This is a genomic window from Niveispirillum sp. FG156 (assembly GCF_057809555.1).
This window is the reverse complement of record NZ_JBMDKE010000021.1, coordinates 1-57,671: the sequence shown is the minus strand read 5'-3', so window position 1 is coordinate 57,671 and position 57,671 is coordinate 1. Positions and strand designations below refer to the sequence as shown.

Annotated in this window: 49 protein-coding genes (1 of these 49 running past the window's edge); 14 read left to right on the top strand and 35 right to left on the bottom strand. The window is 63.9% G+C overall.

Features of this window, described 5'->3' with window-relative positions:
* Positions 1–1,795, top strand: partial view of a glycoside hydrolase family 3 protein gene (locus tag ACODSP_RS14815; protein ID WP_488966337.1) — the 3' portion only. It extends 158 nt beyond the left edge of the window; the window shows 1,795 of its 1,953 coding nt (coding positions 159–1,953); the start codon falls outside the window, past its left edge; the stop codon is at positions 1,793–1,795.
* 57 nt (positions 1,796–1,852) lie between these two features.
* On the opposite strand, the gene ACODSP_RS14810 is transcribed toward ACODSP_RS14815, so the two are convergent.
* From ACODSP_RS14810 to ACODSP_RS14775, 8 genes are all read right to left on the bottom strand, one after another.
* Complete coding sequence (locus ACODSP_RS14810) at positions 1,853–2,695, bottom strand: fumarylacetoacetate hydrolase family protein (protein WP_488966336.1); 843 nt, start codon at positions 2,693–2,695, stop codon at positions 1,853–1,855.
* 14 nt (positions 2,696–2,709) lie between these two features.
* Complete coding sequence (locus ACODSP_RS14805; protein WP_488966335.1) at positions 2,710–3,585, bottom strand: VOC family protein; 876 nt, start codon at positions 3,583–3,585, stop codon at positions 2,710–2,712.
* 12 nt (positions 3,586–3,597) lie between these two features.
* The gene (locus tag ACODSP_RS14800; protein ID WP_488966334.1) at positions 3,598–4,041 is read right to left on the bottom strand and encodes a GlcG/HbpS family heme-binding protein; all 444 of its coding nucleotides are present in this window, start codon (positions 4,039–4,041) and stop codon (positions 3,598–3,600) included.
* The gene (gene mhpA / locus ACODSP_RS14795; protein ID WP_488966333.1) at positions 4,029–5,591 is read right to left on the bottom strand and encodes a bifunctional 3-(3-hydroxy-phenyl)propionate/3-hydroxycinnamic acid hydroxylase MhpA; all 1,563 of its coding nucleotides are present in this window, start codon (positions 5,589–5,591) and stop codon (positions 4,029–4,031) included. Before mhpA ends, ACODSP_RS14800 begins: the two co-directional genes overlap by 13 nt.
* A gap of 72 nt (positions 5,592–5,663) precedes the next feature.
* Positions 5,664–8,009 carry a TonB-dependent receptor gene (locus ACODSP_RS14790; RefSeq protein WP_488966332.1) on the bottom strand — a complete coding sequence of 782 codons (2,346 nt, stop codon included), beginning with the start codon at positions 8,007–8,009 and terminating at the stop codon, positions 5,664–5,666.
* Positions 8,010–8,162: 153 nt separating this feature from the next.
* On the bottom strand, positions 8,163–9,239 hold the full coding sequence (locus tag ACODSP_RS14785; protein ID WP_488966331.1) for a tartrate dehydrogenase: 1,077 nt from the start codon (positions 9,237–9,239) through the stop codon (positions 8,163–8,165).
* An 11-nt stretch (positions 9,240–9,250) separates the two neighbouring features.
* On the bottom strand, positions 9,251–10,513 hold the full coding sequence (locus ACODSP_RS14780; protein WP_488966330.1) for a glycerate kinase type-2 family protein: 1,263 nt from the start codon (positions 10,511–10,513) through the stop codon (positions 9,251–9,253).
* 1 nt (position 10,514) lies between these two features.
* Complete coding sequence (locus ACODSP_RS14775) at positions 10,515–12,665, bottom strand: TonB-dependent receptor (RefSeq protein WP_488966329.1); 2,151 nt, start codon at positions 12,663–12,665, stop codon at positions 10,515–10,517.
* A gap of 247 nt (positions 12,666–12,912) precedes the next feature.
* Here ACODSP_RS14775 and ACODSP_RS14770 point away from each other — a divergent pair, with 247 nt between their 5' ends.
* The 4 genes from ACODSP_RS14770 (at position 12,913) to ACODSP_RS14755 (ending at position 17,189) form a co-directional block, all read left to right on the top strand.
* Positions 12,913–14,253 (top strand): CitMHS family transporter, encoded by a 1,341-nt coding sequence (locus ACODSP_RS14770; protein ID WP_488966328.1) that lies wholly within the window; start codon positions 12,913–12,915, stop codon positions 14,251–14,253.
* 3 nt (positions 14,254–14,256) lie between these two features.
* Positions 14,257–15,294 carry an AbrB family transcriptional regulator gene (locus ACODSP_RS14765; RefSeq protein WP_488966327.1) on the top strand — a complete coding sequence of 346 codons (1,038 nt, stop codon included), beginning with the start codon at positions 14,257–14,259 and terminating at the stop codon, positions 15,292–15,294.
* Between the two features lie 201 nt (positions 15,295–15,495).
* Positions 15,496–16,881, top strand: coding sequence for an acyclic terpene utilization AtuA family protein (locus tag ACODSP_RS14760; RefSeq protein WP_488966326.1), 1,386 nt, complete (start codon positions 15,496–15,498; stop codon positions 16,879–16,881).
* Positions 16,881–17,189 carry a DUF4387 domain-containing protein gene (locus tag ACODSP_RS14755; protein WP_488966325.1) on the top strand — a complete coding sequence of 103 codons (309 nt, stop codon included), beginning with the start codon at positions 16,881–16,883 and terminating at the stop codon, positions 17,187–17,189. Before ACODSP_RS14760 ends, ACODSP_RS14755 begins: the two co-directional genes overlap by 1 nt.
* Before the next feature lie 98 nt (positions 17,190–17,287).
* On the opposite strand, the gene ACODSP_RS14750 is transcribed toward ACODSP_RS14755, so the two are convergent.
* From ACODSP_RS14750 to ACODSP_RS14730, 5 genes are all read right to left on the bottom strand, one after another.
* Positions 17,288–18,049 carry a GntR family transcriptional regulator gene (locus ACODSP_RS14750; RefSeq protein WP_488966324.1) on the bottom strand — a complete coding sequence of 254 codons (762 nt, stop codon included), beginning with the start codon at positions 18,047–18,049 and terminating at the stop codon, positions 17,288–17,290.
* A 73-nt stretch (positions 18,050–18,122) separates the two neighbouring features.
* Positions 18,123–19,127, bottom strand: coding sequence for a phosphoglycerate dehydrogenase (locus tag ACODSP_RS14745; protein ID WP_488966323.1), 1,005 nt, complete (start codon positions 19,125–19,127; stop codon positions 18,123–18,125).
* A 105-nt stretch (positions 19,128–19,232) separates the two neighbouring features.
* Positions 19,233–20,681 carry an ATP-binding protein gene (locus ACODSP_RS14740; protein ID WP_488966322.1) on the bottom strand — a complete coding sequence of 483 codons (1,449 nt, stop codon included), beginning with the start codon at positions 20,679–20,681 and terminating at the stop codon, positions 19,233–19,235.
* An 84-nt stretch (positions 20,682–20,765) separates the two neighbouring features.
* Complete coding sequence (locus ACODSP_RS14735; protein ID WP_488966321.1) at positions 20,766–21,644, bottom strand: dioxygenase family protein; 879 nt, start codon at positions 21,642–21,644, stop codon at positions 20,766–20,768.
* 208 nt (positions 21,645–21,852) lie between these two features.
* Positions 21,853–22,581, bottom strand: coding sequence for a response regulator (locus ACODSP_RS14730; RefSeq protein WP_488966320.1), 729 nt, complete (start codon positions 22,579–22,581; stop codon positions 21,853–21,855).
* 224 nt (positions 22,582–22,805) lie between these two features.
* Between ACODSP_RS14730 and ACODSP_RS14725 the strand changes: the two genes are divergently transcribed.
* From ACODSP_RS14725 to fucP, 9 genes are all read left to right on the top strand, one after another.
* A complete protein-coding gene (locus tag ACODSP_RS14725) occupies positions 22,806–23,123 on the top strand; it encodes a TrbC/VirB2 family protein (protein ID WP_488966319.1) in 318 nt (105 codons plus the stop codon).
* A complete protein-coding gene (locus ACODSP_RS14720) occupies positions 23,123–23,401 on the top strand; it encodes a VirB3 family type IV secretion system protein (protein ID WP_488966318.1) in 279 nt (92 codons plus the stop codon). The genes ACODSP_RS14725 and ACODSP_RS14720 overlap by 1 nt, the downstream gene beginning before the upstream one ends.
* A gap of 32 nt (positions 23,402–23,433) precedes the next feature.
* Positions 23,434–25,830, top strand: a complete 2,397-nt coding sequence (locus tag ACODSP_RS14715; RefSeq protein ID WP_488966317.1) for a VirB4 family type IV secretion/conjugal transfer ATPase — start codon at positions 23,434–23,436, stop codon at positions 25,828–25,830.
* Complete coding sequence (locus tag ACODSP_RS14710; protein WP_488966316.1) at positions 25,827–27,029, top strand: TrbL/VirB6 family protein; 1,203 nt, start codon at positions 25,827–25,829, stop codon at positions 27,027–27,029. The genes ACODSP_RS14715 and ACODSP_RS14710 overlap by 4 nt, the downstream gene beginning before the upstream one ends.
* Complete coding sequence (locus ACODSP_RS14705; protein WP_488966315.1) at positions 27,026–27,775, top strand: TrbG/VirB9 family P-type conjugative transfer protein; 750 nt, start codon at positions 27,026–27,028, stop codon at positions 27,773–27,775. Before ACODSP_RS14710 ends, ACODSP_RS14705 begins: the two co-directional genes overlap by 4 nt.
* A complete protein-coding gene (locus tag ACODSP_RS14700) occupies positions 27,775–28,860 on the top strand; it encodes a TrbI/VirB10 family protein (RefSeq protein WP_488966314.1) in 1,086 nt (361 codons plus the stop codon). Before ACODSP_RS14705 ends, ACODSP_RS14700 begins: the two co-directional genes overlap by 1 nt.
* Entirely contained in the window at positions 28,857–29,825 is a 969-nt protein-coding gene (locus ACODSP_RS14695; protein WP_488966313.1) for an ATPase, T2SS/T4P/T4SS family, read from the top strand. Before ACODSP_RS14700 ends, ACODSP_RS14695 begins: the two co-directional genes overlap by 4 nt.
* 138 nt (positions 29,826–29,963) lie before the next feature.
* Positions 29,964–30,974 carry a zinc-binding alcohol dehydrogenase family protein gene (locus ACODSP_RS14690; RefSeq protein ID WP_488966312.1) on the top strand — a complete coding sequence of 337 codons (1,011 nt, stop codon included), beginning with the start codon at positions 29,964–29,966 and terminating at the stop codon, positions 30,972–30,974.
* A 36-nt stretch (positions 30,975–31,010) separates the two neighbouring features.
* Positions 31,011–32,294, top strand: coding sequence for an L-fucose:H+ symporter permease (fucP, locus tag ACODSP_RS14685; RefSeq protein ID WP_488966311.1), 1,284 nt, complete (start codon positions 31,011–31,013; stop codon positions 32,292–32,294).
* Between the two features lie 48 nt (positions 32,295–32,342).
* Here the strand turns inward: fucP and ACODSP_RS14680 are convergent, their stop codons facing one another.
* The 22 genes from ACODSP_RS14680 to ACODSP_RS14575 all read right to left on the bottom strand — a co-directional run.
* Entirely contained in the window at positions 32,343–33,188 is an 846-nt protein-coding gene (locus ACODSP_RS14680; protein ID WP_488966310.1) for a fumarylacetoacetate hydrolase family protein, read from the bottom strand.
* 30 nt (positions 33,189–33,218) lie between these two features.
* Complete coding sequence (locus ACODSP_RS14675; RefSeq protein ID WP_488966309.1) at positions 33,219–33,956, bottom strand: SDR family oxidoreductase; 738 nt, start codon at positions 33,954–33,956, stop codon at positions 33,219–33,221.
* A gap of 21 nt (positions 33,957–33,977) precedes the next feature.
* Entirely contained in the window at positions 33,978–35,174 is a 1,197-nt protein-coding gene (locus tag ACODSP_RS14670) for a UxaA family hydrolase (protein ID WP_488966308.1), read from the bottom strand.
* A 10-nt stretch (positions 35,175–35,184) separates the two neighbouring features.
* On the bottom strand, positions 35,185–35,478 hold the full coding sequence (locus tag ACODSP_RS14665) for a UxaA family hydrolase (RefSeq protein ID WP_488966307.1): 294 nt from the start codon (positions 35,476–35,478) through the stop codon (positions 35,185–35,187).
* Positions 35,478–36,311, bottom strand: a complete 834-nt coding sequence (locus ACODSP_RS14660; protein WP_488966306.1) for an amidohydrolase family protein — start codon at positions 36,309–36,311, stop codon at positions 35,478–35,480. The genes ACODSP_RS14665 and ACODSP_RS14660 overlap by 1 nt, the downstream gene beginning before the upstream one ends.
* On the bottom strand, positions 36,308–37,345 hold the full coding sequence (locus ACODSP_RS14655; protein ID WP_488966305.1) for an aldo/keto reductase: 1,038 nt from the start codon (positions 37,343–37,345) through the stop codon (positions 36,308–36,310). Before ACODSP_RS14655 ends, ACODSP_RS14660 begins: the two co-directional genes overlap by 4 nt.
* The gene (locus ACODSP_RS14650; RefSeq protein WP_488966304.1) at positions 37,342–37,704 is read right to left on the bottom strand and encodes an L-rhamnose mutarotase; all 363 of its coding nucleotides are present in this window, start codon (positions 37,702–37,704) and stop codon (positions 37,342–37,344) included. Before ACODSP_RS14650 ends, ACODSP_RS14655 begins: the two co-directional genes overlap by 4 nt.
* 116 nt (positions 37,705–37,820) lie before the next feature.
* Positions 37,821–38,600: an IclR family transcriptional regulator gene (locus ACODSP_RS14645; RefSeq protein WP_488966303.1), complete on the bottom strand. Its 780-nt coding sequence runs from the start codon at positions 38,598–38,600 to the stop codon at positions 37,821–37,823.
* A 180-nt stretch (positions 38,601–38,780) separates the two neighbouring features.
* A complete protein-coding gene (locus ACODSP_RS14640; RefSeq protein ID WP_488966302.1) occupies positions 38,781–42,188 on the bottom strand; it encodes a TonB-dependent receptor in 3,408 nt (1,135 codons plus the stop codon).
* A 43-nt stretch (positions 42,189–42,231) separates the two neighbouring features.
* Positions 42,232–43,326 (bottom strand): pectinesterase family protein, encoded by a 1,095-nt coding sequence (locus ACODSP_RS14635; RefSeq protein WP_488966301.1) that lies wholly within the window; start codon positions 43,324–43,326, stop codon positions 42,232–42,234.
* Positions 43,327–43,720: 394 nt separating this feature from the next.
* Entirely contained in the window at positions 43,721–45,034 is a 1,314-nt protein-coding gene (locus ACODSP_RS14630; RefSeq protein WP_488966300.1) for a hypothetical protein, read from the bottom strand.
* A gap of 2 nt (positions 45,035–45,036) precedes the next feature.
* On the bottom strand, positions 45,037–46,671 hold the full coding sequence (locus ACODSP_RS14625; RefSeq protein ID WP_488966299.1) for a family 43 glycosylhydrolase: 1,635 nt from the start codon (positions 46,669–46,671) through the stop codon (positions 45,037–45,039).
* 132 nt (positions 46,672–46,803) lie between these two features.
* Entirely contained in the window at positions 46,804–49,170 is a 2,367-nt protein-coding gene (locus ACODSP_RS14620) for a glycoside hydrolase family 95 protein (RefSeq protein WP_488966298.1), read from the bottom strand.
* Between the two features lie 561 nt (positions 49,171–49,731).
* A complete protein-coding gene (locus ACODSP_RS14615) occupies positions 49,732–51,438 on the bottom strand; it encodes a long-chain-fatty-acid--CoA ligase (protein ID WP_488966297.1) in 1,707 nt (568 codons plus the stop codon).
* 158 nt (positions 51,439–51,596) lie between these two features.
* Positions 51,597–51,962 carry a monovalent cation/H(+) antiporter subunit G gene (gene mnhG / locus ACODSP_RS14610; RefSeq protein ID WP_245924249.1) on the bottom strand — a complete coding sequence of 122 codons (366 nt, stop codon included), beginning with the start codon at positions 51,960–51,962 and terminating at the stop codon, positions 51,597–51,599.
* Complete coding sequence (locus tag ACODSP_RS14605; RefSeq protein WP_488966296.1) at positions 51,959–52,273, bottom strand: MrpF/PhaF family protein; 315 nt, start codon at positions 52,271–52,273, stop codon at positions 51,959–51,961. The genes mnhG and ACODSP_RS14605 overlap by 4 nt, the downstream gene beginning before the upstream one ends.
* Positions 52,270–52,743, bottom strand: coding sequence for a Na+/H+ antiporter subunit E (locus ACODSP_RS14600; protein WP_082372506.1), 474 nt, complete (start codon positions 52,741–52,743; stop codon positions 52,270–52,272). The genes ACODSP_RS14605 and ACODSP_RS14600 overlap by 4 nt, the downstream gene beginning before the upstream one ends.
* Positions 52,740–54,296: a proton-conducting transporter transmembrane domain-containing protein gene (locus ACODSP_RS14595; protein WP_488966295.1), complete on the bottom strand. Its 1,557-nt coding sequence runs from the start codon at positions 54,294–54,296 to the stop codon at positions 52,740–52,742. Before ACODSP_RS14595 ends, ACODSP_RS14600 begins: the two co-directional genes overlap by 4 nt.
* Positions 54,293–54,652 (bottom strand): Na+/H+ antiporter subunit C, encoded by a 360-nt coding sequence (locus ACODSP_RS14590; protein ID WP_488966294.1) that lies wholly within the window; start codon positions 54,650–54,652, stop codon positions 54,293–54,295. Before ACODSP_RS14590 ends, ACODSP_RS14595 begins: the two co-directional genes overlap by 4 nt.
* On the bottom strand, positions 54,652–55,047 hold the full coding sequence (locus ACODSP_RS14585; protein WP_488966293.1) for a Na+/H+ antiporter subunit B: 396 nt from the start codon (positions 55,045–55,047) through the stop codon (positions 54,652–54,654). The genes ACODSP_RS14590 and ACODSP_RS14585 overlap by 1 nt, the downstream gene beginning before the upstream one ends.
* On the bottom strand, positions 55,047–57,353 hold the full coding sequence (locus tag ACODSP_RS14580) for a putative monovalent cation/H+ antiporter subunit A (protein ID WP_488966292.1): 2,307 nt from the start codon (positions 57,351–57,353) through the stop codon (positions 55,047–55,049). Before ACODSP_RS14580 ends, ACODSP_RS14585 begins: the two co-directional genes overlap by 1 nt.
* Before the next feature lie 135 nt (positions 57,354–57,488).
* A partial coding sequence (locus tag ACODSP_RS14575; protein WP_488966291.1) for a transposase occupies positions 57,489–57,671 on the bottom strand: 183 nt, incomplete at its 5' end.

Below are 57,671 nucleotides of genomic sequence, written 5' to 3'. Positions count from 1 at the left end.
GGACCTTTACGAGGATTGGCGGCAGACGCCCGGCGCCCGTGCCGCCGATCTGACGGGCCGCATGGGTCTGGCGGAGAAGGCGGGATTGCTGATGCACGGTAATCCGCCGGGCCTGGATGGGGGCTTGCGCAATCCCTGGGACATGGCGGCCATCGCGCCGCAGATCCGGGACCAGCATATCCGCTTCTACATCAATCGGGTATCCGTCGCCCCACGGGGTATGGCCAGCATGGCCAATGCCGCACAGAAACTGGCGGAGGAAAGCCCGTTGGGTGTCCCCCTGGTCATCAGTTCCGATCCGCGCAACCATTTTCAGGCCACGTTCGGGCTGACGGTCAGTGCCGGCAACTCCACGCAATGGCCGGAACCGCCGGGCATGGCCGCCACGGGCGATCCCGATCTGGTGCGTGAATTCGGGCGTATCGCAGCACAGGAATATCGCGCCATGGGCATCAGCATGGCCCTGTCGCCCATGGCCGATCTGGCCAGCGAGCCGCGCTGGCCGCGCACCAACGGCACTTTCGGCGATGATCCGGCGAAGGTTGAACGTTTTGTTCAGGCCTATGTGGAAGGGTTTCAGGGGGCGGCGGATGGGCTGACGCCGGGCGGTGTGGCCACGGTCGTGAAACATTGGGCCGGCTATGGCGCGCAGCCCGAAGGCTATGACGCCCATAACCCCTATGGCCGCGATATCGCCTTTCCCGGTGGCTGGTTCGACCGGCATGTGGCCCCGTTCAAGGGAGCCTTCCGCGCCCATGCGACCGGCGTCATGCCCACCTATGGCAAGCTGCCCGCCGATGTCACCATCAATGGCCGCCCCGCCGAACCTGTGGCCGCCGGGTTTAACCGGCAGATGCTGACCGAGTTGCTGCGCGATACCTACCGTTTCGACGGGTTCGTGCTGACCGACTGGAAGATCACCGACGATTGCCTGACGCCCTGCCTGCAAGGCACCTTGAAGCATGACGAGGTCGGCATGCCCTGGGGCGTGGAAGAATTGAGCAAGCCTGAACGCTTCGCCAAGGCACTGGATGCCGGGGTGGACCAGTTCGGCGGGGTCATGGACCCGGATATCCTGGTCCGGCTGGTGGAAAGCGGACGCATCACGACCGACCGCATCGACCTGTCGGTGCGCCGCATGCTGGTGGTGATGTTCCAACTGGGCCTGTTCGAAAACCCCTATGTCGATGCCGACGCGGCGGAAGCCCTCGTCGGTGCCCCGGTAGACCGGGAGAAGGCCATGGAGGCACAGCGCCGGTCGCTGGTCCTGCTGGAGGCGGCATCCGGCACACTGCCCCTGGACTCCAAGGCTAAACCGCGTGTCTGGCTGTGGAAGATGGATGCGGCCAGCGTTGCTGCGCGCGGCTTCACGGTGGTGGACAGCCCCGAACAGGCCGATGTCGCCCTGCTGCGCATTGCGACGCCCTTCACCACGCGTCCCGCCTTTTTCTTCGGTTCCCGCCATCATGAAGGATCGCTGGCCTTCGCGCCGGATAATCCCGACCGTCTGGCCGTGGAGCGTGCGGCGGCGGCGGGCCTGCCGGTGATCGTCAGCACCTATCTGGACAGGCCCGCCATCCTTGGTCCCATCAAGGACAAGGCAACGGTCCTGATCGGCGATTTCGGCGCATCCGATGCTGCACTGCTGGACCTGCTGACCGGGAAGGCCCGGTTCCAGGGACGGTTGCCGTTTGAACTGCCCTCGTCCATGCAGGCGGTGGAAAAGCAGTTGCCGGACGTATCTGCGGATAGTGACAAGCCGCTGTACGCGTCCGGCTTTGGCCGGGATGGCTGATCATTACGAAAACGGATCAGAAAATAAGGGGGGCGGAAATTCCGCCCCCCTTATTTCTTACGCTTCGTCAACGATCTCGTTCCGCAGAAGCCCGACGCCGGAGATATCCACCTCCACCACGTCGCCCGGCTTCATCCATAGCGGGGGTTCACGCTTGGCACCCACCCCACCCGGCGTGCCGGTCAGGATCACATCGCCCGGCGACAGGGGGGAGAAGCTGGACAGGTAGGCCACGATCACCGGCAGCGGGAAGATCAGGTCGGCCAGCGGCGCCTGCTGCACCACCTGTCCATTCAGGCGCGTGGTCACGGTCACGGCGGGCAGGTCCGAAATCTCGTCCGGCGTGACCAGCCAGGGGCCCAGCGCACCGGTGGACGGGAAGTTCTTCCCCGGCGTGAATTGCTGCGTATGCCATTGCCAATCGCGCACAGAGGCATCATTGGCGCAGGTGAAGCCGGCAATATGGGCCGTCGCCTCATCTTCGGGGATATAGCGCCCGCCCTTGCCGATGATGATGGCCAGTTCGCCCTCGAAATCCAGGTTGGTGGACACGCGTGGCCGGATGATGGGGGCGCCATGGGCGGTCAGGGTGTCGGCAAAGCGGGTGAAGATGGATGGATGTCCCACCTTGGCCCGGCCCGTCTCCTGCCGATGTTTTTCATAATTATGGCCCACGCAGAAGATCTTACCCGGATTGGGCAGGACCGGCAGCAGGGTCACCGATGACAGCGGCAGGGTGGGGGCCGTCCGTGCCGCCAGATCGGTCAGCAGGCCCTTGGCCAGGGCCGTTTTCAGGTCGGGAGCCTGGGTACCGGCGACGGCACCCAGGTCATGCACCTGCCCATCCTCGACCAGACCGTAACTCTCAACGGTGCCATGGCGGAAGCTTATCAGTTTCATGGGTTTACAGGTCCTTAAAGGCAAAGGGGGTGGTAACGGAAATTGCGTTCAGCGACGGCCAAGGCCGCCACATCCTTGTCGGACATGCCCCATTGGTCGATACGGTTCTGCGGCCATGTCCAATCGTCGGGCGCGCCGACGCGGTAATCGTCGGGCACAATCTCCACGGCGGTGGAAAACTCCACCACGGCACCGAAGGGCGCCACGAAATAGGCAAAGGCATTGTCGCCCGGCCCATGCCGGCCCGGTCCCCAGGCAGGCACCATGCCGCTGTCGCGCAGGCGACCGATGCCGCGCATCACGGCGTCCAGATCCTGCATCTCAAACGCGATATGGTTCAGCGAGTTGTGGCCCGCCCGCGCGAAGGCCACCGAATGGTGAGAATTATTGCAGCGGACAAAGACCATACCCTTGGTCCGATCCGACACGCGGAAGCCCAGTACCTGCTCCGCTGCGGTCGCTGTCGCCTCCGCGTCGGTGGAATTCATGACCACATGGGTCAGCTTCACGGGCAGGTCTCGGCCTTCGATGGGCGCCACGTCGTCGGCGCCATGCAGAAAGCGGAAAACCTCCCCTTCCGGCAACTGCACAAGGATGCCGGTCCCACCGCCGGGATCGGCAGAGACCGTGTCCTGCACGGGCCAGCCGGCAGCGCGTGCGCGAGCGGCGATGCCGGCAATCACCGCCTCATCGGCCACAAAGCTGGTGCAGCGGATGGAGGGGCCATCCGCTTCCGTCAAGGCCACCAGATAGGGGAAGGGTCCGGACCCGCGCAGATAGCGTGTACCGTCCGCCCCGGTTTCAGCGGGGGCCAGTCCCCAAATACCGGTCAGGAAATCGGCGGCCTGTGCGGCCCCCGGCAGGTTCAGTTCGATGCTGCGCAGGCGCATGGTCCGCCTCCTTCAGGTGGTGGGAAGGCCGGGATCGGCGGTCAGTCCCGTGGCGGCGATGCCGGCCAGGGCACAGGCCTCGTCCGCGTCGCCCGTGTCGCCGCTGATGCCTACGGCCCCAATGACGGTACCCGACGCATCGCGGATCAGCACGCCGCCCGGCGACGGCGCCATGGCCCCGCCGCTGATCGCGAACAGGGCGTTGTAGAAGGTGGGAGAGGCATTGGCGCGGCGGGCCAACTCCCGGCTGCCATAGCCCATGCCCAGCGCGCCTGTGGCCTTGGCGATGGCGATCTGTGGCCGCATCAGGCTGGCCCCATCCTCCCGCTTCAGCGCCACCAGATGCGCGCCGGCATCCAGCACGGCGACGCAGAGCGGGGCATACTGACGGCGACGAGCCTCGGCCAGCGCCTCATCCACCATAGTGGCCGCAGTGGCCAGGGTCAGGCTGGACATACGATCCTCTCCTTCGTCAGGTGCAGGGTGGTGGCCAGTTGGGCTGCAAGATCGCCCAGGGCGGCATCATTCGCGGCAAGGCCGAATACATAGGCATCGGGGCGCAGCAGCACCGAGGCGGCAGGATTGAGCCCGTGCCGGTCGAACCACGCGGCCAGCATGCCGCCATCATCCTGCATATCCTGCCCGATGCGGCAGACCTTCACGCCAAAATCCGTGAATAGTTGTGGCAGGACGGTCTGGCCCGCCCCAGGTCCGCGCAACAGCACGAAACCACCGCCCGTCACGTCATCCAGCAGCCGGGTTTCGCCGGCGGCGTCGGCGATGCGCGGCTGTATGAAACGGGGGCCGCCACCGTTCCCGACGACACCGGCGCGATAGGGTGGGATCAGATCGGCGGCGGTGGCCCCTGGTGTGGCCGCACGCTGGCGCATCTCGGCATCACGGGCCGCCGCCTTTGCCGGGTCCAGTTCACAGATATATCGACCGGCGGCAACAGCGGCGCCGATCACCGCCCGCACATGCGGATCACGTTCGGTCTGATAGGTGGACAGCAGGGTGGCATCCGCCCGGCCCGACAGGACCAGTTCCAGTTTCCAGGCCAGATTGGCGACGTCACGCAAACCATGGCACATGCCCTGGCCAAAGAAGGGCGGCGTCTGGTGGGCGGCATCACCGGCCAGGAACACCCGGCCCCGCTGCCATTCCAGCGCCACCAGACCATGGAACCGGTAGGTGGCCGCGCGGACCAGCCGGTGCGGAACCCCCTCGACCCAGGGGGCCAGCAGTTCGGCCACCTTTTCCGGCTGCATCATCTCCCGGTCATCCTCGCCGGGCAGCAGCATGAATTCCCAGCGGCGATGATTTCCGCGTCCCGGCACGATGGTCGTGGGACGGCGCGGATCGCACAGCATCACCGACAGTTTCTGCAGGTTGGCCGCCGGTGGCAGGCCGGTGAAATCGGGAAACCGCACCGGCCCATCCAGTTCCGCGTCCACGACCAGCCAGGGTTCTTCGAACCGCAGATCGTCCAGGCGGATATCCAGCGCCTTGCGCACCAAGCTGCGCGCGCCGTCGCAGGCAATGACATAACGGGCGCTGGCCCGGTCACCGTCAGCCAGATGCAGGGTCACATGATCGTCGCCCTGGTCCAGCCCCACCAGCTCCGCGCCCAGGCGCAGGTCAACTGCCGGGTAGGTGGACAGGCCGCCGCGAAGCACGGCCTCCAGTTCTGGTTGATAAAAGAAGTAATCGTTGGCCCAGCCGAAGGGCCGGGCCTGTCCGGCGGAACCGAGATAGCGGATCACCCCGCCATCGGCACCGATATGCAGGTGTCCGTCGGTTTCGCGCATCAGGGGCAGCAGCCGGTCGATCAGGCCGATGCCCTGAAAGATACGCATCATTTCGTGGTCGATATGCACGGCACGGGGCAGGGGGTGCGGGTCCGGTTCGCGTTCCAGCACCAGAACCGACAGCCCGGCCTTGCCCAACAGATGGGCGGCGGTGGCGCCGACGGGACCGCAGCCGACGATGGCGACGTCATGGATCATGGCGGCCTAAGGGGTTTTCGTGAAGAACGGGGCCGGCGGCGATCCCTGTCGGGCGCCGCCGGCCGGTTGGGATCAGAACTTCACGCGCAGGGTGCCGCCCATGTACCGGGCCGCTTCCTTGGACGTGAAATACAGGATGTTGCCGGGGTTGGCGGCGTTGGTCAGGATGTTGTCGCGCTGCATGCCCGTCGCGAAATGCTTGTCGGTCAGGTTGCGGACATAAAGGGTCAACTGATAACGGTCATCCTGCGACAGCACCCCCACCGACAGGTCGACGGTGCTGTACCCGCCCTGGGTCAGGCCGGCATCCTGTTCCAGGGAGAAGGTGGTGCCGCTCTGCGTGTTGAACCCGACCTGGGCGAAACCGTTCCAGTCGGTGGCGATTTCATCTTCGTACCGGACATTGACATTGCCGCGCCAACGCGGGGCGTTGGGCAGGTCGCCACCACGCACATTCTGGACGGTACCATTGCCCAGACGGAAGCAGCTATTGGCCGGTTCCGCCGCCCCCGTTGCCAGGGTGAGGGCGGCTGCCTGGGCCGGCAGCGCGCAGGCGATGCGGTCGGCATCAAACTTGGCATCCAGATAGGTGACGCCGCCATTGATGCTGAGGGCTGACGTGGCACGGGCCTGGAACTCGATCTCCGCACCCTTCGATACGGAGGAGCCGGCATTGGTCGGAACCGACACGTTGGGCGCGATGGTCGACTGAACCTGCAGGTCCTGATACTTGGCATAGAACAGGGCGCTGTTCAGGATCAGGCGGCCATTCAGGGCCTGCTGCTTCCAGCCCAGCTCATAGGAATTCACCGTTTCCGGGCGCACAGGCGTCTGGCTGGCGAAATTCGCCGTCAATTCAACGTCGTAGCCCTGACCCTTATAGCCGCGTGACCAGGTGAAATAGGTCTGGGCATCGCGGTCGATCTCATATTTCAGGCCGGCCTTGCCCGACAGGTCGGTGTCGGAAACGCTGCCCGATCCGGTGGAGGCGGCAAACAGCAACCGGTCACCGGCATAAGGTGCGGTACCGAAACGGGTACCGCTATAGGACACCTTTTCCCGTTGCAGACGGAAACCGGCAAAGGCCGACAGTGCGTCGGTCAGTTCATATTCCACCTGACCGAAGGCGGCGTAATTGTCCGTCTTGGTATTCGCCGCGTGATTGGAGGAGGAGAAGAAGGAGGTGGCGCAGGGCTGCCCGAAGGCGGTGCCCGGCGTCACGCAGCCGCCCACGCGGCGGGTAAACGCGCGGTCCAGGTCCAGGTTGAAGTAGAACAGGCCGAACGTGTAGGTCAGGGGCTGGTTTGCGGCAGAAGCCAGACGCAGTTCCTGTGTGAACTGGCTGATGTCGGCGGTACCACCATTGACGCCGAAATAGCCGTTGCCGAACGGCAGATAGAGCGGTGTGGCGGAATTGAACCCGTCCACATCGACATTATTCTCGATCTTCCAGTTGCGGACGGCGGTGACAGAGGTCAGGACATGGTCGCCCAGGTCCAGATTGGCCTCCACCGACCCGCCGGCCTGATCGGAATTGGCGAAGGTCCGGGTATCGCCGCTGCTGACGGTGCGGTTTTCGGATGAGGCGACGACCGGCCCCCGGATGGCGGCCAGAACGCTATTGGTCGTCAGGTAGGGGATCGGCTGGCAGCAGTCGCTTTCGCTGTCGCGGATATCGGCGGTGAACAGGAAGTTCAGGTTTTCCGTGGCCTGCCACTCGACCTTGCCGCGCACGCCGACATCGCGGCCGCCATAGACATGCTCACCACGGCCATAATCGTAAACATAGCCGCGATTATCGGTGTAATAGCCGGTCAGCCGGGCGCCCACCGTCTCGCTGATCGGGCCGGAGACGGAGGCACGGGCGCGGTATTCGCCCTGTTCGGCAATGCCGATTTCCGCAACACCCTCAAAATCACGCGACGGGCGCTTGGTCACGATGTTGATCACGCCGGCGGTGGCGTTCTTTCCGAACAGCGTGCCCTGCGGGCCGCGCAGCACTTCCACTCGCTCCACATCGATCAGGTCCTGGAAACCCTGGCCCTGGCGCGACATGACGACGCCATCCACCACGAAGGACACGGCGGATTCCAGACCGGCATTGAACAGGGCCGTGCCGACGCCACGGATGCGGACATTATTGTTCAGGTCGCTGGTGGACTGGGTATAGGTCAGCGACGGCACCAGGGCGGCAACACCGGCCGTGCTGCTGACCTGGGAATTGGCCAGGGCGTCGGCGGAAAGCGCGCTGACGGCCAGCGGCACATCCTGCAGGCGCTCCGCCCGCTTCTGCGCCGTCACCACGATTTCTTCAAGCACCAGGCTATCATCGGCCTGCTGTGCCTGCGCCGGCATCATTGCGGCGGCCAGCATGGTGGTGGCCATCAGGCCGTGGCGCCAGTTCGGCTGGAAAGTCATTCTCTTCCTCCCTTCACATTAACTTGACCGGGCGGCGTTGGGCCGGACCGGCAATGGTTTTGGGAAGGAAGTGCCCGTCGGCAGCATCATTGTCCAATGATGATAAATGCGCAGGTACCCAATTTTACTTATGGCAGGAGATGGGGCGGCTGGTCAGCGCAGGGCATCGGCAATGGCCTTGCCACAGGTCACGGTATCTGCTGTCCCGCCAAGATCGCGGGTGCGCAGATGTTTTTGGGCCAGAACCGTCTCAATGGCAGTCACGATGGCGGCCCCCGCCGCATATTCACCCAAATGGTCCAGCATCAGGGCGGCGGACCAGATCTGGCCCACCGGGTTGGCGATCCATTGACCGGCAATGTCGGGGGCGGAACCGTGCACAGGCTCGAACAATGACGGGAAGCGGCCATCGGGATTGATGTTGCCAGCAGGCGCGATGCCAATGGTCCCGGTGCAGGCGGGCCCCAGGTCGGACAGGATGTCGCCGAACAGGTTGGAGGCCACGACCACGTCGAACCAATCCGGATGCTGCACGAAATGGGCGGCCAGGATGTCGATATGGTACTTGTCCCAGCGCACATCGGGATAATGCGCGGCCATCGCCTCCACCCGTTCATCCCAATAGGGCATGGTGATGGCGATGCCGTTGGATTTGGTGGCCGAGGTCAGGTGCTTTTTGTCCCGCCGCCGGGCCAGATCGAAGGCGTATTTCAGAATACGGTCGGTGCCGATCCGGGTCATCACCGTTTCTTGCATCACGACTTCGCGGTCGGTGCCGGGGAAGATGCGCCCGCCGATGGAGGAATATTCCCCTTCCGTATTCTCGCGCACGACATAGAAATCGATGTCACCCGGCTTTCGGCCTGCCAGCGGGCTTTCCACGCCCGGCATCAGGCGGACGGGGCGCAGGTTCACATACTGGTCAAATTCGCGGCGGAACTGGATCAGCGAACCCCAAAGCGAAACATGGTCCGGCACAGATGCGGACCAGCCCACGGCACCGAAAAAGATCGCGTCATGCCCGCCGATCAGCGACTTCCAGTTCTCGGGCATCATCTTGCCGTGCTGGAGATAGTAATCGCAGCTCGCAAAGTCGAAATGATCAAACTGGAAACGGATGCCGAAACGCGCCGACACGGCTTCCAGAACCCGCAATCCTTCGGGCACCACTTCCTTGCCGATGCCGTCGCCAGGGATAACGGCGATGCGGTAGGGGCGTTCCTTGCTCATTCAATCAATCCTCATTCGATCAGGATGGCCCTGAAATCATTCACGTTGGTTCGTGTCGGCCCCGTGAACAGCAAGGTCCCCAGGGCCTGGAAGAAGCTGTAGCCGTCATTGTCGGCCAGCCGTTCAGGGGCGGAAACGCCTGCATTCGCGGCGCGTGCCAGGATGTCGGGGCCGATCCAAGCGCCGGCATTATCCTCCGACCCGTCAATACCGTCGGTATCAGCCGCCAGCGCATGTACGTTCGGCAGCCCGTTCAGTGCGATGGCAAGCGCCAGCAGGAATTCGGCATTGCGTCCACCCCGGCCCTGTCCCCGCACGGTCACGCTTGTTTCGCCACCCGACAGAAGAACGCAGGGGCGTAGGGTGGGGATATCACCGGCCAGAACCGCCTTCGCGAAATCGGCATGCTGCACGGCGACATCGCGGGCCTCGCCCTCAATCGCGCTGCCCAGGAAGATCGGGGCCACGCCCATGCGCCGGGCGAGATCCGCCGCCGCCGCAATAGCATCGGCGGGCCTTGCCACAAGGATGGCGCGACCGGGGGGCAGGTCATCCAGCGATTTCGGCGTCTCGCTTTGCGGGTTGGAAAGCCAGCCTGTGACGGCGGCAGGTGCGTCGATCCCATATCGCGACAGGATGGCCAGCGCCTCTGTCCGGGTGCTGGGATCGGGCAGGGTCGGGCCGGATGCGATGGTGGCCGGATCATCGCCCGGCACGTCGGAGATCATCAGCGTGTGAACCGGGGCCGGCGCGGCCATGCGTGCCAGACGCCCGCCTTTCACCGCCGACAGGTGCTTGCGTACGCAATTCATCTCCGTGATGGTCGCCCCGCTTTTCAGCAGGGCGCGGGCCACCGACTGCTTGTCGGACAGCGTCAGTCCCGGTGCCGGCGACGCCAGCAGGGCCGACCCGCCCCCCGATATCAGGCACAGGACAAGGTCGTCCGCGGTCAGTCCCTTCAACAGGTCCAGCATTCTGGCCGTGGCCTGGATGCCGGCTTCGTCGGGTACCGGATGGGCGGCTTCCACCACCTCGATCCGGCTGCACGCGACGCCGTGGCCATAGCGCGTGATGACCAGCCCCGAAATCGGCCCCTGCCAGCGCTGTTCCATAGCCGCCGCCATGGCAGCGGCGGCCTTGCCGGCGCCGATCACCACCGTGCGTCCTTTCGGGGGCGGCGGCAGATGCGGCGGCACGCAGGTGGCGGGAGAGGCGGCGTTGACCGCCGCCTCCATCAACAGGCGCAGCAAATCCTGTGGGGCCGGACGCGTCAAATCACATTCTCCAGGTCACTGTCGCACCAATGGTGCGGGGCGGGTTGTAAGCGCCGAAATTAGCGCCCAGGAACACCGCCTGGAAAGTGCGTGTCACCTCATTGGTCAGGTTTTTGCCCCACAGCGACACCGACCATTTGCCGGACGCATCGGTGAAGACGATGCGCCCGTCGACGAAATGCGTGGCCGGGCGGCGTTCCGGCCCTTCATTGGCATTGTCGTCGAAGATCATGCTTTCATACCGATAGTCGGCGGCGAACAGCAGGCTGCCGCCATCGGGCAGGGTGGCCTCATAAGATGGGGTGACGGCGAACTTGTGCTTCGGTGTGCGCGACAGCCGGTTGCCGGCATAGTCCTCGCCCGGTTCGGGTTCGAAGACGTCGAAGGTGGCATCTGTATAGCCATAGCTGGCCGCCAGACGCGCCCCGGCGAAAACCCGCCAGTTCAGTGACGTTTCATACCCTTTGATCGTCGCCTTGCCCGCATTCTCCGTCACGATGGACAGGTTGGGCAGGGTGCGGCGGGTCTGCAGGTCGGTGTATTTCATCAAATAGAGGGTGTTGTTCCAGATCAGCCGCCCGTTAAGGAAGCCGCTTTTCTGACCCAACTCATACTGCGTCGCATATTCCGGTTCGAACCCGTCGCGCGCGTCGGCGGCGGAGCCCGGCGTATCCTGGAAGCCGCCGCTTTTGAACCCGCGCGACACCATGCCGTAAAACTGATGGTCGCGGTCCAGCTTGTACTGGCCGCCGGCCCGCCAGGTCCAGGCGTCATATTTGTCGGAAACCGAGACATCGAAACGCTGTGAACCGCGCAGAACCGCTGTGCCGGCAGTATTGGCGACACGGTAATCCTTCTCGTCCTGGGAATAACGCAGACCCGCGATCAGGGAGAAACGGTCGTCCAACGGGATGGTCGCGTCGCCGAACGCGGCGTAGCTGTTCAGCTTTGCCGACTGATCATAGATTTCCGTGCCCGGACGACCGGTATCGATCACCAGCGTATCGATGCGGTCGGTCTTGTTGTTGAAATTATAGAGGCCCGCCACCCACTGGATCGGACTGTCGGGCAGTGAGTTCAGCCGCAATTCATGGCTTGAGAAGTCGCTTTTCTCGTCATTGCCGCCGCTGATGTTGATGCGGTTGGCGGGGGCGTGGCCGCCGTCGAAATCATAGGCGACGTGATAGTCCAGATCACGATAGGAACCCAGATAGGTGAAGGTGGCGAAGGACAGGTCCCAATCCAATTGCCCGCGCACCCCCCAGGTATCGCGGTTCTGGTAGCCTTCGTCGGAGCCGGCGGTGACCTTGCGGTTGCGATCGACGGTCCACAAGGCCGCGCGCGGATCGGATGCATCGCGATCCAGTACATGTTGTGCCGGCCCGTCCGCACGGTCGCGGGTGCCGTCTAGGGTCAGCAGCGCCCGCACGGTATCCGCCGGCTCGCCATAGACGTGCAGCCGACCGCTTCTTGTGTCCTGATCCTCCACCCGGCCACCGGTGAAGCTGTTCTTCACATAACCGTCATGGGTGCGCCAGGCCCCGCTGGCGCGGGCGGCCCATTTGCCGTCCGCCAGGGGAATGTTGGCGAAGGCGGCCCCTTCCAGCCGCTGGTAATTGCCGACCGTCGCTTCCAGACCGGCATCGGTACGGTCCAGTTCGGGGCGGTTGCTGACGACATTGATGGCGCCGCCTACCACGTTGCGGCCATAGAGCGTGCCCTGCGGGCCCTTCAGCACCTCGACGCGCGCAACATCGAACGTATCGAACGCGACCGCCGCGGGGCGGCCCAGATATACCTCATCCAGGAATACGGCGGAGCTGGGGTCGCCGGCGGCGCCACGGTCGCTGGACCCGATGCCACGGATGGTGATGCGTGGCTGTGATGCGGGGAAGGCATCGAAATTGAGCCCCGGTGTGCGGCTGGCGATATCGTCGATCTGACGCAGGCGAGCCTGTTCGATCTCCTCCGCGCTGAACGCGGTGACCGTCACGGGGACATCCTGAAGACGCTCGCTGCGCCGCTGGGCCGTGACGATGATCTCCTCCAGAGCCTCAACCGGCGCCGTGCCTTGCGCCAGCGCCGCGCCCGATGGCAGCACAAGCATGGCGGTCGTTCCATAGGCCAAGAGCCGGCGATTGATCGCACGCATTCCTTCATTCCTCCCTGGGGGCTTCCTCCCCGGTCGTCATTCGCCGGGTATGGGTACAGCTTACGCAGGGTGGATGCGACAGGTCAACATATTGGATGCAAAAATTTAAACTATGGATGTTTAGATTGACAAAATGAAGCCATGACCACAGGGTGAGCGAAGCGATACATAGTCCTTTTATCCAACAAGAAGGTGCCGTGGCGCCTGGCCCTAGGGTCACCTAGGATCGGGTGGGGCGGCGTCGGCCATGGCCGTGGGAGACAGTGCCTTGTTCGAACAATTGCTTTCGCCGGCCCTGCTGGGAACGGCGATGGTTACCACCTTCATGGTGCTGATCATGACCAAGCGGATGTCGGCCATCGCCGCACTGCTGGCCATTCCCATCCTGTTCGGGTTGGCGTCCGGCGCAGGTTCCGCCTTGGGCGACATGATCCTGCAAGGCGTGTTGCAGGTCGCACCGACAGCCCTGATGCTGACTTTCGCCGTGCTCTATTTCGCGGTGATGATGGATGCCGGCCTGTTTGATCCGCTGGTGCGGCGGGTCTTGGCCATGGTTGGTGACGATCCTGTCCGCATCGCCCTGGGCACGGCTGCATTGGCGACCCTGGTGTCGCTGGATGGCGATGGTACCACCACGGCGCTGATCATCATCACGGCGTTCCTGCCTGTCTATAAACGGGTGGGGATGAACCCGCTGATCCTGGCCCTGCTGCTGGGTCTGTGCAATTCGCTGATGAACTATGTACCTTGGGGTGGCCCGTCGGCCCGTGCCGCTGCTGCGATCGGCGCCGACCTTGGGCAGGTGTTCGGTCCCCTGATCCCCGCGATGCTGATCGGGCTGGCCGCGGTTTTCGTGCTGGCCTGGTGGCTGGGCCGCGCAGAGCGACTGCGTCTTGGCGTCGGTGCGGGAAGCGGGACGGCCGTCACCTCTCTACCGGGGCTGGATATCGATCCGGCAATTCGCCGGCCCCGGCTGTTCTGGGCCAATCTGGCCCTGACGGTGGGGTTGGTGCTGGGCATGATCCTGGGTCTGGCGCCGCTGCCGGTCATGATGATGGGCGCCTTCGCCGTTGCCATCACGCTTAACTATCCCCGTCTGCGCGATCAGAAGGCGCGGATTACCGCCCATGCCGACAATGTCGTCAATGTGGTCGTGCTGATCTTTGCCGCTGGGTCGTTCACCGGCATCCTGAACGGCACGGGCATGGCCGATGCCATGGCGAATGCCGCCTTGACCGTGATCCCACCCTCCATCGGGTCCTATCTGGCGCCCATCACGGCCCTGGCCAGCATGCCGCTGACCTTTGTCATGTCGAACGACGCCTACTATTTCGGGGTGGTGCCCGTCATCGCCACCACGGCCGCCGCTTACGGCATTGATGCGGAAGCCATCGCCCGCGCCTCCCTGATCGGTCAGCCGGTTCATACGCTCAGCCCGCTGCTGGCCCCCATCTATCTGGCCTGCGGGCTGTTGGGGGTGGATGTGGCGGATGCACAGCGCTTCGCTCTGAAATGGGCGGTGCTGATCTCGCTGGTGGTGCTGGTGGCGGCCATCGCAACGGGCGCCATTCCGTTGCGGGCCGGCTGAACCATGGGCCGCAACATGGGGCGGTGGCTGCTGCTGGCGGCCATGACCGCCATCCTGGTGGCAGGGCTGAAGGCGGTGGCCGTTCCGGCGGCCCTGCTGCTGGGCCCAATGCTGGCGGGGATCGGTTTCGCCCTGACCGGCGGGGCAATGAAGCCACCCAAGCTGATGCTTCTGGCCAGTTATACCATTGTCGGCTGTCTGGTGGCCGTGGCGATGGGAAAGGCTGCGGGGCCTGACCTGCTGCGGCATCTCCCGGCGTTCGTGACCATGGCTGTGATCACCTTGCTGATTAGTGCCGGTCTGGGCTGGGTGCTGGCGAGGGGCGGGTGGTTCAAGGGAACCACGGCCATCTGGGGCCTTGCCCCCGGCGGGGCGGCGGGCATGGTGGCCATGGCCCAGGAACAGGGCGGTGATGGCCGCATGGTGGCGGTGATGCAGTATCTGCGCATCCTGACTGTCACCGGCTCCGCTATCGCGCTGTCGCACCTGATGACGGGATATGCGACCCCGTTCCACCCCGCTGGATGGTTTCCCGCCCTGGACCCGCCGGGGCTGCTGGAGACGCTGGGACTGGCACTGGCGGGTGGTCTGATTGCCCGATGGCTGCGGTTTCCCTCCGCCGCGTTTCTGTTCCCCGGTCTGGTGGGGGCGGCATTGATGGCGGCGGGGCTGGCCAGGCCGTCGGTGCCGCCATTGCTGGCCGCCGCCGCCTATGCCGTTATCGGCTGGAATATCGGCCTGTCCTTCACCCGCGAGACATTGGCCGGCTGCGCCCGGTCGCTGCCCCGCATCCTGGCGGCAACATTCGGCCTGATCGGGCTCTGTGCCCTGCTGGGTGTCCTGGTCAGCGTGATCTGCGATGTGGATTGGCTGACAGGCTATCTGGCGACAACCCCGGGCGGCATCGACGCCATCCTGATCATCGCAACCACGACGCCTGTGGATTTGCCATTCATCCTGTCGGCGCAGGTGGTGCGTGTCCTGCTGGTGCTGCTGATCGGCCCGGCGTTGGCGGCCCATCTTGCCCGCCGCCTGGGGTGACCAGGGCCGAGCCGGAGCCGGGTGCCGATACTAGCCGCGCGGCTTCCAAAGGTTCGCTAATGCTGACAAGAGCGCCCTGAACCGCTGGTCACATTGGCCATTCAAAATTGGATGCAAAAACTTGACTATTTGAATCCAATAAATCATCTTCACCTCATTGGCCTCTTTGCAGGCCTCCACAATCATCTGGATTGAGCAATCATGTTGGACGGTCCGATCAAAATCCTGGTGCCGACCGGGTCACTGGGCGCCGGCGCGTCGGAAGCGGAGGTCCGCTATGGCATCGCGCAGGGCGCACATGCCATCGCCACCGACGCTGGTTCCACCGACAGCGGCGCCGCCTATCTGGCGCTGGGCATGTCGAAGAACAACCGGGGTTCCGTGAAGCGCGACCTGACCCTGCTGATGCGCGAAGCCGCCGCTGCACGCATTCCGCTGATCGTCGGGTCAAGCGGTCAGGCCGGCGGTGACCTGAATGTCGACTGGACCCGCGACATCGTGGTGGAGGTAGCGGCCGAACTGGGCATCACGCCTCGCATCGCCTTGATCTATTGCGAGATGGAAAAGGCGACGCTGAAGACCTTCAACGTCGATGGCAAGGTCCGGCCCCTGCCGCCGCTGGGTGCGCTGGAGGATGCGACCATTGATGCCTGTGACCATATCGTCGCCGTCATGGGGGCGGAGCCGTACATCGCGGCGCTGGCGGCGGGGGCCGACATCATCCTGGGCGGGCGCACCACAGATACGGCGGTGCTCGCTTCCTATGCCTTGTGGAAAGGGGCGCCCGCCGGTCCCGCCTGGCACGCCGCCAAGGTTGCGGAATGCGGCGGGCAATGCGCCGTCAACCGCCTGGAAGGGGCGGGCGTCCTGATCAGCATCGGCGAGGACGGGTTCGAGGTGGAGCCGCTGGCCCTGTCCAACCGCTGCTCGCCCGACAGTGTGTCGGCCCATATGCTGTATGAAAACAGCAATCCGTTCCTGCTGACCGAGCCGGGCGGCATCCTGGACGTGACCGATGCCGTCTATCGGCAAGTCAGCGACCGCAGTGTGAATGTTACCGGCTCCATCTGGCGGCCACAGCCCTATACGGTGAAGCTGGAAGGGGCGGGAAGCCGCAGGTTCCAGACCATTATGCTGATCGGCATTCAGGACCCGCTGGTGCTGGACAAGGTGGATGTCTTCCACGACCGGATGCTGGCCGCCCTATATGACCGGGTTCACAAGACCATCGGGGCGGCGGCGGGGGATTTCCATATCTCGCTGCGCATGTATGGCTGGAACGCCGTGTCCGGCGACCGCCCGCCACCCGGTACGCCGGCCCCACGGGAGATCGGGGTGCTGTTTGTGGCAACCGCCGACAGCCAGGAAATGGCATCGCAGATCGCCAAGGCCTGCAACCCGTACTTCTTCCATTTCCCCATCGCGCTGGACGAGGAACTGCCCAGCTACGGCTTTGCCTTTACGCCCGCCGATATCGACCGGGGCTCGGTCTATGAATTCCTGCTGAACCATGTGGTTGAACTGGAAGATCCGATGGCGTTGGCCCGCACAAAATGGATTGATCTGAGCGAAGGGGGGAAGGCGTGATGCCCACAGTGAAGGATGTCTGCCGGCATGTGCGGTCGAAGAATGCCGGGCCCTTCTGGGTCACCTTCGATCTGTTCTTTGATGGGCGAGAGAATTTCCAGGCCTATCACGATCACCCGGCGTTGGGGCCGGACCTGTTCCGGCGCCTGTTCGGGGCCGACCCGGCGCTGGTGCGCCATTACCCGGTGCCCAGCCTGCACATGGTGAAAATCTCGCACGCCCGCACCAGTCCGCAGGGCGGCGTCGTCGAACGTGACATGCATTGCGGTCAGCAGTTTGTGCGGCTGCTGGATGTCGAACTGGGATAGGGAGCTGCGGGGCCGGAAGTCCGACTGACACCGGGGGGCGGTAATCGGTCGGACTCCGAATAATACCGTAGCGGCGTGCAAGTGCGGTCGCGGGATGGTCAGCGCGGCATGACGATGGCGTGCAGCCGGTGTTTGGTGGCCAGCACATGCTCGGTCATCAGGCGTTGGGCCGCCTCGCTGTCCTCCCGCCGGAACGCGTCCAGCAGGGCTTCATGCTCATCCTGGGATTCCAACACATGGGCCGGCGGGGTTGCAGGCATCTGCCGGTGGCGGGGCGGCACGCAGGCTGCGATGGTTGGGCATAGACGCGCAACGTCACCCAGCACCGGATAGATCAGCGTCATGCGGGTGGCGTTGCGCAGAACCTCGTTGCGCGACGCCACCATGATGCCGCGATGGAACAGCCAGTTGAGCTGGTACCATTCCCGTTCGATGGTTTCCGACCATTCGCCCCGGGACAGGATGGCACGGCCCTGGCTGACCAGATCGGTCAGCTGCGACAGCGTCTGTGCCTCCCACCCCAGGTCGGCGGCGGTACGGGCCGCGATCCCTTCCAGCGAGGCGCGGACCTCAATGCTGTCGAAGACATCCCGCACGGTGACGGTGCGGACTGTGTAGCCGCGGTTGACGCTGTAATTCACCAGCCCCTCGGCGGACAATACGGCAAGGGCGCTGCGGATCGGGGTGCGTGATACGTCCAGAAGCGTGGCCAGCGCCTCGGCGCGTAGCTTCGTGTCCGGCGCAATCCGACCGGTGACGATCATTTCACGCAGTTCCATAAGCACGGATTGCGTGGCGGGTTCCGTCTGCTGGGGTTCGGCCAGCGCGTCTTCCCGTTCCGTAACGTCCGTGTCCGCCATAATCTTCACCTGTTCAAACCGCCCGTCCGGCTGTCATCCTTAAAGCAACCGGACGATTATCGCGCAACCCCGATCATGGCCGCCCGTCGGCGACGATGCAACCGGGTGGCGGCTCCGTTCCATCCAGGACGGCCACGACCGACCGTGCCGCGATCAGGTTGGTCAAGGCTAACCCTTCATGGGATGACGCACCCGCATGGGGTGTTGCCACGACATTGGGCAGGTCCAGCAGCGCATCCGAGATGGGGCGGTAAGCGGGATCGCCTTCGCTGACAAACACATCCAGGCCGGCACCACCCAGATGGCCAGACCGCAATGCCGCCAGCAAGGCGCCATCATCGACCAGCCCGCCACGTGCCGTATTGATCAAAAACGCCCCTTTCTTCATGGCGGCCAGGGCGGGGGCGTCGATCATGAAACGGGTGGCGGGTGTCAGCGGTGCATGCAGGCTGACATAGTCGCTTCGCCGCAGAAGGTCCGGCAGGTCAACATAGTCGACGCCCGCCTCTGCCGCGTAGGCGGGATCGGGTGTGCGCGTATGGACCAGTACCGTTGCCGCGAAACCGGACAGGCGGCGCACCACGCTTTTGCCGATCCGGCCCAGTCCGATCAGGCCGACGGTCTTGCCAGACAGGTCATGGCCGTTCAGGATGGACCAGTTGCCGGCCAGCATCGCCATCTGGCTTTCGCGGAAACGGCGCCCCACCGCAATCATCAGCCCGATCGTGTGATCGGCAACCGCCCCTTCATTGCCACCTGCCGCGATGGTGACAACGCGTCCAAGGTCGCGTGCCGCCGCAACATCGACGCGGTCATAACCGACACCGCGCCGGGCAATGACCCGCAGACCGGGCAACGCCTCCAACAATGGGCGGGTGACGTGCGCATGCCCCACGATCCAGCCGGCAGCGCCGTCCAGCATGCGGCGGAGCGTATCCACCGCCAGATCGCCGTCACCCGTACCGGGTGGCGGCGGTGACAATGCAACCTCGCAGCCATGGTCACGCAGATAAGCGACGGAACGATCATCGAAGAAACGTTGTGTAACGACGACTTTACGGTTGGCTGCGGATGGCATTGGATTTCGCTGCTCGCTGAAGGGCTGCCGGAGCCTGAATTCTAGCGATCAGACGAAAATTTGCATCCAAAATATTTAATAATGAATCCCTATCTGGGTTTGCTGCTACAGGGGCTTCAGGGGCAGGGTGACACAGGCCACCAATCCCCCTTGCGGGCGGTTGGTCAGCAAAACATCTCCCCCATGGGCCCGTGCCACGGCGCGCGCGCTGGCCAGCCCCAGGCCCGCCCCGCCGGTATGCCGGTTGCGTGAGGGTTCAACGCGGAAGAAGGGCTCGAACACCCGCTCCAGAAGGGCGGCGGGAAGGCCCGGTCCTTCATCCTGAACCTCAATCACCGCGCTATCTTTCTCTGTCGTCAAACGCACCAGGGCGGAATTGCCATAGGTGACGGCGTTGCCGATCAGATTGTCCAGCATGCGGGCAATGCCGGATGCGTCACCCTCGATCCAGGCTGGCTGCATGACCCCGTCGGCAACCGGCTCCCCCATCTGACGGCTGGCCTGGGTTTGGCGTAGTATCAGGGCCTGAAGGTCGATGGTGCTGCGTCCGACAGGCTGGGACAGATCCTTCACGAACGACAATGTCGCCGCGATCATTTCCCGCATCTCTGCGATATCGCCCGCCGCCGCCTCGCGCACGGCGTCCGGCGCCTCTTCCAGCCGGAAGGCAAGTCGGGCCAGGGGGGTGCGCAGGTCATGCGCAATGGCGGCAACCAAGAGGGTTCGGTCGTCCACGTACCGGCGCAGCCTTTCCTGCATCTGGTTGAAGGCGGCGGCAGCGGCGCGCACCTCCGGCGGGCCCGCACTGGTTGGGACAGCCGGGGCGGCGGGATCGCGGCCCAGCCGCTCTGCGGCCTGGGCAAACATGGCAATCGGCCCCGCCAGCCACCGTGCCAGCCACCAGGCGAGTGGCACAACCACACCCAACCCTGCGATAAGCCAGTAAAACATCCGCAGATACCAGCCGCGCAGGCCCCCGCCAGCCGGCTGCACGATCCGCCATTCCCCGCTGGGCAGTTTCAGGGCGGCGGAGAAATCACCGATGATGGCGTCGTCACGATGGACCATGCCGCCGAAACGCGGACCCGGTCCCGGTTCAGGTCCTGGTGGGGGGCCGGAAAAGCCCTGATCGGGCGGTGGCGGGCGGTCACCATGCGGCGGCGGTGGGCGATCCCCATCCGGGTTGCCGGGGAAGCCACGGGGGCCAGGACCGCGGCCACCCGGATCACCGGGCCCGCGCAGTTCCAGCCGTACGAAGCTTTCATCCTCCCCTAGCGCACTGACCAGCCATTGACGGTTGGCGCGCAGCCGGTCCGACGGGCCGGCATTGGGGGGCGGCTTGCCGGAGGTGGTGACTTCAAAACCCGGTGCCGCAATGCCCGACCGCAAGCTTGCCGCCACACCGGCCAGCATATGCTGGCTGGGTGGCGGCATGGGGGCGGCCAGCAGCAGCAGGAAGTTCAAGGCCTGGGCCAGCAATACACCTGCCAGCATCAGCACAAAGATGCGGACGAACAGGGGCCAGCGGGCCAGAAGGTTGGGCAACTTCAACATGGCAGCCACCATGTGCCGGGAAAACAGCAACAGCATAGGCCGGTGGCCCGGCCCCGCGAAAGGGGCAAGCCACCGGCCACAGGATCAGACGCCGACCGTCACAGAGGCTGTATAGCCAGCCGAAACGCTGCCCGACATGGTCAGGGTCTGGGCGGCGATCTGGGCGGCGGTGTTGTCACCGAAGACATTGTCACTGGACAGCGAGATGGAGTTCAACGCTGCCGTGCTGTTGCCATATCCACCAGCGGCATAGACGGTAGCGCAAACGCTGCCCGGCACGGCCATCTGCGAGATCAGAGTGGCGGTGCGGCCCGTGCCGCTGGTCGCGGCGGCCTGACTGGTGAACACTTCGAAATGGATATGCGGGTAACGGCCCTGGTAGCAGCCGGGAACGATGGTCTGGAACGTCACCTGGCCATTGCTGTCGGAAATCTGCATGCCGCGCAGATAGCTTTCGGTCGGCAGGTCATAGAGCGAGTATTTGCCCGCCGCATCGCAGTGCCAGATATAGATGGCGTAGCCCGACAGCGGCGTACAGCCCGTGGAATTCTGCAAGGTGATGGTCAGCGTCATCGGCACGCCCGTCGCCTGGGTCGTGGAACTGATGAAGCTGGACCGGATGTCGGACCGGATAACACCGGACGATGTCAGCACGTTTGAGGTGGCGCCGCTGGAACTGTTGGTGCCATCGGCGGGGTAGGGGCCGTTGGTTTCGCTGGCATAATCGACACAGGAACCGCCGGTGGTGGTGGTCCCGCCAGTGCTGCCCGTCGTGGTGCCGGTGGTGGTCGTGGTGCTGGTGCTGTCCGACCCGCCGCCACCGCCGCAGCCCGTGAGCAGGGCCGCCAGACCGGCACCGCCCAGCAGCGACAAGGCGCGGCGGCGTTCCAGGATCTTGGTGTTCAGGGTTTCCAGGTCGAAGAGCAGACCACGGTCATGATCTTCGATATGATGTTCGCTCATCTCTTATCTCCGTTTCGGGGGTGTCCGACGGGGGCACCGCCGTTAGCGGTTCAAGGGATGGCGGGTGGATGTTGCCCGGGAATGTCAGGCGTATTTCAGGGTTCCTTGGGGCATCGTCATATTATGTCGCCTGAAAAATTATGTCGGCAGCCCGCTGGCGGGTTCCCGAAGGGGTGTGGCGGGAATGCCGCAATCCCTATCGCGTGCTCTATCGCGTGACGGTGGGGACGAACATATAGCCTTCATTGCGCACCGTACGGATCAGTTCGGCGCTGTCATCGGCGGCGGCCAGTTTGCGGCGCAGGCGGCTGATCTGTACGTCGATGGCGCGGTCGAAATGATCGGTGCTTTCGCCATGGGCGAAATCCAGCAGCTGATCACGGGTCAGCACACGGCGCGGATGATCGACCAGGGCGCGCAGCAGGCGGAATTCCGCGTCCGACAGGCTCACATCCTGGCCCGACGGGGCCGCCACCATGCGGCTGTCGGGCTGCATGCGCCAGCCGGCAAAGCCGATCCAGTTTTCAGCTGCGGGCGGCAGCGCGGCGGGGGCCGGTTCCGCCGTGGCGGCAGCACCGCGGTTGCGGCGCAGGACGGTGCGGATGCGGGCCAGCAGTTCGCGCGGATTGCATGGCTTTTCCATGTAATCCTCCGCCCCCATTTCCAGGCCGACAATGCGGTCGACATCGCCGCCTACTGCGGACAGCATGATCACCGGCGGGCCGCCGCCGGCCACCAGCCCCTTCAGTGCGGTTAACCCGTCCTCCTGCGGCATCATCACGTCCAGGACGATCAGGTCGTAGCTGCCCGAAGCCAGTTTCGCCCGCATTTCAGGCGGATTGCCGGCGGTGTCGGTGCGGTAACCGTGCCGGTCCAGGAATGTGGAGATCAGGCCGCGCAGGCCTGGATCATCATCCACGATCAATATGCGGGTCATCAAATCCATATCCCGATTATGGCGTTGGGACCTTCTCTGTACGAGCCGAAAATCGCCTCTCCATGTCGGATTGTTTCAGCATGTTGCAGCGGGCGAACCGTTTCGTCCCCTGATGCAATGTGCCTGACACAACATGGCGGGCACCTTTATCGCCCCGACATATGGCGGCAATGCCAGCCCCCTATCCCTTGATCCGGTTCTGAACGATCCTAAGGGAGAAAAGCATGCGTATCCTGAAACGAACCCTGGCGGCGCTGGCGCCCCTGCTGCTATCGGCCCATGCGGCCCTGGCGCAGAATGCGGGCGGTGACCCCAAGGGGGCCGGCCCCATCGTGGCGGCCTTGTCATGGATGCAGGGCACCCTTATGGGCAATGTCGCCACCACGGTCGCCGTGATGGCGGTGGCGGCGGTCGGCTTTCTGATGCTGACGGGTCGGATGAACTGGCGCTTCGGGGCGACCGTGGTGCTGGGCTGCTTCATCCTGTTCGGGGCGGGGGCCATTGTGTCGGGCATCCAGGCGACGACGTCGGTGGCCCGCTGATGTTGTCCCGCGCCCCCGTCTTCCGCGCCCTGACCCGGCCCCAGATGTTTGCGGGCGTGACCTATAATTTCTTCGTCATCAACCTGCTGGTGACGACGGAGGCGTTCCTGGTCACGCGGTCCTTCCTGGCCCTGCCGGTTGCCCTGGCGGTGCATGCCGCCGGCTATCTGGCCTGCCTGCGCGAACCCCGCATCTTCGACCTGTGGCTGACCAAGGTCACCACCTGCCCGCGTGTCCGCAACTGGAAGCGCTGGCGCAGCAACTCCTACGGCGCTTGAGTTCTAGCGCCCTGTTTTGGTGGAGAAATCCCATGCCGACATGGAAAGGTCCCGCTGCCTGGGCCGGTCGTGAAGCCAGCGCCGGGGATCGGCTGCCCTATCAGGCGCTGCTGGACGATGGCAGCCTGCTGCTGCGCGACGGGTCGCTGCTGCGCACCATCCATGTGGCGGGGCTGGCCTTCGAAACGGAGGATTCAGAGGCGCTGAACCACCGGCTGGCGGTACGGGAGGTCATGCTGCGTTCCGCCCTGGACGCGCGGCATGTGGTTTATCACCATGTCATCCGCCGTCGGATACAGCCGGAGCTGACGGCCAGTTTCGACAGCCCGCTGGCCGCGCTGATTGATAGGCGCTGGCAGGAGCGGCTGGCTGACCGGCGGTTGTTCATCAATGAACAGTTCCTGACCATCCTGCGCCGCCCGGCCCGTGGCAAGGCCGGGCTGGTGGATCGCATCCTGTCGCGGGGCCGGTCGGCCCTGCGCCTGGACAGCGAACGCCGCGCCCTGGATGCCGCCGTCACGGCCCTGCTGACCGGTCTGGAACCCTATGGCGCCCGCGCGCTGGGCACCTATGACACTGCCCATGGTCCCTGTTCAGAGGTGCTGGAACTGCTGTCGGCGCTGTATAATGGGGAGATGCGGCCTGTGCTGCTGCCGCCGGCGGGCACCGACATCGGTCGCCACATCCCCTATTCCCGGATCAGCTTCGGTGTCGATGCGCTGGAACTGGCGGGACCGCAGGGGCGACAGGTGGCCGCCGGCCTGTCGGTGAAGGAATATCCCGACGCCACCCGCGCCGGGCTGCTGGATAATATCCTGCGCCTGCCCGTCGAACTGACCCTGACGGAGAGCTTCGCTCCGGTGGACCGGCAGACGGCGCGTGAACGCATGGATCTGGCGCTGCGCCGCCACCGCGCCACGGATGAGGAGACGGTGACCGAACGGGCGGAGATGCTGACGGCGCGCGATGCGCTGTCGGCGGGGCAGGTCGGGTTCGGCGATCATCATCTGGGCCTGCTGGTGCGGGCATCCGACATGGCGGGTCTGGATGATGCAGTGGCCCTGGCCGGTGCCGCACTGGCCGATATTGGTGCCATCGCCGTGCGGGAGGATGTCAATCTGGAGCCGTTATTCTGGGGACAGTTCCCCGGCAATGAGCGTTTCCTGGTCCGCCGCGCCCTGATCTCCACCGCCAATGCCGCCGGCTTCCTGTCCCTGCACGGCTTCCCGCTGGGCAGTGCCGGCGGCAATCATTGGGGCGATGCCGTAGCCATGTTTGAGACGACCAGCGCCACCCCCTATTTCTTCAACTTCCATGAAGGGGACCTGGGCAATTTCACCATCATCGGCCCGTCCGGGTCGGGCAAGACGGTGGTGCTGAACTTCCTGGCGGCCCAGGCGCAGAAGTACAAGCCGCGCACCATCTTCTTTGACAAGGATCGGGGGGCTGAGATTTTCCTGCGCGGGATCGGCGGGCATTACAGCCGGCTGCTGCCCGGCGAACCGTCGGGCATGAACCCCCTGCAACTGCCCGACAGTCCCGTCAACCGCGCCTTTCTGCGTCTGTGGCTGGCCTGCCTGTTGAAGGCGGAAGGGCCGGAGGAAGAGGCGGCGATTGCCGGTGCCGTCGATGCCTGTTTCGACCATGCCCCACACCTGCGCCGCCTGCGCCATTTCCGGGAACTGCTGTCGGGCGCCACCCGGCCCATGCCGGGTGATCTGGCCAGCCGTCTGTCGCCCTGGATCGGGCTGGGCGAACATGCCTGGCTGTTCGACAATGAGGGGGATCGCCTGGATCTGGACGCGCGGGTTCTGGGTTTTGACATGACGGCGCTGCTGGATGTGCCTGCCCTGCGTACCCCGGCCATGATGTATCTGTTCCACCGCATTGATGAACGGCTGGACGGTGATCCGTCCATGATCCTGATCGATGAAGGTTGGAAGGCGCTGGACGACCCCGTGTTTGCGGCCCGCATCCGCGACTGGCTGAAGACGCTGCGCAAGCGCAACGCCATTGTCGGCTTTGCCACGCAATCGGCCCGCGACGCGCTGGACAGCCGTATCGCCAGCGCCATCGTCGAACAGACATCCACCATGATCTTCATGCCCAACCCCAAGGCGCGGGAGGATGATTACTGCGCCGGGTTCGGCCTGTCGGTGCATGAGCTGGAGTTGATCCGCGGTCTGCCGGCACATGGGCGCTGCTTCCTGGTCCGCCATGCCAACCATTCCATCGTGCCGCGCCTGGACCTGGGCGGGATGAACGACATGCTGATGGTCCTGTCAGGGCGGGAGGCGAATGTCCGTCGCCTGGACATGATCCGCGCCAGCACCGGCGATGATCCCGCCCGCTGGTATCCGCGCCTGACGGGCACGCCCTGGCCAGACGCGACGGACCTGTCGGGGATGGAAAGGCTGGCCGCAGAATGACGACCCAGGCTTGTCCCGGATTTTCCAGTCTGGATGGTGCGGGCGGGGTTGCTGGCGCCCTGCGCGCCGTAGACTGTCTGGCGGCCCAGACCACAGAAAAGGCCTTTTCCACCCTGCTAGGCCCCGACGGTGCGCTGGGGCAGGCGCTGACCTTGCTGCTGACGCTGTATGTCGCGCTGATGGCCATCCGGATGCTAACCGGGCGCACGGGTGTCGGCCTGTCCAGCCTGACCCCGCGCATGATGGGGCTGGGTCTGGTTCTCTGTTTCGCCACCTCCTGGGCCGCCTATCATCAGGTGGTGTGGAACCTGCTGGTCGGGGCGCCCGACCATCTGGCCTCGCTGCTGGCCGGGACACGGGGATCGGCCCCGTCGCTGTTCGCTGACCGGTTGGACCAGCTTTTCCAACTGGTTCTGGATGCCGCGCGCCAATCGGCGGTGGCAGGGGCAGAGAAGCCCACCATGCTGGCCGGCATGCGCCCGGCGGACCTGCTGTGGATCGCGTCGCTGCTACTGCTGTTCGGGACGGTGGGCGTGCTGGTCGCGTCCAAGATCGCGCTGGCGGCCCTGCTGGCGCTGGGCCCGGTCTTCATCGTGCTGGCCCTGTTTCCTGCGACGAGCGGGCTGTTCGAGGGCTGGTTGCGCGCCTCCATCCTGTTCGCTCTCGTGCCGCTGCTGACTGTCCTGGTTGGCACCGGCGCGCTGGCATTGATCGCACCCATGCTGTCGGATCTGGCCATGGCCGGTGGCACGCCGACGCCGGAACTGGCCGTGTCGGTCCTGTTGGGCGCGGGGGTGTTCAGCCTGCTGATGCTGCTGGTCCTGCGGGTGGCATCGACATTGACGGGGGGATGGCGCCTGAACCTGCATGGCCGCCTGGATGCGCCGCGCGGCCAGGGCGGTTCTGCCCACGCCAGTGTCACCACCCATGCGGCCAATCCGGCCCTGACCCCGGCCGCCGCCCGGGCCAGCGCCACCGCCCAGAGCAATGCCGCCGCCGCCCTGTCCGGTGCCACGATGCTGAGCTTGAATTCGCTGCAGACCGCGCCGCGCGCCGCCGGCATGGCGACCCCAGCCGGCCTGACCATTCCGGGCGATGCCACCCGCCAGAACCCCACCAATGCCCCGCAGCGTAACCGCCACGCCGCAGGCCTGGGCCAGCGTTTTCGCAGCCCGGCCGTGAAAGGAGCCCGATCATGACCACGCGTCTGCTGATCCTGCCGCTGCTGGCGGCCCTGCTGTGCAGCACCCCCTGCCTTGCCGACAATCGCATCATCTGGAAGGAGTATGACGAGGCCGCCGTGGTCACGGTGCCCGGCCGCGCCGGTATCCAGACAACGATCCAGTTCGAACAGGGGGAGCGGATCGAGAATGTGGCCATCGGTGACAGCGCCGGGTGGCAGGTCACGCCCAACCGTCGGGCCGATCTTCTGTTCCTGAAGCCCATGCTGCCCGATAGCCGCACCAACATGACGGTGGTCACCGACCGCCGTACGTACCTGTTCGATCTGACGACGTCGGGAAAGGGCGGCCCGCTTTATGTCATGCGCTTCAGCTATCCCAAGCCGTTCACCCCGCCGGCCCCCACCGTAGCAGAGGCACCGCCGCCCGACATCACATCCGACCCGGCCCCGAAGGTTGCAGAAGAGGTGGCGGTCCCCCAGCCCCGCGACCTGAATTTCGCGTGGGAGAAGCAGGGGCCGGAAAAGATGCTGCCGGCGCAGGTGTTCGATGATGGCCATTCCACCTATCTGCGCTGGGAAGCCGGGGCCGAGGTGCCAGCCATCCTGGTGGCCGGACCGGATGGGGTGGAAGGTCCCGCCAATTACGCCTTGCGCAACGATCTGATCGTGCTGGACAGCGTGCCGCGCAGCATCACCCTGCGCAACGGCAAGCGGACAGCCAGCCTGATCCAGACCACCCAGACTGCGGAAAGGACCAAGTGATGAGCTTCACCGCCGATCCCGTCCGTGTCAGTGACGATCCCCGCCTGTCCATGTCCGCCGGTGCATTGGTTCTGGCGGGCCGGACCCATTATCCCGTGGTGGCGGATCGCCGCAGTGGGGGCCATCTGGGGATGGTCGCCGGTGTGGCCTGTGTCCTGGCGCTGGGTGGCCTGACCTTCTGGGGTTTGAACCAGGCCCGGCAGCCGGTGGCGCAACCAGCGCCCCTGCCGGCCCCGCTCGTCCCGCCGCCGGCCCCGGTGGCCGCCTTGCCGGTCCCAACCCCGGCCCCGGTACCGGCGGCGGTGACACCAGCGCCGGTTTCCGCGCGCGTGCCCGATCCGCAGCGTCTGGCCGCCCCCGTCATGGTCTTTGACATGTCGGTGCCGGCGCCGGCCACGGCACCTGTGGCATCGACGGCAGCCCCCACGGCGCCCGCCAACCCGGCTGCCCCCACCGCGCCGGCGGCCCTGTCGGACAATGAAGCCTTCGCCATGCGGGTCGGCAATGGCGGGGTGGATACGGCCAGTGCTGTGCATGCCATTGCCCCTTCCACGACGGTGGCGCAGGGTGCCTTCATCCCCGCCGTTCTGGAAACCGCCATCGACAGCGACCTTCCCGGTTATGTCCGGGCCTTGGTCAGCCAGGATGTGCGGTCGTTCGATGGCAGCCGCGTGCTGGTGCCCCGCACCTCTCGCCTGATCGGACAGTATAAATCCGGGCTGCAGGCGGGGCAGAAACGGGTTTATGTGCTGTGGACCCGCCTGATCCGGCCCGATGGTGTGTCGGTGGCCCTGGCGTCGCCCGCCATCAGCCAGGATGGCAAATCGGGCCTGTCGGGGGATGTCGACACACATTTTGTCGAACGGTTCGGGTCGGCCACCATGCTGTCGGTTGTCGGCGCCCTGTCGGCCATCGGTAATGCCGCCCTGATCCTGTCGGGATCACAATCGGCAGCGGGTGTGGCGGCCCAGCGTGACAGCCAGATCCCGCCCACCATCCGCATCGATCAGGGGCAGCCCATCCGCGTCTTCGTGGCCCGCGATCTGGATTTCTCCCTTGTTGCCACCAGCGGAGGCCGGTCATGAATGCCAGTGTCGCCATCCTGAATGATGCCGTCTATCTGTCGGAATATCTGATCCCGTTTCAGCCCTTGCTGGAGGATGAGCGGGTCACCGAGATCATGGTGAACCGGCCCGGTGAAATCTGGGTGGAACGGGCGGGCCGTGGCATGGACTGTCACCAGGACCCGCGCATTGATGATCAGTTGCTGCGCCGGCTGGCCGAACAGGTGGCGCGCCTGTCGAACCAGGGCATCAATCGCAATCAGCCGCTTTTGTCCGGTCGCCTGCCCGATGGGGCGCGGGTGCAGTTCGTGGCCCCGTCCGCGACGCGCGGCCACTGGGCCATGGCCATCCGCCGCCACCGGCTGGTCGATGTGCCGCTGTCCGCCTATGGCGCCCTGCCGCCGGCGCCTGATGACGGCTGGCGCGGGCGTGACCCGATGCGGGACCCCGCCGCCTATCTGGCCGCCGCCATCCGGGCACGGCGCACCATCTTGGTCAGCGGCGGTACCTCCACCGGCAAGACGACGTTCCTGAACGCCTTGCTGCGGCAGATGCCGGAACAGGAACGGCTGGTCGTGGTGGAGGATACGCCGGAAATCACCCTGTCGGCCCCCAATGCCCTGGGTCTTGTGGCCGTAAAAGGGGAGATGGGGGAGGCGCGGGTGACTGCCAACGACCTGTTGCAGGCCTCCCTGCGGCTGCGCCCTGACCGGATCGTGCTGGGTGAATTGCGCGGGGAGGAGGCGGTCAGTTTCCTGCGCGCCGTCAATACCGGTCATCCCGGCTCCGTCAGCACCATTCACGCCAACAGCCCCCAGGGCGCGTTGCAGCAACTGGCCCTGATGGTGATGCAGACCGGGTTCAACCTGTCGGTCCAGGACACCATCGCCTATGCCCGATCTGTCGTGGATGTGATTGTGCAACTGGATCGGCGGGATGGTCAGCGGGGCATCAGTGCCATTTGGGAAACGGCCCAGGCCATTTGAAAGACCATCGGTAGCGGACTGCCCCCCCCCGTCATTGCAGTCGGCATTTCACGCTGGCAGCGGCGCCTCTAATTGTGTATATGAGAATTAATTTCCATATATAAGATGGATGCCCGTTGTTTGAATGCGGAGCCGGTGATGAAGGCAGTTGTCTGTGAGCAACCAGGGACCTTGTCGCTGGTCACCCGGCCCCCGCCGGTGCGGCAGACGGATGAGGTGCTGGTCCGTATCCGTTGTGTCGGATTATGCGGCACCGACTACCATATCTACGAAGGCAATCAGCCGTATCTGGCCTATCCACGGGTCATGGGCCATGAACTGGCTGGGGAGGTGGTGGAGGCCCCCGTCGGCTCGGCCTTTCGGCCCGGACAGACTGTCACCATTAATCCCTATCTGCCATGCGGAACCTGCCGCGCCTGCCGGCGTGGGCGGCCCAACTGTTGTTCCGGCATCCAGGTGCTGGGTGTCCACCGTGATGGTGGCATGTGTGAGTACCTGTCAGTGCCGGCCCATGCGGTCATTGATGCGACGGGGTTGAGCCTGGAACAGGCCGCGATGGTGGAGTTCCTGTCCATCGGCGCCCATGCGGTGGCGCGGTCGGGGGCGGGGCAGGGGGATCGGGTCCTGGTGGCCGGTGCCGGCCCTATCGGTATCGCCACGGCCCTGTTCGCGCGCATGAACGGCGCTGCCGTCACCCTGATGGATCTGCGCGCGGCGCGATTGGCGTACGCCGCCAATCGTCTGGGTTTTGGTGACATTGTGCAGGGTGGGGAAGGGGCGACAGAAAGGCTGCGCGAGCGCAGCGGCGGGGAAATGTTCGACATCGTCTTTGACGCGAGCGGCCATATCGGGGCCATGTCGGCCAATCTGGCTTATGTCGCCCATGCCGGGACCTATGTGCTGGTAGGCGTGGCCAAGGGCGATCTGGTCTTTGCGGATCCGGAATTCCATAAGCGGGAAACCACCCTGCTGGCCAGCCGCAACGCCCTGAAGGCGGATTTCGACCGGGTTATCGCCGCTATCCGGTCCGGCGACGTTCCGGATGCCGCCCTCTACACCCATGGTTTCGATGCGTTGGAGATGCCGACCCGGTTGCCCCGGCTGATCGCCGAGGCGGATCATGTTCTGAAGGCCATCGCGCGTTTCTGATATCACCAATCTGAAAAGAGCCAGGAGAAGGCCGATATGTCAGGTGAGGAACTGTCCGGGAACAGGGGTGCATCGCCTGCACCCTTCATCGCCCATGGCTACCGCTGGGGCTTCGCCCTGATCGCCAGCCTGTTTTTTCTGTGGGCCATTGCCAACAACTTCAACGATATCCTGATCCGCCATTTCCAGAAGGCCCTGGGCCTGGACCGGATGCAGGCGGGTTTCATCCAGTTCGTGTTCTATATCGGTTATTTCGTGGTGGCGCTGCCCGCCGGACAGGTGATGCGCCGGTTCGGGTATAAGGCAGCCATCATTACCGGTCTTTGCTTCTATGCCGGCGGGGCCCTGTTGTTCCTGCCCGCGTCTTATGTGCAGACCTACAGCCTGTTCCTGACAGCCCTGTTCGTTATCGCGGCGGGGGCGGCCTTTCTGGAAACGGCGGCCAATCCCTATATCACCGCCTTCGGTGACCCCAGCCGCGCGCCACAGCGCCTGAACCTGGCGCAGTCGTTCAATGGTTTCGGGGCTTTTGTCGCCCCCATCATTGGCGGAGTGCTGATCTTCTCCGGTGTTGAACATTCGCCAGAAGCGCTGGCCGCCATGTCGCCCGCCGACCTGGAGGCCTACCGCGCCATGGAGGCGTCGACGGTACGCCTGCCTTATGCGCTGCTGGCGGCGGTGGCGGGGTTCATCGCCCTGGCCGTGATCTTCACCACCCTGCCCAAGGGCGATATCGAGCAAGGCTCTGACGAAGCGTTCGGCAGTCAGGTTCGCCGCCTTCTGTCCCACCGCACCCTGGTGATGGCCGTCATCGCCCAGTTCTTCTATGTCGCGGCCCAGGTGGGGATCTGGAGCTATTTCGTGGATTTCGTGAAGGATGCGATGCCGGAGGTTCCGGAAAAGCAGGCCGCCTTCATGCTGTCGGCCAGCCTGATCCTGTTCATGGTTGGCCGGTTTGTCGGCACGGCCCTGATGACTCGGGTGGCGCCGGCCCGGTTGCTGGGCATTTACGCCGTGATCAATGCGCTGCTCTGCGCCGTGGCGGCCTTCGCGCCGGGACAGGTGGCCGTCGGCGCCCTGATGCTGACCAGCTTTTTCATGTCGGTGATGTTCCCCACCATCTTCGCGCTGGGGATCGACAGACTGGGCACGCTGGTGCCGCTGGGATCGTCCTTCATCATTATGGCCATCATCGGTGGGGCCATCTGCCCGCCGCTGATGGGCATGGTCGCGGTTGCCACCGGTACCATGCAACTGGCTTTCCTGCTGCCGCTTGTCTGCTTTGCCGTGGTGGCGCTGTACGCCCTACCGAAGCGGTAATGCCCGTAGGTCAGGGCGGGGCTTATCACCCCGACCTGACCTACGCCTTCAAACAGGCGCTATCACAATCTGTTCCTGCTCGCCCAGGCCCTGGATGCCCAGGCGGATACGGTCGCCGGGGACAAGGTATTTCGGCGGCTTCTGGCCCATGCCGACGCCGGGCGGCGTGCCAGTGGTGACGATGTCGCCGGGCTGCAGGCTCATGAACTGGCTGAGATAGGAGACGATGAAGCCCGGTTTGAAGATCATGGTGCGGGTGGAGCCATCCTGATAGCGCTGGCCATTGACCTCCAGCCACATGGACAGATCACCGGGATCGCCCACCTCGTCCGCTGTCACCAGCCAGGGGCCGATGGGGCCGAAACTGTCGCAGCCCTTGCCCTTGTCCCAGGTGCCGCCCCGGTCCAACTGAAAGGCGCGTTCGGAGACGTCGTTGCAGACGAAATAGCCAGCAATGGCCGCCTGACCCGCCGCCTCGTCCACATAGCGGCATTCCGTGCCGATGACGAAGGCCAGTTCCACCTCCCAATCCAGCTTGGTGGAATTGCGTGGCTGAATGACGGGATCGTTGGGGCCGGAGAGCGCGCTGGTGGCCTTCATGAACACCACCGGTTCCGCCGGCACGGGCAGGCCGCTTTCGGCGGCATGGTCGGCATAGTTCAGGCCGATGCACAGGAACTTGCCCGGACGCGCCACGCACGCTCCATACCGCTCCACCTTTTCCACCAACGGCAGGGTGGCGGGGTCGATGGCGGCGATGCGGGACAGGGCGTCGGGCGTGACGGCGGAACCGTCAATATCGGCCACCACACCTGACAAGTCGCGGATGGTGCCGTCGGCGGCCAGAAGGCCCGGCTTTTCAGCGCCGGCGGCGCCGTATCGAAGCAGTTTCATCGTGGTTTCCTGAAAATGTGGCTGCTTGGGTCAGTTGGTCCAGCCGCCATCGATGACATGGGCGTGGCCCGTGGTGAAGGCACTTTCGTCCGACGCCAGATAAAGGGCCAGTGCCGCAATCTCCTGCGGGGCGCCAACACGGCCCATCGGCTGACGGGCGGTGAAGCTGGCCCAGGCTCCCTCATAATCGCCGGTGGCGCGAAGGCGTTCATGCAAGGACGGGGTGTCGACGGTGCCGGGGCAGATGGCGTTGACGCGGATGCCCTTGGTCACGAAATCGGCGGCGACGGCGCGGGTCAGTCCCAGGACAGCGGCCTTTGACGCGCCATAGATGAAGCGGTTGGGCACGCCCTTGATGGAACTGGCCACCGAGGACATGTTGATGATCGCCCCGCCGCCCCGTTCGATCATGCCGGGCAGGAAAGTACGGATCATGCGGAACATGGCTTTGACATTGATGTCAAAGGACAGGTCCCATTCATCCTCTGTGCATTCCAGGATGTTGCCGCCGGTGACGATGCCGGCACAGTTGAACAGCACATCGATGCCACCGATCTCTGCACTGGCCGCCGCGATATCCGCTGGGTCGCGCACATCCAGACGGCGCGTCTTGCAACCAGGCAGGCTTTCCAGGGCGGTGGCGTTGATGTCGGTGGCCCAGACAGTGGCACCCTCTGCCACGAACAGTTCGGCGGTGGCGCGACCGATCCCCTGGCCGGCAGCGGTGATCAGGGCGGTCTTTCCCGCCAGTCTGCCCTTATGGCTCATGATGCCTGTCATGGTTCCGGTTCAACGGGGAAAGCAGCCGGGCCCTGAGGGCTCGAACGCCTTATAGGTCAGGATGAATTCGCGGTGGCCCATGGCTTCGGATTTCGTTTCCGCCCCACCGGCCACCGCCTGGATCATATCCACAATCTGTTCACCGACACTGTCCAATGTCGCGGACCCGTCGAAGATGGCGCCGGCATTGATGTCCATATCCTCCCCCAGGCGCTGCCAGGTTTCGGGATTGCCGGTGATCTTGATGACGGGGGCGATGGCCGATCCCACCACCGACCCGCGCCCTGTGGTGAACAGGGTGAGATGCGCGCCGCTGGCGATCATCTCCACAATCTCCGCATTGTCGGAGATGTTGGGGAAGCCGAAACGCGGTTCGCCGTCCGGCACCACATCCATCAGGTACAGACCAGGGGTGGTGGGCCGTTCCGGCGGCTTGATGACGCCGACGATGGGACGGCTGCCGGATTTGACATAGGCGCCGGCTGATTTCTCCTCCTGCGAAGACAGCCCGCCTTCGGCATTGCCGGGGGCAAAACTGCCGAAACCCATGGTGAGGTAATAGGTTTCGGCCTTAGTGATGGAGGCCACGATGGCATCGGCCACCGATGGGCTGGCGGCGCGGTGGGTCATCGGCCCTTCGCAGCCGATCATCTCCCCCGTTTCCTCAAAGATGCAGGTGGCGCCGGCATCGACCAGACGGTCGAATGCACGGCCCACGGCGGGATTGGCCGTGATGCCGCTGGTCCCGTCCGACCCGCCGCAGATGGTGCCCACCACCAGATCGGACAGGGCCAGGGGTACGCGTACCCGACTGGCCGTCATCTGTGCCTGAACCCGCGCCACGGCGGCACGGCCCTGCTCGATGGCGGCACGGGTGCCGCCCACCTGCTGGATCACGATGGTTTCAACGGGGCGGCCATGGGCGGCGGCATGGGCGGCCACCCCCTCGCGGTCAAAGCTTTCGCATCCCAGCGACACCAGGATGACGCCGCCGACATTGGGATGGGCGACCAGCGCCTTCATCATCCGCCGCGCGTAATCATTGGGGTAACAGCCGGGGAAGCCCACCAGATGCACCTGTGGGTCATCGGCCAGATCCACGATCCGCCGGGCCGCATGGTGGGCGCATTCCACCAGATAGGCCACGATCAGCACATCACGGATGCCCTTGCGCCCGTCGGGCCGCAGATAGCCTTGCGCGTTCATGGCGCCCCCTTCAGCCGGTAACCGCGTCGCGCAGATGCGCGCCGATATAGTCGCTTTTCATATTGTGCATATGGACCCAGCCGCCTGCCTTGATATCGGCAGTCATCGAACCGATAGACGCGCCATATTTTATAACCTTGTCGCTGGCGGATAGATCGCGGCGTGCCAGTTTGTGACCCAGGGCCACACGCTGCGCTGCGACGATATCCACCCCTTCCACGCGGATATGTTCACCCGCCTCCACCGTCCGGCAGCAGACAACGACATTATCGTCGCCATGCAGCAGGATCACCGCCGGTGCCATCACGCCCCCTCCAGCCTGTAAATACGTGCGGCATTGCCGCCCATGATCGCGGTTGCCGCGCCGGCATCCAGCCGGGCCAGGAACATCTGGGTCAGCATGTGCCAGCGGTGATAGGACCCGGCCAGGTCCAGCACCGGCCAGTCACTGCCCCAGATCAGCCGATCCGGCCCGAACAGGTTCAGCAGTTCCGCCATCCGGTTCAGAATGGCCGCATCATCCGTGCCGGGTGCCATTTCGGTCAGCAGGCCGGACAGTTTGCAGGTGACATTGCCGCATCGGGCGGCAGCCACCATGTCCCGGCGCCAGCCAGGGATCGGGCCCGCGCCAATCGGCCCCTTGGCCCCGTGGTCGATGATGATGCGCAGATCGGGGTAACGCCGGGCCAGTTCGGCGACGCAGGCCAATTGCGGCGGCATTACCAGCGCATCGAAGGTCAGGCCCGATGCCTGCAAGGCCTGAAGCCCCGCCGCCCGCCGGGAGCCGAGTATCCAGGCGGGGTCATCAATATCCTGCAGCATGGGCCGGATGCCGATAAACTTGGCCTGCGCCCGCCGCCGCGCGATCTGGTCGGCAATGTCGGACGCATCCAGATCAACCCAGCCGACCACCCCCTTGACCCAGGGTATGGCTGCCGCCAGCCCCATCAGGAAGTCGGTTTCCGCGACCGTGGGGGCCGCCTGGACCAGGATGGTGGCGTCGATGCCAGCATCATCCAGTAAGGTCCGCAGGTCCGCCGGCAGGATCGGGCGGTACAGCATGGGCAGGGCCGGCGTCAGCCAGCCGTAGTCACCGCGTGTCGGGTCCCAGAAATGCTGATGCGCGTCGATGATCATGGGACAGCTCCCATCACCGATGGGATGGGGGCGTCGGCCCGCAGCAGGCCCAGATGCCGCAGCTCCGCCCAGAAATCCGCTGGTATCGGTGCCTCATACAACTGCCGGATTGCCCGCACCCGGTCAGGTGTGTCCAGACCGGGAATGACGCCGGCCACAACCGGATGAGAAAGCACGAATTGCAGGGCAGCGGCGGGAAGGGCGACACCATACCGCTCGCATACATCCTCAATCCGGCGCACCCGTTTCAGGATGTCCGGCGGGGCGGGTGCGTAATTGTAGTATCCGATGCTGTCCCCGCGTGTGCCGGTCGCCAGGATGCCCGAATTGAAGATGCCGCCCTGGGTCAGGCTGACGCCGCGACGGGCACAGAGGGGGATCAGGTCAAACGCGCCCTGTTCCAGCAGCGTGTATCGCCCGGCCAGCAGGATAACGTCCAGATCGGCCCGGTCCAGACAATCCAGACAGGCCTGTACCTCATTGACGCCGATGCCGAAGGCCGTGATCGACCCCTCCGCCCGCAGCCGTTCCAGTGCGTGGAAACCACCGCCTGTCGTCAGTTGTTCCATCATGGCGTTGTTCGCATCGCCATGGGTTACTGCACCGATATCATGGACATAAAGAATGTCCACCCGCGCCAGCCCCAGACGCTGCAACGACGCCTCGTGCGAGCGCAGAATGCCATCATGGCTGTAATCGTAAACCGGGCGGAAGGGCAGGGCGGAGCGGAAGCCGCACCGTTCCCGATCGTCGATGACACCGGTGTCCGCGGTCAGCAGACGCCCCACCTTCGTGGACAGCACCACATTGGTGCGTCCGCGCACCGCGTCCCCCACCCGCCGTTCCGACAGGCCGAAACCATAATAGGGCGCCGTATCAATATGCGTCAGTCCTGAATCCAGGGCTGTGGACAGGGTGGCGCGGGCCTGTTCGTCACCCACGGGGTTGTACAGGTTACCCATGGGGGCGGCGCCGAAACCGATTTCCGGTACCGTCAGCGCGGTGCGCCCGATGCGGCGACGGGGCAATGTCATTCCATCCCCCCGGCCGACGGCACATGCTGTGACAGATCGAAGATAGGCTGCATCGGGCGCCATTTCTCCCCCGCTTGCGCTGCCGGCAGTGCCTTCTGGAAACGCCACATCAGCGTTTCCCAACAGGATACAGCCTCATCCAGGGCGGCTGGGGTGGTGCGGGGATAATCCTCCGTGACCTCTGCCACCATGACCATCCGGTCATCCACCCGCCAAATCTGCATCTCCACCACGCCGGACGCCCGGATATGGTCCAGAACCTCTGGCCAGACGCCGCCGGGCCGATGCAGCTTCTCATAGTCGGCAATCAGTGCGGCATCCGACACAAGGTCGAGCGCCAGAACCAGACGGCGGGTCATTTCCCGCCCCCGACGCGGCACCTGAGCATGGACATGACCTTCCCCAATTTCTTGGGTGTCATTATCGCTTATGAAATCATAATCTCAAATAAGAAAATGCGGATGATCGGTGTCGATCAGCCCTGATGGCCCAGAACCGCGGAGATTGCCTGGGTTGCGGCGTGCAGTTCCTGACGCGCCGCCTCGGCATCCACCTTCTGTGACCCGTCGATCATCTCCATGAAGGGGATGGTCAGGGCCGCCATGACATCGCCGTTGAAACCGAAGATCGGCAGGCTGATGTCGGTGACGCCGAAGGTGACGGGGCTTTTGCGGCTGTCAAAGCCCTGGGTCCGGACCTGGGCCAGCGCCTTCTCCAAGGCGACCCGGTCGCAGGCCGTCCCCCTTGCCGCCTCGGCCAGTTCGATCAGACGGGATGTGCGGGCAGGGGGAGAGAAGGCCAGCAGGACATGGCCGGAACAGCTGCGCAGCAGATCGACAGCAGCCCCCACCTTCAGCGCGAAGCCGCGTGTGCCGGGGCTTTCCTGGCGCGCAATCACCAGACCCTGGCCGCCATTCACCACCACCAGATGGCAGGATTGTCCCACTGCCGACGCCAGCCGCTCCATCGGCATCAGGGCAGCGGCAATCAGGTTCTGCGACGGGGTGGCGCGCAGGGCCACATCCAACAGCTTGTAGGCCACAGTATAGCGGTCGGTCGTTTCCGACTTCTGGAGATAGCCGTGCATCTCCATGACGATGACGATGCGGAACAGTTCGCCCACCGACCGGCCCAGGATGGCCGACATCTCGCTGATCTGCATGCCCGCTGGCCGGTCGGCCAGCAGTTCCAGAATTTCAAAGGCCTTTTCCAGAGCAGGGGCCGCGTAGGTGCCTTTCAATCCGGGACGGGACATGGATGATCCTTTCACCAACCGGCCATCGCGAATGCCAGCTCTCTGTCGGGACAAAGCCATACACTGGGCGAACCGGTTTTTGAAGCCGGGTGGTGTCCACCAAAAAATTGGCCCCGTCCCTGTTGCCAGGGACGGGGCCAGTGATTTCGCGGGGAAGGAATTCAGCCCGCGGGAGGGAGGTTAGAACCGGACGCGGGTACCGACGCGGAAGATGCGGCCGGAGCTGCCATACTGCGTGACTGCCTCCTGACCCTCATAGGCGTAGCGGTCGCTGGTCTGGTTGGTCAGGTTCAGGCCTTCCGCCGTCACCGTGATCAGGTCGGTCAGCTTGTAGCTGATCGACGCATCGATATTGGTGGTCGAACGGCTAAAGACGAAATCGTTGATCAGCGGGCTGTCGCACGCCGTGCCCTGCGTGGCCGGGCTGGTCGGCACCGGTGTTTGCAGGCCGGGAGCACAGGCACCGGCGGCGATGGGATAGGACGTGCTGTAGCCCTTGCGCTGCGCCACCGAGACACGGGCGCGGAAATCGTCCGTTTCATAGTAGAGCGTGGCGTTGAAGGCGTCCGGCGACACGTTCAGGAAGGGTCCCGTCGCGATGGTCGGGGCCACGGTGGCCGTGCCGGGGTCCAGGATGTATTTCAGCTTGCTCTTGATATGGGTGTAGTTGAACTGCGTGCCGAAATCGGACCAGAATTCCGGCAGGAAGGTGAAGTCCATCTGGAAGCTGGCCTCAAAACCGCGCAGCCAGCCGCCGGGTGCGTCGCGATACTGACGGGCTGTGAACTCATATCCGGCATCCAGATAGGCCAGTTGCTGGGCATTGGTGAAACCGGCGCGGATCGCCTGGATACCTTCGTCGTCCAGAAAGTCGGACAGCTTTGCCGAATAGAGCACGGTCTGTGGGAAGCTGCTGATATCCTTGCTAAAGCCAGCGATGGAGATCAGGCCACCCGGCTGGAAATACCATTCGACGCTGGCATCAAAATTATCCGAGCGGAAGGGTTTCAGCTTGGGATTGCCGATGGTCAGCGTGGCGCCCGTCGTGGCGCCGGTATTGGGGATCGACAGGGCCGTGATGGTCGGCGAGAGGTTGCCCAGCAGCGGGCGCGCCATCACCTTGGACGCACCGAAGCGAAGCAGCACATCGTCAATGGGCTCATACACCATGTTCAGTGAGGGCAGGATGTCGGTGTATTTGTTGGAGCCCTTCAGCGGGCGCCCGGCATTGCTGTTGCCAAGGCTGTCGACCTCCGTCACGGCGATGCGGGTGCCGACATTGCCACGGAACGGGTTGCCGAACAGTTCCAGGTCCCAGTCACCCTGCACATAATAGCCGGTATCGCGCTCGGTCACGCTATAACGCTCGCGCCCGCCATTGCGCTTGTTGGTGATGCGCCAGTCGCCCCATTTGTTGACGCAGTTGCAGGTGAAGTCGAACAGATCGTCGAAGGCCTGGATCGACGGCACCACAAAGCTGGTCATCGTTCCGTCCGGCACCTTCAGCCCCTGACCGAAATCGATGACGCGGCTGACACTGGCGGTGGTGACGCCGGCCTCCTTCAGGGTGGGGTTCAGCAGGTCATTGTTGCGTTCATACTGGTCGGTATTGAACGTGAACTCCTTATAGTTCGCGCCAAAGCCCAGGCTGAATTCATCCGCGATCTGCCAATCGAAATCGATCTTGCCCTGCTTGTAGGTGTTCTTCACAAAGCGCTGATAATTGCGGATACCGGAGAAGCCCTTCACGGTTTCCCAATTGGCCGGATCGGCAGCATCGAACCCGAAATCGATCACCGGCATGGAACCGCCGCCGCGTTCGTCATAGACGAACAAGCCCTGGCTATCCATGCGGTTGAATTCCACTAGCAGGCCCTGGCTGACATTGGTCGATTTCGACATGCCGGTAATGATCCGCATGGTGAAATCTTCGCTGAAATCATGATCCAGCTGCAAAGAGCCCTGGTGGAACTTGGTCACATAGTGGCTCTGGTCCGCAGCGGAGCGGAAATCCACATTCCGCAGAACCAGATAGTCAGCCAAGCCGTTGGTTACGTTGGCATCGAGCACGTCGACCGCAGGCCGCCCGATCAACGCACCACGGAAGGCCAGTCGATTGCTGGACGGGATGTAACCCACCGAACTGGGGTTGTTGTAATAGTCGTAGGGGTCGAGATTATAGGGGTTGGTCGAGAAGATGTTGGCGTTGGTGGGCGTGGTGCCGCCGGGCACAACCGCTGCTGCACCCAGGATCGACGCCACCCGCTGACCCGATGCGTTGAAGGCCGTGGTAAAGGCCGGCGTGGAGCCATAAAGCTGCTGGCCGCAATCCTGCGCCGGGACCAGATCACTGCCGGCATTGGGCACGCACAGGCCGGGATACAGCGCGCGGGCCGCAACAGGGGTCAGCGAATTGCTGGCGGTGTTGTAGGTGGCGTTGGTGTTGTTGCGGTTGAGGCCGACGCTGGACACCTGATTGTAGGTGGACAGGTTCTCCAGCCGGGAATAGGCACCGTCGATCGACAGCTTGGTGTCGTCGTTCACCTGCCACTGATAGGCAGCGGTCAGGCCCAGCCGTTCCTGCTTCACATCCTGCTGTTCGATGGAGGCCAGGGCCGGAATGCGGACCAGACTATCGTTGAAGCGACCCGGCGTGTTGTAGGGCGCGCCGGGATAGAGCTTGGCGTAGGCCGCAGGGTCCGAACCGGTCTGATAGGCGATGGCATCGGGATTGGTGATCGCGCTGCCGAAGCTGGTGCCCACCGGAGCGGAGAAGCCGGCCCTTTGGGGATTTTCATCACCCGCCCATTGCGAGCCGCGATAGAGATAGTCGGACTGGCCTGGGCTGCGGCGGAACTGGTCGATTTCGTTCACCGACTTGGAATAGGCACCGGAAATCAGGATGCCCATCGTATTGTCGTTGAACAGGTGGGACAGAAGGCCCGCCGTGCGCGGGTTGATCTTCTTGGAGTTCTGATTGTAGCTGCCTTCCGTCGACAGCGCGTAGGTGTCCTTCTTGTAGTCGAAGGGACGGCCCGTCTGCAGGTCGATGGTGGCGCCCAGGGAGCCTTCATCCGTTTCGGCCGACGGCGACTTCTGCACCTTCAGCGATGAAAACAGCTCGGAAGCAAAAGTTGAATAGTCGAACGAACGCGACCGGTTCGGCGTGGAGCCGGAATCGTTGGAACCGGCGGTCGACAGCGCCTCAAGGCCGTTCAGACGGGTACGGTTGAAATCGCCACCCAGACCACGGACGGTGATCGACCGGCCTTCACCATTGTCACGGTCGATGGACACGCCGGGCAGGCGCTGCAAGCTTTCCGCCAGATTATTGTCGGGGAAGTCGGCAATATCCTCGGCATTGATCGCGTCCACCTGCTCGGTGGAGTTGCGCTTCTCGTTCAGGGCGGAACGCAGCGAGGCGCGGAAACCGGTGACAATGATTTCCTCTAGCTCACCACCGGCGGACCCCGAAGCGGCGGGGGCCGATTGCGCCGAGGCAATGCCGGGCATGATCAGCCCGGCAACAGCCAGGGCCAGGATGGAGCAGCCGCCCAGGCCGCGTGTCAGGTTCTGCTTCACACTCATCTTCCTCTACCTCCCCTTGTCCGACGCTGGTGTTCCCGGTCTGTCATGCCGGTTGCCAGTCGCCCCACATGTTCGATCTGTCGAATGTCACCAGATCGGCTGTCGACAGCAGGCGCCGGCTGCGGCTGGCGCTGCCGCTGCCCGGTCCCTGGCTGCCATACTCGAAAAGTCGCGCTTCGCCGGGTGTCAGCTCCGTACGGGTGCCGTCGCGCGTGTAGCCCATAGAGGTCCAGCCATCGGGATGGATATGCGCGTCCATCCAGCAATCGATGAAGGCACTGGCCCCCAGCAGTTCCATGTTGCCGCCCGCCCGCCATGGACGGCCCAGATACACGGAGCCGTCAGGCAGAGCCTCCTCCCGCGTCAGGCGGCATTGCCGGAAGACGAAGCCCACCGGTTGCGCCTGATGCGTGCTGGGTGCGGCCACGAAGCCCTGTACCCCGTCGCCGGGACGAAGGCGGGAGCGGATTTCGCAGTTGCGGATCAGTGCTGCGGCACCGCCGAAGATGAAATCCACGCTGCCGGCGATCAGGCTTTCTTCCACCAGGGCGCGACCCGACCGCAGATAAAAGCTGTCCTGATGGCCGATAATGGCCACGTCGCGCAGCACTGACCGGTCCGCCCCAGGGCCCAGGGCCAAGGCGACCGCCTGTGCCCCATTGATGCCGTCGGCGCGTAGCGTGTTCGCGACGTAATCGAAATCATTGCGGATGGACAGATGGGCAGCGGCAAAATCAGGCGCCTCAACCGTCACAGCGGAGGACCCATAGGTTCCCCAGTTGCCCTTGTCCGGCCGCTTCATGCCGGCGGCAATGGAATAGGTCAGGATTGTCCGGTCGCGGCCAGCCCCAGTCAGGGTGACACGCGGCCGGGCGATCCGCAGCTTCTCCTCCCAAACGCCGGGGCCAATCGCGATATGCCAAGGCTTTGTCGGGTCATCGGGGGCAGCGGCCAGCGCGTCGGCAACGCTGCGAAAGGCACCGTTACGACCATTCTTCGCCACACGCGCATGGGGCGTGTCAGCGGCGATCACAGGAAGGGGCAGGGACGCAGACAGGGCACCACCGGCCAGGAACAGCCGGCGCGTCATGTCAAAGCGATCCCGTCCGCCATCCGCCGTGGGGCAGGGCGTCAACATGATCAAATTCCAGTTCTAAAGGCGGATAGCGCCCGTACTAGACGGCGGCGGCCTTGGCCCTGGATCGTCGATATGTCTGGTTCATCATCTGCCTCCCCTGGTCTGTTCGACGCCGTTACCGGCGCTCAGGCGTTGTCGCCTTGTTTCAATCACGGTCCATAGGCTGGTCGGATTGATATTATGAAAGAGAAGTTAAATTCCACTGTCACCGGTGTCAATGCTGCTTTTGCGTTAGCGATAACACCGGTAACCATTGAGATTCCGAGGAATGCGGGCGGTCCCCGACCAAAGTCGGGGGGTGGATTAATGCCCATTATTCCTTGGCTGATCTCCCATCAAGCTATGACCACTGACCACCGGTGTCAATGCAAATTTCATGAGTGATAATCTATTTTCACTGATAACTCGGCGTGAGAGAATTCAACCATTGTTCCAGGTTGGTATAGCCGTTGGCACCGACCCTGGAGCCATCTGAAGGATCGTTTGGGTTCAGATGATTGGCGATCTCCCAGGCGTTGGGCATGCCGTCGCCGTCGCTGTCGGTCCAGGGCCGGCCGGGTGCCAGGGCGGGCCAGCCGCCGACCTGTGTCTGGCTATCGATCAGCGAGCCGGTGCGGTCCTTCACACTGGCCACCACATTTCGGTCAATGGCATCGCGGGAAAGGGATGTACCGGCATGGGCCAGGACACGCTGAAAGGCGCTGGGAGCAGGGTCCGGTTTCAGTGGGGCCATGTCCGCCAGCGGCGTGTCACGGCGGATGCCGACCTTGGCATCGACCAGCGACCATGGATCGGTCGGGATGGTGCCATCCATGCTGTTGCCAGCGAAATACAGGCGCGCATTGGGGTTCGCCTCTTCAAAGGCGAGCTGCCCCTGTGAATTCGGGCCTGGAATGTAGGTATTGTCGATGAAATCATAGCTGACGATGGAGGCCTTGCCCCCCTGATCGGCATTATAACCCGACGCCTTTCCACCCCAGTTGTAAAAGACATTGGAATGGAATTGATAGAACGGGCCGATATTGTCCACCGGTGGCATCTGCGTGTTGCCAGGGCGCGGCATGCGGGCGATATGGTGAGCCCAGAGATTATGGTGAAAGGTGATCTTTGCGCCATGGGAACAGCGCAACAAGGTGCCATAACCATGCTGCCCCTTGGCATGCAGCGACTTGTTCAGTGACTGTGCGATGATCGACCATTGCACGGTGATGTCATAGGGGCCGTCGGCCACCTGTTTGTAGGTCGAGCCGATGGACAGGCTTTCATCCACCGACCAACTGGCCGAGACATGGTCCACCATGATGCGCCGACCGCCCGTGATTTCGAACGCATCGCTTTCCACCCCCTGTTCATCGCCCAGACGGACCCGCAGGTAGCGGACAACAACATCGTCGGCATGGATGCGGAACGGCTGCCCACGCAAGGTGATGCCATCGCCGGGTGCCGTCTGCCCGGCGATGGTGACGCGTCCCTGACGGACATTCAGCGGGTTTTTCAAAATGATGGTGCCGCCAATGTCAAAGATGATGGTGCGCGGCCCCGCCGCCTCCACCGCCGCACGCAGCGATCCGGTGCCGCTATCCTCCAGGTTTGTGACCCGCAGGACAGCGCCGCCCCGCCCACCCAGGGAGGTGGCACCCGCCCCCTCGGCACCGGGAAAGGCGGGAATGGTCATGACAAGGGCGGCGGCAAGCAGCAGGGCCGGCATTGTTACAGCGCCTTGAAGGTGAAGTTGGAGAACTTGGCGGTGCCTGTCCCGGCGGAATAAATCCCCGGCCGCAGCATCAGGAAGCCGCCACGCACATTGTGGTGATAGCCCGATACTTCCATGCCACGGTCAAACCGGTTCCAGGTTTTACCGCCATCGGCGCTGAAATCGTAATAGACGATGTGGCGGTCATTGGTGGTGCGCAGCCGCATCTTGCGCCCATGCGGGTTGCCGGGGCGGCCCCGTTCGATACCGTACTGATGCGTCACGAACCGCTTTTCATCGAACCCGACGCCGCAATAAAGCTTCTCATCATAGAAAAGCACCATACCGGCCACGCCGCCCGTCTCGATCTCGATATCGCATTCGAACTGGTACGAGGTGTCGCCGGCGACCAGCAGCAGGGGCGAACTGTCCTTGGGCGCGGTACCACTGGCCACCAGGCGCAAGGTGCCGTTGGCCACGCTGGCGCGCGTGTCCTCGGTCGGGCCGGGTTTGAAGAAGTTCCATTTCGGGCCGATTTGCAGGGTCTTGAAATCGTCCGACAGGGCCATGCCATGCGACCCCTTGTGCCCGCCCTTGGGCGCGGGCAGCGGCTGCGAAAGGTCGCCGCCCGTCATGCGGAACCAGCCATCCGCCGTCCATTCCACCGGGTCCAGCAAGGTCTGCCGGCCCAGCGTCCAGAACCCGTTTTCAAACCCGTGATAGACGGACCACCAGTCGCCCGCCGGCCCCTCCACCAGGGTGGCATGGCCGCGCGACCACCAATATTCGTCATTGCTGACGGTACGGACGATGGGATTGTGGGGGCAATCCTCCCACGGGCCATTGATGGATTTCGACCGCGCGGCGATGACCATATGGCCGGTCGGCGGACCCGCCGTGCCGCCCACGGCGGTGATCATGTAGAAATACTCGCCATGTCGCGTGATCTTTGGCCCTTCTGGCGAAAAGCCTTCGACGATCCAGTCGGACGGGTAACGCCAGGGGTTATAAACCTTCTCCGGTTCCCCTACGGTCGACAGACCATCATCGGTCAGGCGGATACGGCTGCCGCCCGACAGGAACAGCCAGCGCGACCCATCCTCGCCCACGGCATGGCCGGGGTCGATGAAGCCGGAAAGACCCAGATATTTCGGCTCGCTCCACGGGCCTTCGATCTTGTCGGCCCAGATGACATAGGTGCCGGTCGGCGTGCCCTTCACGGGGATATAGAGGAAAAAGCGGCCATTATGCTTGGTCAGTTCCGGTGCCCACACGGAGCCCAGATTCTTGGTCAGTGCCGCCGTCACCGGCTTCCAGTTCAACAAATCCTGCGAATGCCAGATGACCAGACCCGGATAGCTGTCGAAGGTGGAGAAGGTGATGTAATAATCCTTCCCGTCCTTCAGGATCGTGGGATCGGGATGGTCACCGGCAAAAAGCGGGTTCAGGAAACGGCCATCGCCCAGATCGGGCTTGCGTTGGTTGTCCAGGCCGCGCGCCCATTGCGGGCCACCGGGCTTGCCGGGCGGAATGCAGGCCGTGGGCGCGGAAGCGGGCGCAGCAGCCCCGGCGGTGGCGACGGGGCCGGCAGCAAGGCCTGCACCGCCCATCAGGGCGAGACTCAGCGCGTTGCGGCGGGAGATATCGGTCATGTCGTGTTCTCTCTCGTCGGTCGGGTCACGGGATCAGGAAACGGCGAAGGGCGGGCACGGCATCCGCAACCGGGCCCGCGAGCACCAGAGATGCCAAACAGATTGCAAGTTTCTTCATGACCGGCGCCATCCTCACAGGGGGGTGACCGCAAGGGCGGACCCGTTGCGGGTCACGCGCACAGGTTTGCGGGGTTCAAGATCAATCTCCACGACCTGTTTGCCAAGGCGGATGCGATGCCGGCCCGCAACCCGCGCCTCCAGCAGGGCCTGATCCAGCCGGCCACCGGACCAGGACAGATCGACCCGCACAGCGCCCCTGGCGCGCAGGCCGCTGATCGCCCCCTTGGGCCAAGCCGACGGCAGCGCCGGCAGGAGGTGGATCTCGTTCTTTCGGCTGCGCAGCAGCATCTCCGTGATGCCTGCCGTACCGCCGAAATTACCATCGATCTGGAAGGGCGGATGGCTGTCGAACAGATTGGGATAGGTGCGCGTGGGACGCAGCAGCATGCGCAGCACCAGATGCGCCCGTTCCGCATCCCCCAACCGCGCCCACAGGTTCAACCGCCAGCCGATACCCCAGCCGGTGGCTTCATCGCCCCGGATTTCCAGGGATTTGCGGGCCGCCGCCGCCAGTTCCGGCGTGTCGAACACATCGATCTGGCCGCTAGGATAGACAGCATAGAGGTGGGAAACATGGCGGTGATGGATTTCCGGGGCCAGCATGTCCCAGTCTTCCACCCATTCCTGAAGCTGCCCGACCTTGCCGATCTTGTCGGGCGCCAGACGTGCGCGGGTCTTTGCCGCCTGTTCACGGAACTCTGCATCGACGCCCAGGATTTCAGCCGCTTTGATGCAATTGTCGAATAGGTCACGAAGGATCTGCTGATCCATTGCGGGACCGGCGACCAGTGAGGAACCGTGCGGATGCCGGTTTTCAGGCGACAGGGACGGGCTGGTCATCAGATAGCCGCTCTTCGCGTCCTCGACCAGCGTGTCCAGGAAGAACTCCGCCGCACCCTTCATCAGAGGATAGACCTTGGCCAGGAAGTCCAAATCCCGGCCATAATCATAATGATCCCAGAGATGCAGGCAGAGCCAGGCGCCGCCCACCGGCCACATGCCGAACTTCGCACCATCGATCGGGGCGGTGGCCCGCCAAAGATCGGTGTTGTGGTGGGCCATCCAGCCGCGTGCGCCATACATGTCGCGCGCGGTCCGCGCCCCGGTTTCGGCAATGTCGCGGATCAGCGATACCAGCGGTTCCACCAGTTCCGGCAGGGAGGTCGGCTCCGCCGGCCAGTAATTCATCTGCGTATTGATATTGATAGTATATTTGCTGCCCCAACTGGGCTTCAGGCTGTCGTTCCAGATGCCCTGCAGGTTGGCCGGCTGGGTCCCGGGACGGGAAGAGCAGATCAGCAGGTAACGACCGAACTGGTGATAGAGCGCGGCCAGGGCAGGGTCATTTAATTCCGCGCTGTTGCTTACCCGCTCATCAGTGGGCAGGCCGGCTGCGGAACTGGGGCCCAGATCAATGGAAACCCGCCTGAACAGGGCGCGATGCGCGCTCAGATGGGTATCCAGGATCTGTGCGAACGGCTTATCGGCTGCGGCCAGAATCTGCCCCGCCGTGATGGCGTCGGGATCGCCGGAGACATCATCATAACGGCGGAACGACGTGGCAGCAGCCAGCAGCAGGACCACACTTTCCGCCCCGCGAACCATCAGATGGTCGCCGCCGGACTGAACCGTGCCGCCCGACGCGATCGCGCGCACCTGGCAGGTGAAGCGCAGGGCACCGGCCACGCCATGCTGTTCCCCATTGCGACCGCGCAGGAACAGCAGATCGGACGCATCCGCCTTCACTTCCACGCCCTTATGAGGGCTGGAAAGCTTTACATCCACATCAACCCGGCCAGACCCTTGCGCCGACAGGCGCACCACAAGGACCTGATCAACGGGCGAAGCGAAGACTTCCCGCGTATAGAGAGTGTCGCCAATGCGGAAACGCGTTGTGGCAACGGCCCGGTCCAGGTCCAGGTCGCGGCGATACTCCGCCGCGTCTGCCAGACCCGGAAATTCCAGCCAGAGGTCGCCCAATGTCTGATAGGACATCTGCCGGACGGGCTTGCCCATCATCTTTGCATTCACCAGGGCTTCCGCCTCGGCATATTTGCCCTGGGCAATCAGGGACCGCACTTCTGGCAGCGCGGCGCGGGCATCCGGGTTGACCGGGTTGTAGGGCCCGCCCGACCACAATGTGTCTTCATTGAGCTGTAACTGGTCCTTTGCAATCCCGCCGAAGACCATGGCCCCCAGGCGCCCGTTGCCGATAGCCAGTGCCTCGGTCCATACGCTTGCCGGTTTGCGGTACCAGAGTGTCAGGGGGGAGGGCGGTGCCGCTGTCGGCGTTGCTGTCTGCGCATTTGCCAGAATGGGGCAGGCCAAGGTGGTGGCGCCGATGCCCTTCAGGGCCTGTCTGCGGGTCCAAGCTGTCATTTTGCTCTCGTTCTTGTGGTGCGGGTCCAACTGCGCGACAGGGGGAGCCGAAGCGGGCCGATGATCCAGGCGGGAGCTGTGATGGATCAATGAATTGATACCGGTGTCATTGCGATCTTTTTAAAGCGACCCATTGCTTGGTCGCGCAGAAGACCGCCATGCCGGCGAACATCACAATCAACGTGCAGAGATGGTTGAGGGCATCTTGAGCGCCGATTGGTGCTACTTCATCTCCCCGAAACATTATTCGTTATTTATGCTGATAGCGGTACCATATGGCGCGCCTGAGCCTTAGTCAACGGCTGTGTCACGGTGAAATGGCTCCGTTTACCGTTTCTGACGGACGCAATCCTTTGCAAGGAAGCAGAGGGCGTCGAGGCTTCAAAACGCCTTACCACGGATGGGGCAGATGTATAACCAGTCCAAACAATGCAAAGGGGGCGATGCGTTCCGTCGCATCGCCCCCTGCAACATTCCTTTGGATGAGGTCAGATCATCGCTGTAATGCCTCAACTCTCCCGGTCGCAAGGAGAGGCAGGCGTCGCGACCATTGTTCCTGACTTATCCTGCCTTCTTCTTGGCTTCCAACTCATCCAGAAGCGCCTTGCGTGACAGCTTGCCGATCATGGTCTTGGGCAACTCGTCACGGAACTCATACAGCTTGGGCTGTTCGATGGTGGACAGCTTATCCTCCAGGAAGGCCTTCATGTCTTCCTTGGACAGATCACAGCCTTCACGCTTCTTGATATAGGCCTTGACCGTCTGACCCCGGTAGGGGTCCGGCACGCCCAGGACAATGCATTCGGCGACGTTGGGGTGCTGATAGATCGCTTCTTCCACGTTGCGCGGATAGACATTGTAGCCGCCGGCCAGGATCATGTCCTTGATGCGGTCGACGATGAAGATATAGCCATCCTCATCGAAGTAACCGACGTCGCCGGTATGCAGCATGTCGCCATCCAGCGTCTCGGCGGTGGCTTCGGCCTTGTTCCAATAGCCCTTCATCACCTGCGGGCCGATGATGCAGATCTCCCCCCGCTCCCCCTGCGGCACTTCCGTCTTGCGGTCTTCCAGGCTGATGATCTTGATGATGGTACCGGGTACCGGCAGGCCGATGGAGCCGGCGCGGCTGGCATGTGGCGGGTTGATTGTGGCGATGGGGGAGCTTTCGGACAGGCCGTAGCCTTCGACCAGCTTGCAGCCCGACAGTTTCTCAAACTGCGCCTTCACCTCAACCGGCAGCGGCGCGCCACCGGAATTGCACAGTTTGATGGAGGACAGGTCGTAGCGGGCCACGTCCTTGTGATTATTGATGGCGGTGTAGATGGTGGGGACGGCGGGGAACTGCGTCGGCTTCTTCTTGTCGATGGTCTCCATCACCTGGTCCAGTTCGAACCGGGGCAGCAGGATCATCTCCCCACCCTTCATCAGGGTCAGGTTCATCACGCAGGTCATGGCGAAGACATGGAAGAAGGGCAGCACGCCCAGCATGCGCTCTTCCCCGTCCACCGCCTCATAGAACCAGGCGGTGGCCTGGCGGGTGTTGGCCGTGATGTTGTAATGGGTCAGCATTGCGCCTTTTGGCACGCCCGTGGTGCCGCCGGTATATTGCAGCACCGCGATATCGTTCCGGGCGTCGATGGTGACGGGCGTCGGACGCCCGTCATTGGCGGTCAGCGTCTTGAACCACACATGGCGGTCGTCACGAGGGATATCGGCCACCTCCTTGCGCTTGGCAATCGGGAACAGCCAGTTCTTGGGGAAGGGCAGGATGTCGGCCATGGGCACGACAATGACCTTCTGCAGCCGCGTCTGTCCGAACATCTTGGACAGTTTGTCATAGGTGACCTTCAGGTCCAGGCTGACCATGAAGTCGGTTTCGCTGTCATTGATCATGTGAACGATTTCCCGCTCGGCATAGAGCGGGTTGAAATTCACGACGGTACCGCCGGCCTTCAGAACGCCGAAGAAGCAGATCACCGAATAAGGGGTGTTGGGCAGGAACAGCCCGACCTTCTGCCCCTTCTTCAGACCCATCTTCTGCAGGCCAGCGGCGAACCGATCCACCAGAGAGCCGATCTGGGCGTAGGTGTATTTCTTACCCAGGAAGTCGACGCATGGATTGTTGGGGAAGCGCGCGATGGACGCGTCCAGCATGGCGGGCAGGGACTCGGCCGGCAGGTCGATGTCCCACGAAACACCGGCGGGATAGCTCTTCTCCCACAAGAAGGGTTCGCGTGTGGTCATCTTGATGGCGGCTTCGGCCATGTCCGGTCCTCCCGATATGCTCTTGGCGCACTCCAGCGTCGCGCCTTTGATTGACCTATATCGGGAGCCAAAACGCAACCTCAAGCGATTATTCGCGGTGACGTTACGGAAGGTCTGTCGTTTTTTTGCAGGGTGGAAGGAAAGTCCCCCGATTGCGGTTATTCGCCAAGCCGCAGGGCCGGATCGTCCTTGGTTCCTTTCAGTTCATCGACGCCCGCACCCTTCCACAACGGCTCCCCCGTGGCGTAGATGGCGCGGCCGATCATGTGGGCCGCGACAGGGGTGGTCAGCAGCAGGAACAGGATGGCAGCGGCTGCCCGCGCCACGACATCGATGCCGGGAAAAAACAGCGCGACCGACAGCAGGATCAGGCCGCACCCCAGGGTGCCTGCCTTGCTGCTGGCATGCATGCGGGTCAGCACATCGGGCAGGCGCAGCACACCGATGGCGGCGATCAGGCAGAAAATGGCGCCACCCAGCACGATCAGACCGATAAAGGCCTGCCAGAAATCGTTCAGCATCATGCTGTTTTCTCCTCCTTGGCGGCCTTGGATTTTTTGTATGTCGCGGCCTTGTGCTCAATGAAGCGGGCATAGGCGATGGTGCTGAAAAACGCGACCAGAGCCAGGGCGATGGCCGCGTCCAGGAACACGACCTGCCCAACATAAATCGACAACAGCGCGATGAAGGCCACGGCCTGCACGCCGAACAGATCGACGGCCACGATACGGTCGCCGGCCATGGGTCCCAGCACTACACGCGCCAGCGACAGCAGCAACGCCACCAGCATAATGGACATGGCGATGACGATGCAGGTGGAAAGGAACGGGGTCATTCCAGCACCTCGATAATGCGCCGTTCCATGGTCGATTTGATCTCATGACGCAGGGCGTCGGGATCGGAACCGAACATGGCATGGACATAAAGGGTCTTGCGGTCGGGCGCGACGTCCAGCGACAGGGTCCCCGGCGTCAGGGTTACGCAGCATGCGAACAGCTCAATCTCCCAGTCGGACTTCACATCCAGTGGGATGGCGATGACGGCGGGGCAGACCTTCTCGCCCAAGCCCAGCACGCCGCCCGCTACCTTCCAGGCCGATACCACGATTTCCTTCACCATCCAGCCGGTGAAGGCCAGGCCACCCCACAGGCGCAGGAAATACGTCTGTTCGGGATAAAGCGGTCGGGCAATCCATAGGATGATGTGGGAGAGCGTGATGCCCGCGATGAAGCTGCCCAGGCTGAAATTGGACATAATGCCCATCCAGGCCAGCGCCAGCAGGATATTGACGACCATCAGGCTCATGGTGCGGCCCCCGTTTCCAGTGCCCCCAGTTGCGTCGGCTGCGGTGCCGGCGTGGTGCCCAGCACGGCCTGGACATAGGCGCTGGTGTCATACAGGCTTTCGCCCACCTGACCCGCCACGTTGATCAGCCGTTCCGGTTGCAGCCCGATGGAGACGGTGATCAGCGACAGCAGCAGCAGCGGCATCACCAGGGCGTAGGATCGGGCAAAGGGCAGGGTGGACAGGGTATCAGCGGGCGGTTCCACCGGCGCCTTCCACACCATCTCCGCCCAGACACGGCCCACCAGCCAGATGGTCAGCAGGCCCGTCAGCAGCAGCAGCCCCACCATCACATAATGCTGCCCATCCAGCCCGGCCCGCATCAACAGCAGCTTGCCCCAGAACCCCGACAGGGGCGGAAAGCCGGCTAATGATCCCAATGGCACGAACAGCAGCAGGCACAGCCAGGGCGCCGATTTGAAAAGGCCGCCCAGGCGCGCATAATCGGTGCTGCCACCCGCCATGCGGCGGACCAGACCGGCGCCCAGGAACAGGTTCGTCTTCACCACGATGTCATGCACCATGTAGAAGGCCGCTGCCGCCAGGGCCAGCGGGGTGGCGATAGCCAGCCCCATCACCATGCTGCCGATATGGGCCACGACCTGCCAGGACCAAGCGCGGTTCAGGTCGCGCGCAGCCAGCGATCCCAGCACGCCCACGATCATGGTGATGCCCGCCATCACCATCAGGATGCCGTGGGTCCATTCCGTATCGCCGGTAAAGATCAGGGTGAAGACACGGATCAGGGCATAGACGCCGACCTTGGTCAGCAAGCCGGCGAAAATAGCCTGCACCGAAACGGATGGGGTGTGGTAGGTGGCCGGCAGCCAGAAGAAGAAGGGGAACAGCGCCGCCTTCATGCCAAAGGCGATGATGAACAGCACCGCGATGGCGCTGATCACCGGCTGGCTGGGCACGGCGGGTACGCGCACCGACAGGTCGGCCATATTCAGCGTGCCCGTGACGCCATAAAGCAGGGCAACCGCCAGCAGCAGACAGGCGGTTGCCACCATGTTGATGCAGACATATTTGATGGCGGCATCAATCTGTTCGCGCAGGCCGCCCAGCGATAGCAGCACGAAGCTGCTGATCAGCATCACCTCAAACCAGACATAGAGATTGAACAGGTCGCCCGTAACGAAGGCGCCGCAGACACCGGTCATCAGCACCTGAAAGATGGGGTGATGCCCGCCGCGTTCACGCACCGGGTCGATATCCCCCAGCGCATGCAGCGCCACGCAGAACCCCATCAGGGCCGCGATCAGGATCATCAGGGCGGACAGCGGGTCGGCCACCAGGGTGATGCCGAAGGGGGCGGCCCAGGACCCCATCTGCACCACCTGGATGCCTTGATCCAGGACGATGGTCAGCAATGATCCGCCGACAATGACCAGGGCCAGACTGCCCAGCAGCGACAAAGCCCGCTGTGCCACCGGGTATTTCCAGGCCACCATGCACAGGGCGGCGGTGAACATCGGGATCAGGATGGGAGCGGCGGTCAGCCAGGCATTCATGGCGTGTCCTCCGGCTCTGCCACGCGCATGGCACCGGTATCCAGCGTCCCCATCTCTTGATAGGCGCGGTAACCCAGGACAAGGGCGAAGGCCAGCAGGCCGAACCCGATGACGATGGCCGTCAGGATCAAAGCCTGGGGCAGGGGGTTGGCGGCTGCCGGGTCCATCACCTCTGCCCCTTGCGCGATCAAGGGGGCGTGGCCCGTGGTCAGGCGACCCACCGTCAGGATGGCGACATTGATGGCGTTCGACAGCAGGATGACGCCAAACATCACGCGCAGATATTGCCGCGACAGGAACAGATAGACCGCGCCGGCAACCATGCCGCCCACGGTCAGGGCCATGATCACTTCCATCAATCGTCCCCCTCTGCCATGAGGGTTTGGACCATGGCCAGGATCGCGCCCACCACCACCAGATAAACCCCGATATCGAACAGGACCGGCGTGCCCAGCGCACCCAGCCATTGTGCCGTCATATAGGGTTCGCCCGAAAACGCCCCCAGGAAGCCGGGCAGAATGCCGATCAGCAGGCCCGTGCCCAGGATGCTGCGCGGATCGACCTTCAGCATGTCGCGCATGGCCTTCACCCCGAAGGCCAGGGCATGCAGGGCGAAGCCTACGGCACAGATCAGGCCGCCGACAAAGCCACCGCCCGGTTCATTATGGCCCCGCCACAAGATGAAAACGCTGAACAGCAGCATGAGGGGCAGCAGCAGCCGAACACCGGTGCGCAGGATCAGACTGTCCATTATGACCGGCCCCTCTTTCCCATCCGGGCCCGCAGCAGGGCGAAGACGCCCAGGCCCGCGCTGGCGATCACGGTGATCTCACCCAGCGTATCGAAGCCACGGAAATCGACCAGGATGACATTGACGATGTTGCGGCCATGCGCCTCCAGCAGCGAGGTGTCGCCAAAGAAGCGCGACAGATCCAGCGCCAGCGGTTGGTCCAGCACGGCCAGCATGATGGCGCTGACCACCCCGCCCAGGCCCAGGGCCAGTATGGCATGGAAAAGTTTGGCCGCCCTTGTCCGGTCCGATCCCGGCGGCAGCATCGGCAGCTTCGCCATGATCAGCACCAGGATGATGGCCGACAAAGTTTCCACCATCAGCTGGGTGATGCCGACATCGGGCGCCCCGAACAGCAGGAAGAACAAGGCGACCGACATGCCCGTGATGGCCAGCGACAGGATCGCCTCCATACGTGACCGCGCCCGGATGGCCCCGACGGTGCCGCCCAGCATCAACAGGGCCAGCGATCCGCCCAGCGCATCCTCAACCTCCAGGCTGATGCCCGGCCAGACCAGCCCGCCGCGCGCGGCCAGGGTCGCACCCAACAGAACCAGGATACCGGTGAAGATCCAGGCGAGGTACCGGTGCAGCATCCCGTCCTGCAACCAGCCGGTCACCTGCCGTGCCAGGCGGTCCAGCAAGGCAAGCAGGCAGTCCCAGGCGCGGTCATGATCGATCCGGGTGGCCTGCTGTATCCTGGACAGGGCGTTCTTCACAGCCGGTAGACCCGCGTAAATCCCCACGCCCAGCGCGACCGTCAGGGCGGAAAGGCCCAGTGCGGGCGTGAACCCATGCCAGAGATGCAGTTCCAGGCCCAGCGGCGTGCCCCGCACCGCACCGGCGGCAGCACCCAGCAACCCCTGCGGCAGCCCGACCCACAGGCCGAACAGCAGCGACAGGCCCGCCAGGATGCCGGGTCCGGCCAGAAGTGCCGGCCCCCCTTCATGCGCATGCGCGGCGGCCTTTGTCGGAGACCCCAGGAACGGCTTCAGAAAAATCGTTGCCGCTGCTGCCACCATTGCGGCATTGGCCAGCAGCAGGGCGGCCAGTGCCAGATAGTGACCGTTGCGGAAAATATCGTCGTAGATCAGTTCCTTGGCGACAAACCCCAGCAATGGGGGCAGCCCCGCCATCGACAGGGCGGCCACGGCAATGAACAGGCCCGTGGCCGGCATCTTGCCCCAAAGCCCCCCTAACTCACCAACCTCGCGCGTGCCGCTGCCATGGTCCACGGAGCCGGCACCCATGAACAGCGCGCCCTTGTAAAGGGAATGGGCCAGCAGAAACCCGGCGAAGGCCTTCAAGGCGCCGTCGCTGCCGATACCGATCAGCAGCACCAGAACGCCCAGCGCCATGAGCGTGGTATAGGCCAGAATCTTCTTCAGATCGGTGGAGCGCAGGGCCATGGCCGAGCCCCACAGGGCCGTGACGCCACCGGCAATGGTCAAGGCCCAGAACCAGGCCTCCGTCCCGCCCAGCGTGGGGTTCAGCCGGGCCAGCAGGTAGACGCCGGCCTTCACCATGGTGGCGGAATGCAGATAGGCGCTGACCGGGGTCGGTGCGTCCATGGCGTTGGGCAGCCAGAAATGGAACGGGACCTGCGCCGACTTGGTAAAGGCGGCCAGTAGCAGCAGGACCAGCATGGCGAGATAGAGCGAATTGGTGCGCAGATCGGTGCCCGAGGCGGCAATGGCCGACAGGGTCCATTCCCCCGACGCCATACCCATCAGGACAAGTCCAGCCAGCAAGGCCATGCCGCCGCCGCCAGTGACCAGCAGCGCCTGGATGGCCGACCGCCGCGACCGGGCATCCTCATGATTGAAGCCGATCAGCATGAAGCTGGTGATGCTGGTCAATTCCCAGAACACAAACAGGCTGATCAGATCATCTGCCGTGACCAGTCCCAGCATCGCGGCCATGAAGGCCAGGATGAACAGGTGGAACCGCCCCTCACGCGGATGACCGCGCAGATAGCCGCCGGAATAGATGACGATGAAGGCGCCGATCCCGCAGATCAACAGGGCGAACAGCAGCGACAGCCCGTCCAGCCGGAAGGACAGCGCGACGCCCAGCGATGGCGCCCAACGGGTGGTTTCCAGAACGTGCACGCCCGCCGCCACGCCCGGAACCTGTGTCGCGAACCAAAGGGCGGCGGACAGCGGCACCAAGGCCAGCAACCAGTGTGACAGGGCGGGCAACACCCGATTGAGGGTGGGGGCGATGGCCGCGGCCAGGATGATGGCAAGGATGGCTGTCAATATCACGCGGCAGTCCGCCTTTCCGCTCCAATAGTCTCGGGCAATATAAGGATTGGCGGGTGCTGTTCAACCATAACCGGTCCAAATTCCGGCGCCAGCGATGGGAAACATCAACGGCGCCGGAATTAGAGCGTGATGAGATTAGGTTTGTTTGTACCCTGCATTTGTAAGATAATTTGAGCATTCGTCGGGTTTGATGGTTTGGAGGATTTTGCCGATGGCGTCGCAGACGGCATCGGCGGATCGTTCCTGAGCATTTCGCAAGTGGTGTTTGAGCTTGGCAAAGAACTGCTCGATCGGGTTCAGGTCTGGGGAATATTTCGG

Bases quoted from the DNA above. Each gene is read 5' to 3' on its own strand.
- ACODSP_RS14585 (WP_488966293.1), bottom strand. From the start codon at position 55,047: ATGGACAGTCTGATCCTGCGCACCGGTGTTCGGCTGCTGCTGCCCCTC.
- ACODSP_RS14645 (WP_488966303.1), bottom strand. From the start codon at position 38,600: ATGTCCCGTCCCGGATTGAAAGGCACCTACGCGGCCCCTGCTCTGGAA.
- ACODSP_RS14810 (WP_488966336.1), bottom strand. From the start codon at position 2,695: ATGAAACTGATAAGCTTCCGCCATGGCACCGTTGAGAGTTACGGTCTG.
- ACODSP_RS14740 (WP_488966322.1), bottom strand. From the start codon at position 20,681: ATGTTGAAGTTGCCCAACCTTCTGGCCCGCTGGCCCCTGTTCGTCCGC.
- ACODSP_RS14595 (WP_488966295.1), bottom strand. From the start codon at position 54,296: ATGAATGCCTGGCTGACCGCCGCTCCCATCCTGATCCCGATGTTCACC.
- ACODSP_RS14625 (WP_488966299.1), bottom strand. From the start codon at position 46,671: ATGACCGATATCTCCCGCCGCAACGCGCTGAGTCTCGCCCTGATGGGC.
- ACODSP_RS14750 (WP_488966324.1), bottom strand. From the start codon at position 18,049: ATGGCGGACACGGACGTTACGGAACGGGAAGACGCGCTGGCCGAACCC.
- mnhG (WP_245924249.1), bottom strand. From the start codon at position 51,962: ATGATGCTGAACGATTTCTGGCAGGCCTTTATCGGTCTGATCGTGCTG.
- ACODSP_RS14590 (WP_488966294.1), bottom strand. From the start codon at position 54,652: ATGGAAGTGATCATGGCCCTGACCGTGGGCGGCATGGTTGCCGGCGCG.
- ACODSP_RS14770 (WP_488966328.1), top strand. From the start codon at position 12,913: ATGGCCGTGGGAGACAGTGCCTTGTTCGAACAATTGCTTTCGCCGGCC.
- ACODSP_RS14715 (WP_488966317.1), top strand. From the start codon at position 23,434: ATGCCGACATGGAAAGGTCCCGCTGCCTGGGCCGGTCGTGAAGCCAGC.
- ACODSP_RS14695 (WP_488966313.1), top strand. From the start codon at position 28,857: ATGAATGCCAGTGTCGCCATCCTGAATGATGCCGTCTATCTGTCGGAA.
- ACODSP_RS14705 (WP_488966315.1), top strand. From the start codon at position 27,026: ATGACCACGCGTCTGCTGATCCTGCCGCTGCTGGCGGCCCTGCTGTGC.
- ACODSP_RS14620 (WP_488966298.1), bottom strand. From the start codon at position 49,170: ATGACAGCTTGGACCCGCAGACAGGCCCTGAAGGGCATCGGCGCCACC.
- ACODSP_RS14660 (WP_488966306.1), bottom strand. From the start codon at position 36,311: ATGATCATCGACGCGCATCAGCATTTCTGGGACCCGACACGCGGTGAC.
- ACODSP_RS14800 (WP_488966334.1), bottom strand. From the start codon at position 4,041: ATGTCCAGCCTGACCCTGGCCACTGCGGCCACTATGGTGGATGAGGCG.
- ACODSP_RS14680 (WP_488966310.1), bottom strand. From the start codon at position 33,188: ATGAAACTGCTTCGATACGGCGCCGCCGGCGCTGAAAAGCCGGGCCTT.
- ACODSP_RS14730 (WP_488966320.1), bottom strand. From the start codon at position 22,581: ATGACCCGCATATTGATCGTGGATGATGATCCAGGCCTGCGCGGCCTG.
- ACODSP_RS14775 (WP_488966329.1), bottom strand. From the start codon at position 12,665: ATGCGTGCGATCAATCGCCGGCTCTTGGCCTATGGAACGACCGCCATG.
- ACODSP_RS14755 (WP_488966325.1), top strand. From the start codon at position 16,881: ATGCCCACAGTGAAGGATGTCTGCCGGCATGTGCGGTCGAAGAATGCC.
- ACODSP_RS14710 (WP_488966316.1), top strand. From the start codon at position 25,827: ATGACGACCCAGGCTTGTCCCGGATTTTCCAGTCTGGATGGTGCGGGC.
- ACODSP_RS14655 (WP_488966305.1), bottom strand. From the start codon at position 37,345: ATGACATTGCCCCGTCGCCGCATCGGGCGCACCGCGCTGACGGTACCG.
- ACODSP_RS14675 (WP_488966309.1), bottom strand. From the start codon at position 33,956: ATGAGCCATAAGGGCAGACTGGCGGGAAAGACCGCCCTGATCACCGCT.
- ACODSP_RS14615 (WP_488966297.1), bottom strand. From the start codon at position 51,438: ATGGCCGAAGCCGCCATCAAGATGACCACACGCGAACCCTTCTTGTGG.
- ACODSP_RS14785 (WP_488966331.1), bottom strand. From the start codon at position 9,239: ATGAGCAAGGAACGCCCCTACCGCATCGCCGTTATCCCTGGCGACGGC.
- ACODSP_RS14805 (WP_488966335.1), bottom strand. From the start codon at position 3,585: ATGCGCCTGCGCAGCATCGAACTGAACCTGCCGGGGGCCGCACAGGCC.
- mhpA (WP_488966333.1), bottom strand. From the start codon at position 5,591: ATGATCCATGACGTCGCCATCGTCGGCTGCGGTCCCGTCGGCGCCACC.
- ACODSP_RS14700 (WP_488966314.1), top strand. From the start codon at position 27,775: ATGAGCTTCACCGCCGATCCCGTCCGTGTCAGTGACGATCCCCGCCTG.
- fucP (WP_488966311.1), top strand. From the start codon at position 31,011: ATGTCAGGTGAGGAACTGTCCGGGAACAGGGGTGCATCGCCTGCACCC.
- ACODSP_RS14605 (WP_488966296.1), bottom strand. From the start codon at position 52,273: ATGACCCCGTTCCTTTCCACCTGCATCGTCATCGCCATGTCCATTATG.
- ACODSP_RS14640 (WP_488966302.1), bottom strand. From the start codon at position 42,188: ATGAGTGTGAAGCAGAACCTGACACGCGGCCTGGGCGGCTGCTCCATC.
- ACODSP_RS14690 (WP_488966312.1), top strand. From the start codon at position 29,964: ATGAAGGCAGTTGTCTGTGAGCAACCAGGGACCTTGTCGCTGGTCACC.
- ACODSP_RS14735 (WP_488966321.1), bottom strand. From the start codon at position 21,644: ATGAGCGAACATCATATCGAAGATCATGACCGTGGTCTGCTCTTCGAC.
- ACODSP_RS14630 (WP_488966300.1), bottom strand. From the start codon at position 45,034: ATGCCGGCCCTGCTGCTTGCCGCCGCCCTTGTCATGACCATTCCCGCC.
- ACODSP_RS14760 (WP_488966326.1), top strand. From the start codon at position 15,496: ATGTTGGACGGTCCGATCAAAATCCTGGTGCCGACCGGGTCACTGGGC.
- ACODSP_RS14790 (WP_488966332.1), bottom strand. From the start codon at position 8,009: ATGACTTTCCAGCCGAACTGGCGCCACGGCCTGATGGCCACCACCATG.
- ACODSP_RS14745 (WP_488966323.1), bottom strand. From the start codon at position 19,127: ATGCCATCCGCAGCCAACCGTAAAGTCGTCGTTACACAACGTTTCTTC.
- ACODSP_RS14720 (WP_488966318.1), top strand. From the start codon at position 23,123: ATGTTGTCCCGCGCCCCCGTCTTCCGCGCCCTGACCCGGCCCCAGATG.
- ACODSP_RS14650 (WP_488966304.1), bottom strand. From the start codon at position 37,704: ATGACCCGCCGTCTGGTTCTGGCGCTCGACCTTGTGTCGGATGCCGCA.
- ACODSP_RS14670 (WP_488966308.1), bottom strand. From the start codon at position 35,174: ATGAACGCGCAAGGCTATCTGCGGCCCGACGGGCGCAAGGGCATCCGT.
- ACODSP_RS14765 (WP_488966327.1), top strand. From the start codon at position 14,257: ATGGGCCGCAACATGGGGCGGTGGCTGCTGCTGGCGGCCATGACCGCC.
- ACODSP_RS14665 (WP_488966307.1), bottom strand. From the start codon at position 35,478: ATGGCACCGGCGGTGATCCTGCTGCATGGCGACGATAATGTCGTTGTC.
- ACODSP_RS14600 (WP_082372506.1), bottom strand. From the start codon at position 52,743: ATGAGCCTGATGGTCGTCAATATCCTGCTGGCGCTGGCCTGGATGGGC.
- ACODSP_RS14725 (WP_488966319.1), top strand. From the start codon at position 22,806: ATGCGTATCCTGAAACGAACCCTGGCGGCGCTGGCGCCCCTGCTGCTA.
- ACODSP_RS14635 (WP_488966301.1), bottom strand. From the start codon at position 43,326: ATGTTGACGCCCTGCCCCACGGCGGATGGCGGACGGGATCGCTTTGAC.